Here is a 57,236-nt window from a genome sequence, read left to right on the forward strand (position 1 = left end):
AGCGATTTTGAATAGCGCCTGCGCTAGCCCTGAAAGGGTGAGCCCCAGGGATGGGGCGAATAATGCCGCGAAGCGGCGATTTTCCTTGCCGGGAGCCCGGGTCGCCAGGGTGGTGGCGGTGAACCACCCTGGCACGTTCACGGGTTCTGTCGCTACAGACATGCAAGGAACATAAGGTGAACGGAATGACCACAAGAGCCGCATGTTCCCCTCACCCTGGCCCTCTCCCCAAAGGGGCGAGGGGACTTTCCGTGCTCGTATTATTTTGTGGGGATCTCTCAGCCCTGAGGGAGAGGGAAACAGTGCCTGTCAGGACTATTTAAACCCGACCACCGGATGCTGCTTATACGGGGTTTCCATCTCGGCAATCTGTTCTGGTTTCAGCGTCAAATCGACTGCCTGCAGTAACTCCTCAAGCTGTTCTTCGCGCGACGCACCAATGATGGGGGCGGCGACACCCGGCTTGCTTAACAGCCATGCCAGCGCGACCTGAGCGCGTGTCGCGCCGGTTTCATCAGCAATGGACTCCAGACGTTCGGCGATTTGCGCGTCGTTTTCATCGTGTTCGTTATAGAGATTTCTGCCGACTTCGTCCGAGACAAGACGGGCGGTGGTTTCACCCCACGGGCGGGTCAGGCGGCCTCGCGCCAGCGGGCTCCACGGGATAACGGCAATGCCTTCCTGATAACAGAGCGGCAGCATGTCCCGCTCTTCTTCACGATAAATCAAATTGTAATGATTCTGCATGGTGACAAACTGCGCCCAGCCGTGCTGTTTCTGCAACTCCAGCGCCTGAGCAAACTGGCTGGCATGCATTGAGGATGCGCCGATATAACGTGCTTTCCCGGATTTAACCACCTCATTGAGCGCGTCCAGCGTCTCTTCAATCGGCGTATTGTAGTCCCAGCGGTGGATTTGCAGTAAATCAACGTAATCCATACCCAGACGGGTGAGGCTGTCGTCAATGGAGCGCAGGATCTGGGCGCGGGAAAGCCCCTCGGTCAGGGTACCGGACGGGTAATAGACTTTAGTGGCGACGACCACCTCATCCCGGCGGGCGAAATCACGCAATGCGCGGCCGACAATCTCTTCACTGCTGCCGTCGGAGTAGCTGTTCGCCGTATCAAAAAAGTTGATGCCGCCGTTTAAAGCATGCTGAATAAGCAGACGGCTGCTCTCTTCCGGTAGCGTCCAGGCGTGATTTCCCCGGTCAGGCTCGCCAAATGTCATGCAGCCAAGGCAAAGGCGGGAAACGTTAAGGTCGGTTTTTCCTAATGTGTTGTATTGCATGCTTCCACTCCTGCATATACTCGTCCTGTTTCACGTTGCAGGGACAGGGTCTGGGCCAGCTCTCCCGGTCACATCGCACTCCATGCTCCCCGGAAATAACTGGCCTGCCGCCTTTCTGTAACGCTAACTATTTAGAGTAGGATTATAAAGTTACCCTTAAGCATAGCAGGAGCGGTAAAGGAGGCTATGCGAGCCAGCGTCGGATGTGAGATTCAATGCCTGCGGCATCCAGTCCAATCTCAGCGCGGGCTTCATCCTGGGTTCCCTGGGGGATGAAGAAATCTGGAAGACCCAGATTCAGCACTGGCACCGGTTTACGATGGGACATCAGCACCTCGTTAACGCCGCTGCCTGCGCCGCCGATAATGGCGTTCTCCTCAAGCGTTACCAGGCATTCATGGCGTGCGGCCATTTGCAAAATCAGCGTGGTATCCAGCGGTTTTACGAAACGCATGTCGACCAGCGTGGCGTTCAGCGCTTCAGCCGCTTTCCTGGCTTCAGGCAGCAATGTACCGAAGTTAAGGATGGCAATTTTTTCGCCTTCACGTTTCACCACCCCTTTGCCCAGCGGCAGTTTCTGCAACGGGTCGAGAGTCACACCGACCGCGTTACCGCGCGGGTAACGCACGGCGCTCGGGCCATCATTGTAGTGATAGCCGGTAAACAGCATCTGGCGGCATTCGTTCTCATCGCTCGGCGTCATGATGACCATCTCCGGTATGCAGCGCAGGAAGGAGATATCAAATGCCCCCTGGTGGGTCTGCCCGTCAGCACCGACAATGCCCGCACGGTCAATAGCAAAGAGCACCGGCTGTTTCTGGATGGCGACGTCGTGAATCACCTGATCATAAGCGCGCTGCAGGAAGGTGGAGTAAATTGCCACAATCGGTTTGTAGCCGCCAATCGCCAGCCCGGCGGCAAAGGTGACGGCGTGCTGTTCAGCGATGGCCACATCAAAGTATTGATCCGGAAATTTGCGTGAGAACTCCACCATGCCGGACCCTTCACGCATGGCTGGCGTGATCGCCATTAGTTTGCTGTCTTTGGCCGCCATTTCGCACAGCCAGTCGCCAAAGATTTTGGAGTAGCTCGGCATGCCGCCGCTGCTTTTCGGCAGCGTTCCGCTGGTAGGATCGAACTTCGGCACCGCATGGAAGGTGATGGGATCTTTTTCCGCCGGCTCGTAGCCACGGCCTTTTTTGGTCATTATGTGCAGGAATTGCGGGCCTTTCAGACCGCGCATGTTTTTCAGGGTATGCACCAGCCCCAGCACATCATGACCATCAACCGGACCAATGTAATTAAACCCAAGCTCCTCAAACAGCGTCCCCGGCACGACCATGCCCTTAATGTGCTCTTCGGTACGTTTGATTAGCTCTTTGATGGGAGGAACACCGGACAGCACTTTTTTGCCACCTTCACGCAGGGTGGAGTAGAGCTTGCCGGAGAGCAGCTGCGCCAGATGGTTGTTCAGTGCGCCAACGTTCTCGGAAATCGACATTTCATTGTCATTAAGGACGACCAGCATATCGGGGCGGATGTCCCCCGCATGGTTCATCGCTTCAAACGCCATTCCGGCCGTGATGGCGCCGTCGCCAATGACACACACCGTGCGGCGCTGTAAGTTTTCTTTCGCGGCGGCAACGGCAATCCCGATACCGGCGCTAATAGAGGTGGACGAGTGGCCAACGCTTAAAACGTCATACTCGCTTTCACCTCGCCAGGGGAATGGGTGCAGGCCATTTTTCTGCCGGATAGTATCGATACGATCGCGACGACCGGTCAGGATCTTATGCGGATAAGCCTGATGACCGACGTCCCAGATGAGTTGGTCAAAGGGGGTGTTGTAGACGTAGTGCAGTGCCACGGTTAATTCCACCGTGCCAAGCCCGGAGGCGAAGTGCCCGCTGGAGCGGCTCACGCTGTCGAGCAGGTAGCGACGCAGTTCGTCGCATAATTTCGGCAGGCTCTCTTTTGGCAGTGAACGCAGTTCCGCAGTGGAATCGACCAGCGCCAGCGTCGGGTATTTGGCTATATCAAAACTCATCAGAGACTCATTGTCATGTGGTCATTATTTATCACGCTGGATTATGTAATCAGCCAGTGCTTCCAGTGCCGTTGTATCCAGCGATTGCGCAGCCAGCAGCTCTAGCGACTGGCGAGCCTCTGCAATCAGATCGCGGGCTTTTACCCGGGCTTGCTCGAGGCCCAGTAATGCAGGGTAAGTACTTTTACCAAGTTGTTGATCGGCACCCTGGCGTTTTCCAAGGGTCGCAGTATCGCCGACAACATCCAGTATGTCATCCTGAACCTGGAACGCCAGGCCGATGCATTGCGCATAGTTATCAAGCACCGGCAGCCAGACCCGGCCCCTTGCTCCGGCGGTAAGCGCGCCCATTTTCACCGCGGCACGAATCAGAGCGCCGGTTTTATGACGGTGAATCTGTTCAAGGGCCTGTAAATCAACAGACTTGCCCTCGGCGGCTAAATCCAGCGCCTGCCCGGCACACATGCCCGCTGCGCCGCTGGCGAATGCCAGTTCACGCACCATCGCCAGACGGTCTTCAGCCATCACCTCCTGCATCGGCGCATCGCTGAGAATCGAAAACGCCAGCGTTTGCAGCGCATCGCCTGCCAGAATCGCATTCGCTTCGCCGAACCTGATGTGGCAGGTCGGCTGACCACGGCGTAAATCGTCATCATCCATGGCGGGCAGATCGTCGTGAATCAAGGAGTAGGCGTGGATGCATTCAACGGCCGCAGCCGGTGCGTCCAGGGTTTCGCGGCTGACGCCAAACATGCTTCCCGTGGCGTAAACCAGAAAAGGTCGCAGGCGCTTGCCGCCCAATAATGTGCCATACGCCATCGCATCAACCAGTGGAGAGTTCTGAAAGGGCAGGGGAGCGATGAACCGACGCAGGGCGTCATTGGCGTGCTCAACACACGTCTGTAACTGTTGGTTAAAGTCCATTTAATCGTTATCCGGAGTAAACGGCGTTAAGGGCGCTTCCTCATTCCCGGACAGCAAAATCTGTACGCGCTGTTCCGCCTGCTGAAGTTTGGCCTGCCCCTGACGGGCGAGTTGAACGCCACGTTCAAATTCATTGAGGGCATCTTCCAGCGGAAGGTCGCCACTTTCTAAACGGGTAACAATCTGTTCCAGCTCGTTTAATGCGGTTTCAAAGCTGGCGGGTGCGTCTTTTTTCTTTGGCATAATGACTGTCTGACTCTCATTGTGTTCCGACCTCATTATGTTAGCGAAGTCGTGAGGCTTAGCAAATAACGCGCAATGGTCATGCAAAATACACAGGAGCGTCGCGATGGTGGTATACTTCCGCGCCTGGATGCAGCCGCAGGTGTGGGCTGCTGTATTTTTTTCTGAGAAGCCCAACCGGGCTTGCCAATGAACCCTTGCCGCCATGAAGTTTATCATTAAATTGTTCCCGGAAATCACCATCAAAAGCCAATCTGTGCGTTTGCGCTTTATTAAGATCCTTACCGGGAATATTCGTAACGTTTTAAAGCACTACGATGAGACCCTTGCGGTCGTCCGCCATTGGGATCACATTGAAGTTCGCGCAAAAGACGAAAATCAACGTCTGGTGATCCGCGATGCACTGACCCGTATTCCGGGTATCCACCATATTCTGGAAGTGGAAGATGTGCCTTTCACCTCCCTGCACGATATCTTCGAAAAAACCCTGGAAGCCTGGCGTGAAAAGCTGGAAGGGAAAACGTTCTGCGTGCGCGCAAAACGTCGTGGTAAACACGAATTTAGCTCTATTGAAGTTGAACGCTACGTCGGCGGTGGGCTGAATCAGCATATCGAAACGGCCCGCGTGAAGCTGACTCACCCGCATATCACCGTCAATCTGGAAATCGAAGACGATCGCCTGCTGCTGGTGAAAGGCCGTTACGAAGGTATTGGCGGCTTCCCGATTGGGACCCAGGAAGATGTGCTGTCGTTGATTTCCGGTGGTTTCGACTCCGGCGTCTCCAGCTATATGTTGATGCGTCGCGGCTGCCGCGTGCATTACTGCTTCTTCAACCTTGGCGGTGCCGCCCATGAAATTGGTGTGCGCCAGGTTGCGCATTATCTGTGGAATCGCTTTGGTAGCTCACACCGCGTGCGTTTCGTCGCCATTAACTTTGAGCCAGTGGTGGGCGAAATTCTTGAGAAAGTCGATGACGGCCAGATGGGCGTGGTTCTCAAGCGTATGATGGTGCGTGCCGCTTCTCAGGTGGCAGAGCGCTATGGCGTACAGGCACTGGTTACCGGCGAAGCGCTGGGTCAGGTCTCCAGCCAGACGCTGACCAACCTGCGTCTGATTGATAATGTTTCTGACACGCTGATCCTGCGCCCGCTTATCTCTTACGATAAAGAGCATATTATCGATCTGGCCCGTGAAATCGGCACCGAAGATTTCGCCCGTACCATGCCGGAATATTGTGGCGTCATTTCTAAAAGCCCGACCGTGAAAGCGGTTAAGGCTAAAATCGAAGCTGAAGAAGCCCACTTTGATTTCTCTATCCTCGATAAGGTCGTTGCTGAGGCCACTAACATTGATATTCGTGTTATTGCCGAGCAGACCAGTGAAGAGGTCGTTGAAGTCGAGACGGTGAGCGGTTTCGGTGCGAATGACATGCTGTTAGATATCCGCTCGATAGATGAACAGGATGCCAAACCGTTGGAAGTCGAGGGCATTGAGGTGGTTTCACTGCCGTTCTACAAACTCAGCACCAAATTTGGCGATCTTGATCAGAGTAAAAACTGGCTGTTATGGTGTGAGCGCGGTGTGATGAGCCGTCTGCAGGCGCTTTACCTGCTGGAGCAGGGCTTTAAAAATGTGAAGGTTTATCGCCCGTAGTGATAGGGCCGGATGGCATGACACCGCCATCCGGCACAGTAAGTCTCACTCTTCGAAGTAGTAGTTATAAATCCCCGCCGGTATCACCAGCTGTTTTGCCACTTCATGCGCTTTCTCGTGCCCGACCAGTACATCAATAATCTTCAGCGCAAAATCGATTGCGGTTCCCGGTCCCTGACTGGTGATGAGCTTCACGCGTGGGTCCCAGACAACGCGCTTATCCTGCCACTGGCCTTCAGGGATCTTCTCTTTTAGCGCAGGAAACCCGGTCATATTGCCTATGGGAAACAGGTCATGGGGCACCAGCACCGTGGCGGCGGCCGCGCAAATGGTGGCCACGACGCGACCGGAGAGATGAAACTGCCTGACGGTTTCGACCAGCAGCGGGTTGTCGCGAAAATTTTCCGCGCCTTTGATACCGCCGGGTAACACAATCACGTCAAAATCCCCGTCCGCGACGGCGACCAGCGGGGCATCAGCAAGCAGTTTCACGCCGCGCGAGCAGGTAATGGTGAGGTCACCATCGCTGGCAACGCTTGCCGTGGTGACGGTAATTCCTCCACGAACTAACAGATCAATGGTAGTGACCGCTTCGGTCTCTTCGCTACCAGGGGCGAGACATACCAGAGCTGACGCGCTCATACTCACTCTCCTTGCGTTTTATTAAATCATAGAGGCGGGCATTTTCCGGCACTGCAATGCCATGTGCCCTGGCGCGCCGAAGCAGATAACCGGTAATGTAATCGCATTCGGTGTGCCGCATTGCCCGAATATCCTGCAACATCGAGGAGACATTCTCCGACGTGCTCTCAATAATCTGATAAACATAGTCCAGCAGTTCGTCGGCGGAAATATGATGGCCTTCCCGCTCAATGACGGCTGCCACTTCATGGGTCACTTTTCGTATTTCGTCCGGAAAATCCCGCAGTTCGCCATTTTTGCACTCCTGCAGCGCAGTGATGGGGTTAATGACGCAGTTGACCGCCAGCTTGCGCCACAATGCCGGGCGAATGTTGTTATGCCAGGCAACATCCGGAAGCACCTCCTGCAGAATCTCCGCCAGGTAGCTGAAATCACCATCCTGCTGGCGGCCAGGGCCGATATGTGTCGTGCCGCTGGCAACGTGCACTATAACGTTGCCATCCCGGCGGGCCGCGTGAGTGGTGGTGCCAATCAGCAGGGGCTGTTCGAGATTTTTGAGTTCATCGACAGTCCCCATTCCGTTATGAATGAGCAAAATGGGTGCGGTTTTGGGTAAGATACTGGCCGCACTTTTAACGGCATTAGAGACTTGCCAGGCTTTGAGCGTGACCAGTAACAGATCGCTGTGTGCCAGAAACTCCGGATCGTTTGCCGTCAGAGACTCGTTAAAAATGGTGCCTTCTTCATCGACCACGTTCACACTGCAAAAGGGCTGAGGAACACGTAACCAGCCCTGAACCTCATGCCCATGCTTGTGCAGCGCAGTCAGCCATAACTGGCCTAACGCACCGCAGCCAAGTACGGTAATTTTCATTTTTCCTCCTCACCTGCAACTGCGCCAGGTGCTACTGCTTTCAGTATAGCGCCGTCGTGGAAGCTTCCGGCCATTACAAGTTGAGTTATGCTTAGTTGCGGGTATTATGCATCGCAATAAACACTGAGGGAGAAGAAAAGATGCCATCTTTCGATATTGTTTCTGAGGTAGAACTTCAGGAAGTCCGCAACGCGATCGAGAATGCGACTCGCGAACTTGAGACTCGTTTCGATTTTCGCAACGTTGAAGCCTCTATTGAGCTGAACGAAAAGAATAAGACCATCAAAGTGCTCAGTGAGTCTGATTTTCAGGTGAATCAGCTGCTGGATATTTTGCGCGCTAAGCTGCTAAAACGCGGCATTGAAGGTACTTCGCTGGAGGTGCCGGAAGAGTTTGTGCACAGTGGCAAAACCTGGTTTGTGGAAGCCAAACTCAAACAGGGCATTGAGAGCGATGTGGCGAAGAAAATCGTTAAGCTTATCAAAGAGAGCAAACTGAAAGTGCAGACCCAGATTCAGGGTGAAGAGCTGCGCGTAACCGGTAAAGCCCGCGATGACCTGCAAGCCGCAATGGCGCTGGTACGCGGTGGCAATCTCGGCCAGCCGTTCCAGTTTAAAAACTTCCGCGACTGACCGAAGATAAATAAAAAGCGGGCCAGCCCGCTTTTTTTATACCCCTTTGATAGCCTGCTCGACCTCAAAGCGGTTAGTGACTTTACTGTCGATTTTTACATAGGCGCTGCGCTCTTGTGCGACCACCAGCACATCATTGATGCCAGCCGCTGCGCGTAAGCGCTGTTCCAGTGCCGCATCAAGCACCACATCGTCAGGAATTTCGATGCGCAGGCTGCTGACATACGGGGGCTCCTGCATCGTGCTGGCCACCAGCAGCCAGACCATCGCCAGCAGCGCGCCGGCCAGAAATACGGTTTGTGAATCGAACCAGCCGTCCACCCAGCCGCCCAGTGCGCCACCAATGGCTACGCCAATAAACTGGCTGGTGGAGTAAATGCCCATCGCAGTACCTTTGTAGCCTGCCGGCGCTTCTTTGCTGATAAGGGAAGGCAGGAGCGCTTCCATCAGGTTGAAGGCGACAAAGAAAATCTGTACTCCCAGCACCTGTTCCCAGAAGTGCGGTCCCGCTCCCCAGAGCACGATCTCCGCAATCAGCAGCAGCGCTACACAAAACAAGAACACGCGCTTCATGCGCCGCTTAACTTCAGCATAAATGATGAAAGGCACGACCGACACAAAGGACACCAGCATGGTGAACAGATAAATTTTCCAGTGATTGGCTGCGGCGAAACCGGCGGCCTCAAGCTGACCGGGCAGGGCAACAAAGGTCGACATCAACAGGATGTGCAGACACATAATGCCAAAATTCAGTTTGAGCAGCCGGGGGCTTGCAATGACCTGGCTAAAGCAGCCTTTGACCATTCCAGAATCCCGGTTCAGTACGTGGTGCTCGCTGTTGGGGACGACCCATAGCGTTAACAGAATGCCCGCACTTGCCAGGGCTGCAATCATCCAGAACAGGGCGTGCAGACCGAGCTGGTGGGTAATGATTGGCCCCAGTACCATTGCGATAGCGAAGGTGACGCCGAAGCTGACGCCAATAAACGCCATTGCCTTGGTACGGTTTTGCTCACGGGTTAAATCAGAAAGGAGTGCCATCACGGCGGCCGCAATGGCCCCCGAACCCTGCAAGGCCCGCCCCAGAATAATTCCCCAGATGGAGTCAGAAAGCGCCGCAATCACGCTGCCCAGGACAAAAATCGCCAGCCCTCCAATAATCAGCGGTTTACGACCAATACGGTCAGAGAGCAAACCGAAAGGAATCTGGAATACCGCCTGCGCCAGGCCATAGATGCCAATGGCAAGGCCTATTAAGGCTTCACTGGCACCCTGTAAGGCCATGCCGTACGTGGTCAGAACGGGCAGGACCATAAACATGCCAAGCATGCGCAACGAGAAAACAGTCCCTAAACCCCAGGTTGCGCGCAACTCGCCTGGTGTCATTTTATTATCGTTCATTACCACCTCATTTCGAATGCAGGCCATAGTGTAGGCGGGGTGGTGTACACGGTAAACAGATGTTTGTTTAATAGTTATTACAAGGCTGTAACGGCGCAGTGAGACCAGTGGCCTTCCTGGTGGGGATTACTGGCGAGTGCGTGTTATCAGGCGCATATTGACCCGGATGGTCTCTTTCACCGGGTTGCCTTCAATGGCAGATTGCATCACCTGGAAAGCATTCTCAGCCCAGGTGTCTTCGTCCTGCTGCATCGACCAGACGTTGTTGGCGAGAAAACCTAACATCGGGTGTTCGTCAAAGGTACCTATGTTGATGTCGACAGGAATGATCCCCAGTTTGGCGCGAATAGCGTGAATCGCCCCTTCAAGCACCGGCAGTGACGAGGCAATAAACGCCTGCGGCACGCCGTGCTTTTCGATGAGTTGCATCATCAGGTGATGCCCTTCTTCAGGGGAATTCTCCGGTCCTTCGCAAACCCACTGCTGGTGGTCGATACGGCTCTCTTTGAGCGCCGTCAGGTAGCCCTGTAAGCGGTCGTTAATACTGGGCAGGGCGGTATCGCCTACCAAAAACCACACCGGCGTTTTACCTGTTGCCAGCAGGCTGCGGGTCAGGGTTTCACCGCCATCGGTGTTATTACTTTCCACCAGAGCGTTATCCGTAAAGCGAAAATCCCGGTCCAGCAGCACCAGTGGTTTTTTTACCTGCTGCAGGTGATGCTGCTGGTTTTCCAGTGTTGAAGGCACAACGAAAAGACCGTCGACATTCCTTGCCATCATGGCGTGAACGAGCTGATTTTCATAATCCACATCGTCGTACGAGCAGCTGATCGCCAGTTGATAACCTGAGCGGCGACAGCGTAACTCGAGCTTCTCTGCCAGGGTGGCAAAGAAGACATTCGAGATGTTAGGAACAATCAGCCCGAGTGTCTCCGTTTTGTTGAGCTTGAGGCTGCGTGCCGAATGGTTCAACGTATAGCCATAACGCTCGACGTGTTCATTGATGCGTGTCTGCGTTTTCTCACTGATACGATACTGCTCTGCCTTACCTCCCAGCACCAGACGTACCGTGGTGATGGACAAGTTCAGATCGTTGGCTATCTGTTCAACGGTTTTTGCCATCTCCCGGCACCTCATTCCCATCCAAAAAAGAAAAACATGTCGACTGTAATTCTGCTCTATCGACTCAGCCTGAAGGTGTAAGCGTACTCCAGGCCAAGATCGAACCGCCAGGGCAGCGGGTGCAAAATGAGAGTGCCCTCGGCAATATCGAACGGTACGTCAATTTCCTCGCCCCGGCAGAGCAGGGTACAAGTGCGCGGTGCCTCCCCATCAGTGAGCTGAAGGCGCAGCGCGTCCGTTGGCCACTCGGTTGTTATCAGGTAGTCACTGTCGCCTTTGCAGGTGAACGCACAATGGGGATTGTTACTTTTCAGGCGCGTGCAGATATCACTGCCATAAATCGCGTCACCGTTGACCTCCATCCAGCGGCCAATATCCCGTAAGCGTTCCTGTTGCAGCGTTGGAATACGTCCGTCCGCTGTCGGCCCCACATTTAACAGGAAGTTACCGCCTTTGGAGACGATGCCGATCAACTGATTAATCAACGCCTGCGAAGTGCAATAATCCTCCAGTTGCTCCGCGCGGTTAAAGCCGTATGACTTGCCGATACCCCGGCTCTCTTCCCACGGATGATGGACGCCAAAGCCCTCTTTATCGTTGTACTCGGTGCTGTAGTAGTCGCCGTGTTCACCAGGCATGCCTTTAAAGAAGCGGTCATTCACCACCACTTCATCTTTATTAGGTGCTTCGTTGTAGAGCCAGGAGAGGAAGGGTTTGGTCTGGCTGTATTCTTCGCTGAGATCCCACTCGCCGCCGTCAGAGAAAATCAGGCACGGGGCGTAGTTTTGCACCAGCTCTTTCAGTTGCGGAATCAGAATTTCATCCGGGTATTTTTCCTCAGGGATACCGAACTTTTCGCGGTCACGCTGCGGCACAAAATAGCCGCCTTCCGGGCGGTGGCTCCAGTTGGTTTCCCAGTCGATGATGGAGTAATAGATGCCCATCTTCAGACCGCTGTCGCGTACCGCATGGGTGATGTCGCCGAGCAGGTCGCGTTTTGGCCCAATATCCCCGCTGTTCCAGTTCGCTTTATGCGGATTTTTTGTCGGCCACAAACAGAAACCGTCGTGATGCTTGGTGGTCAGCACTACATACTTAGCGCCAGAGGCTTTAAACAATTCCGCCCAGGCGTCAGGCTGGAAAAGTTCGGCTTTGAACTGCGGAGCAAAATCGCGGTACAGGAAATCTTTCCCGTAATGCTTTTGGTGAAAGTCATCATCATTATTGCGGTAATTGCCGTAAACGCTGGCGTAATACCACTCGGCGTAAGAGCCAAACAGGGAGTTATCAATTTTACGCCACGCCGGAACCGAGAAGACGCCCCAGTGGATGAAAATGCCGAATTTTGCGTCGTTATACCATTCCGGCATCTCGCGGCTGTCGAGGCTCGCCCAGTCTGGCGTGTAGGTCTTATTACTCATGAATCACATCCCCTTCGTGTTGATGTACGTCCGTTTTCGCGATGCACAAACCCGTAACCGCGTAGAAACCTGCAATAATCAGCCCCGCATAACATTGCACGGCCCATAGCGCATAGTCGAGAGTCGGCACGCCGAGGGTGGCAGCCATAAATACCCCGGCGGCCGTCCATGGGATCAGCGGCTCGATAACGGTGGCGGAGTCTTCGACGGTGCGGGAGATATTTTTACGGTGCAGCCCATTGTTTTCAAAAGCTTTGCGGAACAATTCTGACGGCAGAAGGCAGGCGATATTGTTATTACCTGTTGCGGCAATCAGCGCCACACAAGCGGCAATGGTTGAGAAGATAAGACCGGCGGCGCTTTTCACAATGCGGGTAAAGTAATTGATGATGGTGTCCAGTGCCTGGGTCAGCGAGAGTGGACCGGCAAAGGAGAAGGCGCAAAGGATAACTAGGATAAGCGGCATCATGGAGGCCACACCACCGCGTTCAAGCAGGCTGCGAATGGTCTCTGGCACCGCTTGTGGCTGCCCTGGCAGCACACTGACGCTAAATCCAGACACCCACACGTTCAGGTTTTCGATAATCCCGATCCCTTGGGTAAAGTACGAAATGGCAATCGAAATGGCAGTGGCAAACAGCAGTACGGGGATCACCGGTTTTTTCATCAGGGCGCCCGCCAGCACGATAAAGATCGGCACGGCGAGGATCCAGTGAGTGTGGTACAGCGCGTGAATCTGATCCACCGTTTGCTGAGCAGAATCGACATTGCCCACTGTCGCGTTGTTGTTCAAGCCAATGACAAAATAGACCACCGCCGAAATGAGATACGCTGGAATCGTGGTTTTTGACAGGTGCTTGATGTGCTCGTAGAGATCGAGATTATTAACGATCGCCGCAAAGTTAGATGATCCGCTTAACGGTGAGATCTTGTCGCCAAAATAGGCACCGCCAACGATTGCGCCCGCTACCGCAGCCAGATTGGCATCGAGACCGTGGGCAACGCCCATCAGCGCAACGCCAATGGTTCCGGCGGAGCCCCAGGAGGTGCCGGTGCAGGTGGCAACAATGCTGGTGACAATAAAGGCGATGAATACAATGTACTGTGGGTTAATGATTTTCAGACCGATGGTAATCAGATAGGGAATGGTGCCGGAACTCATCCAGACACCAATGACCCCACCGACGCACATCACAATCATTAAAGAGGGGAGGGCCTGAGCAAATTTTTGCACGATTTCATCGATGATTTCCTGGAACGTATGCCCGAGCCAGAGTGCAACAAACGAGATAGCCACCGCAGTAATGCACAGCAGCGCCTCCAGTTTTATCTCCAGTAGCGTGTAGCCCAGGATAATAAAGAGTAATGATGCGCCGAGTAGCAGAAAAGAGGCCGGGAGGCCCAACTGCTTCATAACAGGTTTCTGTATAGGTTCTGATGTTACAGACATGACTATCCTCGCTGAATGCCTGGCCGTCTTAAGGTGTTGTTGTGTTTTGCCGCACGCTGAGCGTACTGGCTGATTGTTTTTATTAAGATTTCCCTTTCTTCGACAAGCTGCCTGCCTTAGCCCGGCAGGTTGGCTCATCGCGTGTGAAATACATTTCCGGTGTGCAAAACTAAGGTAACCATTTTTTCATAATGATTGCTAACTCGAATTAGCAAGCATAGTTAAAAGCTATTTTAGCGGACGGCATTCACCAACGGCTTTTCGCTCAAACTGTGATGGGCCGCAAGCGTTGCACCGATATAAAGCAAATATGTGATAAGAGAAAGTGATGACGAGAAGGGAAGGAGCGAACAGTAGGGCTGAATTGCAGGCATAAAAAAACCGGGTTAAAACCCGGTTTTTACAACATGAGACTTACCAGACGTAGGTCAGCAGGCTATGCGAGTCAGGAACCATAAAATCCACTGACATCATCACGCTCAGGGCGGTAATGGCGATGATGGAGAAGCCGAACAGTTTACGTGCCCAGACTTTATCATCTTCAACTTTGTAACCGCGCAGCGCCATACCCAGCCACCAGACGCTCACCGCTGCCGCGACGATCAGATACTTGTACCCGGCATAACCACCCAGAGAAAGCATCAAGGTCGCCACCGCGAAGGCGATGATATAAAGCGTGATGTGGTTTTTAGCCACCGAGATACCTTTCACCACCGGCAGAACCGGGATGTTGGCCGCCTGATAATCTTTGAAGCGGAAAATGGCAATCGCGTAAGAGTGCGGCATCTGCCAGAGGCTAAAAATAGCCAGCAGAATGGCAGCGCCACTGTCGAAGTTACCGGTGACGGCGCAGTAGCCAATCACTGGCGGCGCAGCGCCAGAGAGTGAACCGATCAGCGTGCCGTAGACCGAGTGGCGTTTCATGTACAGGCTATAGATGCCCACATAAACCACAAAGCCCATCACCCCCAGCCAGCAGGCCAGGGGATTTGCACCAAACCACAGCAGCATAAAGCCAGCAATACCCAACAAGGCAGCGTACGCCAGCGAGACTTTTGGCGAAATCAGACCCCGAACCAGTACGCGGTTTTTCGTCCGTTCCATCTTTTTATCAATGTCACGGTCAATGTAGTTGTTAAATACACAACCCGAGGCGACAACCAGTGACACACCCAACAGGGTGCAGGCGAAGAGGGGATAGTCAATATGGCCTTTTGAGGCCAACAGGAACCCCCCGATCACCGAGATCAGGTTGCCAAAAATGATGCCAGGCTTCGTTACTTGCAGGTATTGCTTAAACATACTCGCCGCTCTTAGTGAACCATCATGTTGTAGTTCAGGTTCCACATAATCCAGATGGAGCCGACTACCAGGATAGCGATGATAATCACGGTAAAGACAAAGGCCGTCATATTCCAGCCTTCGTCAGACTTGGTGTTCATGTGCAGGAAGCAAGACAGATGCACCAGAATCTGAATCACCGCAGTCACCAGGATCGTACCCAGAATAACACCGTGAGATGCCGATCCGTTCATCACCATCCAGAACGGAATGACCGTCAGGATGATCGACAGGATGAAACCTGTCATGTAGGTTTTTACGCTGCCATGGGAAGCGCCATGATCGTTAGAATGACTCATTACATCGCCCCCATCAGATAGACAACAGAGAACACGCAGATCCACACTACGTCCAGGAAGTGCCAGAACAGGCTCAGGCACATGATACGGGTGCGGTTAGTGCTGGTCAGGCCGCGACGGGATACCTGGAACATCAGTACCGCCATCCAGATGAGACCAGAGGTCACGTGCAGACCGTGGGTGCCGACCAGCGCGAAGAACGCGGAGAGGAAGCCACTACGATCCGGACCAAAACCTTCCATAATCAGATGATGGAATTCATAGATTTCCATCCCGATAAAGCCCGCACCAAACAACCAGGTCAACGCCAGCCAGGAGACAACCTGGCTTTTGTTGTTTTTGTACATGGCGATAGCCGCCATGCCGTAGGTGATGGAGCTGAACAACAGCAGTGCGGTTTCTACCAACACGAACGGCAGTTCAAAAATGTCCTTGCCGGTCGGGCCGCCTGCAGTGCCGTTCACCAGAACGGCATAGGTTGCGAATAAGCAACAGAACAGAATGCAGTCGCTCATCAGGTAGATCCAGAAACCGAAGACTTTCATCGGCCCTGTATCATGGTGCCCATGCTCGTGCGCGTGGGCAGTGTCATGCGTCAGAGTATCAGTTGCCATTTTTCAGCCCTGCTTTAGTGATTTCATCGAAATGCTGTTTTTCCAGTGTTTCGACGTCGCGAACCGGTACGTAATAATCCACGTCCTCGTCAAAGCTTTTCACAATCCAGCTGATGACGATGCCCGCGAAGCTTGCGATGGCAAGCCACCAGATATGCCAGATCATGGCGAAACCAAACACCGTTGCGAAGGCGGCAATCACGATACCGGCAGCGCTGTTTTTCGGCATATGGATTTCTTCGTAGTGCGCAGGCTGTTTGTACGCTTCGCCTTTTTCTTTCATTTCCCAGAATGCATCACGCGCATTGATCTGCGGCACAATGGCAAAGTTATAGAAAGGAGGCGGAGAAGAGGTTGCCCACTCCAGCGTACGGCCACCCCACGGGTCACCGGTCAGGTCACGGTTCTGCTCGCGGTCGCGAATAGAGACGTAGAACTGAATCAGCTGAGATGCGATACCACAGGCGATCAGCGCGGCACCGACGGCGGCAACAACCAGCATCGGGTGGAACTGCGGATCAATCTGTTGGCTCAGACGACGGGTCATCCCCATAAAGCCCAGCACGTACAGCGGCATAAATGCCACGAAGAAGCCGATAATCCAGAACCAGAAGGCGCGTTTGCCCCACTTCTCATTCAGCGTGAAGCCAAAGGCTTTAGGCCACCAGTAGGTCACACCTGCGAAGCATCCGAAGACCACGCCGCCGATGATAACGTTATGGAAGTGCGCAATCAGGAACAGACTGTTGTGCAGAACGAAGTCCGCACCCGGTACCGCCAGCAGTACGCCGGTCATGCCGCCGACTGAGAAGGTCACGATAAAGCCGATGGTCCACAGCATTGCTGAGTGGAACACGATACGGCCCTGATACATGGTGAACAGCCAGTTGAAAATCTTAACCCCGGTTGGGATCGCGATAATCATGGTCGTAATACCGAAGAAGGCATTCACGTTTGCACCGGCACCCATGGTGAAGAAGTGGTGCAGCCAAACGATAAACGACAGAACGGTAATACAGACGGTTGCCCACACCAGTGAGGTGTAACCAAACAGACGTTTACGCGAGAAGGTAGCAGCGATTTCGGAGAAGACACCGAAGACCGGCAGCACCAGGATATACACTTCCGGGTGGCCCCACGCCCAAATCAGGTTGATGTACATCATCATGTTGCCACCCAAATCATTCGTGAAGAAATGGGTACCGAGATAGCGATCCAGGGTCAGCAACGCGACGGTGACGGTCAGAATAGGGAACGAGGCAATAATCAGGATGTTGGCGCACAGAGATGCCCAGGTAAATACCGGCATCTTGAACATGGTCATGCCAGGGGCACGCATCTTGAGAATGGTCACAAAGAAGTTAATACCGGTCAGGGTGGTACCGACACCGGAGAGCTGAATCGCCCAGATCCAGTAATCGACCCCTACGCCGGGACTGTATTCAATTCCCGAAAGCGGCGGGTAAGCCAGCCAGCCGGTCTGCGCGAATTCGCCCACACCCAGTGACAGGTTAACCAGAATGACGCCGACAACCGTGAACCAGAAGCTCAGGTTGTTCAGGAACGGGAAGGCCACGTCGCGAGCACCGATTTGCAGCGGAACCACAACGTTCATCAGGCCGATAACCAGCGGCATCGCCACGAAGAAGATCATGATAACGCCGTGAGCGGTAAAGATCTGATCGTAGTGATGTGGCGGCAGGAAGCCAGCTTCACCCGCCGAAGCAAGCGCCTGCTGACTGCGCATCATGATAGCATCGGCAAAGCCACGAATTAACATGACGATACCAACGACGCAGTACATGATACCGAGTTTTTTGTGGTCAACCGAAGTCAGCCATTCATTCCACAGATAGCTCCACTTACCGAAGTAAGTGATAAGGCCCAGTAAGGCCGCGCCACCAATGATAATTGCAGCTAGCGTCACCACGATAATAGGTTCGTGGTACGGCACCGCATCCAGTGTCAATTTTCCGAACATTTTCTTCCTCGGCCCCTTAGTGAGAGGTTTCCGCGTGATTCATGTCCATGCCTTCCATCCCTTCATGTGAAGTATGTTCACCTTCAGGTTGGGTCACGTTCATGCTCTTGCCGTGGTCCATAAATTTGTTGGTCACATCTTTGAACAAATCAGGTTTCACGTCAGAGAAGTACTCCACCTTGTTATATTCGCTAGGTGTTGCCACTTTTTCGAAGGCAGCCATGTCTGACATGGTGTTCGTTGACTGCTTCGCTTTAGCAACCCACTGGTCGAAAGCGGCGCGGTCAGGTGTGGCAATGGCTTTGAACTTCATACCTGAGAAGCCCGGCCCACTGTAGCTGGCGGAGATACCATCATAGGTGCCTGGTTCGTTTGCGATCAGGTGCAGGTTAGTCTGCATACCGGCCATCGCATAGATCTGGCTACCCAGACGCGGGATAAAGAAGGAGTTCATCACGGAGTTCGAGGTCACTTTGAACTGCACCGGCGTATTCGCCGGGAAGGCGATTTCGTTTACGGTAGCAATGCCCTGTTCCGGATAGATGAAGAACCATTTCCAGTCCATTGAGATGACTTCGATCGTAATCGGTTTCTCATCGTGAACCAGCGGTTTACTTGGCTCAAGCGCGTGAGTCGTTTTCCAGGTCAGAACGGCAAGGAACAGGATGATAAGGATAGGCACTGTCCAGACTACAGCTTCAACTTTGTTGGAGTGTGACCAGTTAGGGCTGTACTTCGCATCTTTATTGCTCGCACGGTATTTCCAGGCGAAACCGACTGCCATCAAGATGGCGGGAATCACGACAATCAACATCAGGCCAAATGCCGTCAGTATCAACGAACGTTGCTCCAGTCCAATCTGTCCTTTTGGGTCGAGGAGCGCAGAATCACAACCACTGAGTAAAACAGTACCTGCGATTAATGACATCCATCCCAAACTTTTATTGTATTTCCTGAGTCTCATTTAACGACCTCAATTCCACGGGGGTCTGGTGGCGTTTAAAGTGTGCGGGCATTTTACGGGAAGGTTACATTACTGTAAACATGAATGGCATAGTGTCAGTAAGGTGTTACTGAGTTCTGCCGAGTGTGTCACGCGGAATGCAACAACCTGTAAAATTGCGCCTTCGCACAACCTCTCATCAAGGTTATAACGAAAACACTGCCTTACAATAGTGGGTGTGGGTAAATTGGTATAACCAATCAAATTAATACACATTTGCTTAACAATAATTCAGCATTTATTGAACATTACTGGAAAGTAAATATTAATAACGCTGCTGAATCGTTAAAGAGTAGCCCTTAATTTATATCGCACAAATTAATTAAAGAAAAAATATTACGACATATCTTAATAATCGCGAAACGTGTTTTTAAAATGCGATTAAATATTGAACAATGTGATAACTATTAGTAATTATTTAGTAAGGTTTATTTCTAAGCGACTGATTTCATGAAATGATTCAGTCGAAGGGCGTGCTCAGTTGATCCTGACCTCTTTTCCCGACTCCAGCCTTACTGACTCCGCCAGCCTGAACGCTGTCAGGCTGGCGGGGTTCTGCGAAGCGCGAGAAGGTCGAGGAAGCCACCGAAAAGAATGCCGCTGATGGCGAAAAGGGCACCGATTTCCAGTACCGTATCGAGGAAACTTATTGTCGTAAGCCCGCTGGCGTTAAGAAGTAAGCACAACAGCCAGACCGCGAGCAGCAGGCAGCCTGCGCATAGGATGCGTAGTGCCATACGATAGCCGGTTACAAAGGCTGTTCTTCGCATAAACGTTTGAGACGATTGGGTATATTCCAGCGTTTTCTTACACAGAAGCAGCAAAAGCAGGCCGGGTATGGCTGCAACAATGGAGAATAAATAGAAAGACGACCAGCCGTGCTGTTCAACAAACCAGCCCGCAAGGGGGCCTACATAGACTCGTCCAACCGCCGATAGCGCAGAGAGCAGCGCAAATTGGGTGGCGGAAAAGGATTTGTTGCAGAGCGTCATAAGTAAGGCCACAAAGGCCGAGGTTCCCATTCCGCCGCAAAGATTCTCAAAAAACACCGCCGAGGCCATGCTGAGGATGTTTTTATCGGTTACCGCCAGCAGCCAGTATCCTGCATTTGACGCGCCTTGCAACATGCCGAAAATCAGTAAGGCGCGAAACAGAGAGAGGCGCTGCATAAGTACGCCACCCCATAACGCACCGATGATGGTGGCAAGAAGGCCCAGCGATTTGTTGACCACGCCCACTTCACCTGCATCAAAACCGACGCCACGAATCAAAAAGGTGGTGGTCAGCGTCATGGCAAAAGCATCGCCCAGCTTGTAAAGCACAATCAGCAGCAGAATAAGCCAGGCGTTATTGCGTCCGAAAAAATCCCGCAGTGGTTCAGCAATGGCCTGCTCAAGACTGCGCGGCGCGGGAATAGCATCGTCGGGTTCAGGTGCAATATAAGTGGCAATAATGCAGGGAATTAAAAATGCGGCCATCAGCCAGTACATGCCCTGCCAGCCAAGCCAGCGGTCTGCAAGCCATAATGCCAGCCCGCCTGAAACCAGCATGCCGAGACGGTAACCCAGTACGCTGATTGCTGCACCAGCGCCACGCTCTTCGGCGGTCAGTACATCGGTTTTCCAGGCATCAAAGACAATGTCCTGTGACGCTGAACAGAACGCGATGATGACAGCGAGCGCCGCCATCCAGCGAAGCTGACTCAGCGGCTCAAGAAACCCCATCGCCGCAATCGCAATAAGCAGTCCCAGTTGCGTGACAAGCAGCCAGCCTCTGCGACGCCCCAGAAACGAGGGGGTATAGCGATCCATGACCGGAGACCACAGGAACTTGAAAACATAAGCCTGGCCGACCAGCGAGAAGAAACCGATGGTTTTCAGGTCAACATTGGCGACCGTCATCCACGCCTGAAGCGTCCCTGATGTCAGGGCAAGCGGCAGTCCGGAAGCGAAGCCCAGCACCAGGAGTATGGCTGATTTAGGCTGCTGAAAGATGCGCAAATAGTGATTTGACATGGTTTGAAACTGGCCCGGAGAACCGGGCCAGAGAACGGGGCTTAGCGCGCGTTCTGCTTGATGAACTGATGAATAACGGTGTCCTGAGACATATCGGCGATAGTATCGGTCAGCACGTTGTTAACCGCATTGGCGATTTTGTCATTTGAGGCCTGAAGGGCACCCTCAACGTTATAGCTGGCGCGGTAATTTTTCGTCATTTTGTTGCCATTCGCTGCGGTTGCGATGATGGCGATATCCGCTTTGGTCGAAATTTTGTAACGCAGGTTGCCTTCAGAAACGTCAGCAAAAAGCTGGTTAACAATAATCTGCAGGTTAGCCGCGCCGTTAGGCCCGATCATATAGCCGCGCGCAGTCATTTGTTTCTCAAGCACTTCCTGCAGGAGGAAGCGTAAGTCGCGAGAAGCGGTAAGGGTTACCAGTTGGTTATCGCGGTTTACTTTCGCCAGCGCCTGGTCCTGACGCTGGTCGGCGCCGTTAATGCTGACGGTGACGCCCATCAGGCTCGGATCCTGCTGTGGCAGCGTGATTTTAGGCGCAACATCAATGGTTGTTGGCGGTGTTGCACAACCGGCCAGCATGAACATAGCGACCAGGGGAAGAAGAAGTTTTTTTAACATGTTCAGACTCTCTGCAGACGGTATACGTAAAGGGGAAAAATTTGCGTCATCATAACATCGCCATCCGCAAGGGGAAGGGCTCAACGCATGTAAATTCATCGCCTTGTGCGTAAATCGTACTGTGAGACAGTTTTCTGGGCGCATCAGGGTGTCAACGGGGAGCTTTTAATCAGAGTTCATACCTTTGGCTGAGAATTCACGACGAAGGCTAAATTTTTGTTGTTTTCTTGTTATGGGCAGGATAAAAGCGGCTAACATTTAAAGGGATGGGTAGCATCTCAGCGTTGCGGAGGAGTCATTTCATGATGATACGTGAACAGATAGAAGAAAAGTTAAGGGCAGCGTTTGAACCCGTGTTCCTCGAAGTTGTTGATGAAAGCTATCGTCACAATGTACCGGCCGGTTCTGAAAGTCATTTTAAAGTGGTGTTGGTCAGTGACCGATTCACCGGTGAGCGTTTTCTGAATCGACACCGCATGATATACGGAACCCTGTCGGCGGAGCTGTCTTCCACCGTCCATGCGCTGGCGCTGCATACCTACACCATTAAGGAGTGGGCGGGTCTGCAGGATACCATTTTTGCCTCGCCGCCTTGCCGTGGGGCAGGCACCATCGCATAAAACGCATTTGCAACTGCGTGAACTTTTCCAGTATGTTGCGTACAGATTATGTGAAAACGGCCTGCGGGCCGTTTTGTTTTGTCTGAGATTTGAGCGAGAAGGGCAATTTTTAGGTCAAAATTACCTCGGAATTGTGAAAAATGGCGCAACAATGCGGCGTTCCCGTTCTCGACTCACTAAAGTGATGCCGCTATAATGCCGCGTCTTTATATATGAACGTCTTCGGGATGATTCTGGCGACAGGGAATGTTTATCAAATTTGAGAAAGCATCCCGGTTAAGTGAAGCCAATGACAGCTTCCAGTGAAGAGTTGACCGAGCACCGTGATTTTTTGAGGTAACAAGATGCAAGTTTCAGTTGAAACCACTCAGGGCCTTGGGCGCCGTGTAACGATTACTATCGCTGCTGACAGCATCGAGACCGCTGTTAAGAGCGAACTGGTCAACGTAGCGAAAAAAGTACGTATCGACGGGTTCCGTAAGGGCAAAGTACCGATGACCGTTGTTGCTCAGCGTTATGGCGCTTCCGTTCGCCAGGACGTACTGGGCGAACTGATGAGCCGCAACTTTATTGATGCAATCATCCAGGAAAAAATCAACCCGGCTGGCGCACCGAACTATGTTCCGGGCGAATACAAACTGGGCGAAGACTTTACCTATTCCGTTGAATTCGAAGTGTATCCGGACGTTGAGCTGAAAGGCCTGGAAACCATCGAAGTTGAAAAACCTGTTGTTGAAGTCAACGATGAAGACGTCGACACCATGCTGGATACCCTGCGTAAACAGCAGGCAACCTGGAAAGACAAAGACGGCGCAGTTGACGCTGAAGATCGTGTTACCGTTGATTTCTCCGGCTCTGTAGATGGCGAAGAGTTCGAAGGCGGTAAAGCGACTGATTTCGTACTGGCTATGGGTCAGGGTCGTATGATCCCGGGCTTTGAAGACGGTATCAAAGGTCACAAAGCGGGCGAAGAGTTCACCATCGACGTCACCTTCCCGGAAGATTACCACGCTGAAAACCTGAAAGGTAAAGCGGCTCAGTTCGTTATCAACCTGAAAAAAGTTGAAGAGCGTGAACTGCCGGAATTCACTGAAGAGTTCATCAAACGTTTCGGCGTTGAAGATGGATCTCTGGCTGGTCTGCGTAGCGAAGTGCGTAAAAACATGGAGCGCGAACTGAAAGGTGCCGTACGTAACCGCATCAAAACTCAGGCTATCGACGGTCTGGTGAAAGCGAACGATATCGACATCCCGGCTGCACTGATTGACAGCGAAATCGACGTTCTGCGTCGTCAGGCTGCTCAGCGCTTCGGTGGTAACGAGAAGCAAGCACTGGAACTGCCGCGTGAGCTGTTCGAAGAACAAGCTAAACGCCGTGTCGTTGTTGGCCTGCTGCTGGGCGAAGTCATTCGTACCAACGAGCTGAAAGCTGATGAAGAGCGCGTTAAGGGTCTGATCGAAGAGATGGCGTCTGCCTACGAAGATCCGAAAGAAGTTATCGAGTTCTACAGCAAAAACAAAGAGCTGACCGACAACATGCGCAATGTTGCTCTGGAAGAACAAGCGGTAGAAGCTGTTCTGGCAAAAGCAAAAGTGACTGAAAAAGCGACCAGCTTCCAGGAACTGATGAACCAGCAGGCTTAATTTACTCCCGTACATAGAGTAAACAATGAGCCCGTCACCGTCAGGTGGCGGGCTTTTTTTATCGCATTGACGCTATCAGAAGTGTGCTAAAAGGATGTTTCAGTGTTAGCGTAACAGCAAAAGATTGTTATGCTTGAATTAAGGTGTGGTCATCCCCATACAGGGAAGATGAATGTAAACACTCTGGCTGATACTCCGTCCGTGTGCCGATCGTAGTCAGACCTGGCTCACTCAAGTACAATCAGTACAGCAGGTTATTTATTTTTATATCCAGGAGACGGAAATGTCATACAGCGGCGAACGAGATTCCTTTGCACCCCATATGGCCCTGGTGCCTATGGTTATTGAGCAGACCTCACGCGGTGAGCGCTCCTTCGATATCTACTCCCGTCTTCTTAAGGAACGTGTCATTTTTATGACGGGTCAGGTCGAAGATCATATGGCTAACCTGATTGTCGCGCAGATGCTGTTTCTGGAAGCTGAGAACCCGGAAAAAGATATCTACCTGTACATTAACTCTCCTGGCGGGGTAATTACTGCCGGGATGTCGATTTACGACACCATGCAATTTATTAAGCCTGATGTCAGCACCATTTGCATGGGTCAGGCCGCGTCGATGGGCGCATTCCTGCTCACTGCGGGGGCCAAGGGCAAGCGTTTCTGCTTGCCAAACTCACGTGTAATGATTCACCAGCCGCTGGGCGGCTATCAGGGTCAGGCAACGGACATTGAGATCCACGCGCGTGAAATTTTGAAAGTAAAAGGGCGCATGAATGAACTCATGGCCCATCATACGGGTCAACCATTAGAGCAAATTGAACGTGACACCGAGCGTGACCGCTTCCTGAATGCACACGAAGCCGTCGAATACGGACTGGTCGATTCAATTCTGACCCATCGTAATTAATGCCCAGGCTGCAGGTGTACCGCTATACTCAATGAAAGCGGCATTACGTTTTGTAGCGTTTTGCGCCTGGAATGGCATCTGCGTCGTCATGTGCGGCACAAGAACAGAAAAGAGGTTTTGACTCATGACAGATAAACGCAAAGACGGTTCAGGCAAACTGTTGTACTGCTCTTTCTGCGGCAAAAGCCAGCATGAAGTGCGCAAACTGATTGCCGGGCCGTCCGTGTATATCTGCGACGAATGTGTTGATCTGTGTAACGACATCATTCGCGAAGAGATTAAAGAAGTTGCGCCCCATCGCGAGCGGAGCGCACTGCCGACCCCGCATGAAATTCGCCACCATCTTGATGACTATGTTATCGGGCAGGAGCAGGCGAAAAAAGTGCTGGCGGTTGCGGTATACAACCACTACAAACGTCTACGCAACGGCGATACCAGTAATGGCGTTGAGTTGGGTAAAAGTAACATTCTGCTTATCGGGCCGACCGGCTCCGGTAAAACGCTGCTCGCTGAAACGCTGGCGCGTTTGCTGGATGTTCCCTTCACCATGGCAGATGCCACAACCCTGACCGAAGCAGGTTATGTGGGTGAAGACGTCGAAAACATCATTCAGAAGCTGCTGCAAAAGTGCGACTACGACGTACAAAAAGCGCAGCGTGGCATCGTCTACATCGATGAAATCGATAAGATTTCTCGTAAATCTGACAACCCCTCCATTACGCGTGATGTCTCTGGCGAGGGCGTGCAGCAGGCGCTGTTGAAACTGATTGAAGGGACTGTCGCTGCTGTTCCACCGCAAGGGGGGCGTAAGCATCCTCAGCAGGAATTCTTGCAGGTCGATACCTCTAAAATCCTGTTTATCTGTGGCGGTGCATTTGCCGGCCTGGATAAAGTCATTTCACACCGCGTTGAGACCGGTTCTGGCATCGGCTTTGGCGCGACCGTGAAATCTACGGCTGAGAAACCTAATGAAGGACAACTGCTGGCGCAGGTTGAGCCTGAAGATCTGATCAAGTTCGGTTTAATCCCCGAATTCATCGGTCGTCTTCCGGTTGTAGCAACGCTGAATGAGCTGAGCGAAGAAGCGCTGATTCAGATCCTGAAAGAGCCTAAAAACGCGCTGACTAAACAGTATCAGGCGCTGTTCAACCTCGAAGGTGTTGATCTGGAGTTCCGTGACGAAGCGCTGACGGCTATCGCCAAAAAAGCGATGGTACGTAAAACAGGTGCACGTGGGTTGCGTTCCATCGTCGAAGCGGCGCTGCTGGATACCATGTATGACCTGCCATCAATGGATGAAGTCGAAAAAGTGGTTATCGATGAATCTGTTATCGGCGGGCAGAGTAAGCCATTGCTGATCTATGGCAAGCCAGAAGCACAGCAGGCATCTGGCGAATAATTCGCCAATCCTTACAATCAGTTAATAAAAAAGGGGGGATTTCATCTCCCCTTTTATTTTTCCTTATTCCCGCCGTTGAATGTGTGGGAAACATCCCCATATACTGGTTTACATGTTAACGGTGCGTGTTGCACAGTCACGTCACCGACTTACCTGGCGGACATTAAACTAAGAGAGAGCTCTATGAATCCTGAGCGTTCTGAACGCATTGAAATCCCCGTATTGCCGCTGCGCGATGTGGTGGTTTATCCGCACATGGTCATACCCTTATTTGTAGGGCGGGAAAAATCTATCCGTTGCCTTGAAGCCGCCATGGATCATGATAAAAAAATCATGCTGGTTGCGCAGAAAGAAGCCTCAACGGATGAGCCGGGTGTAAACGATCTTTTCACCGTCGGGACCGTGGCCTCAATTCTGCAGATGCTGAAATTACCGGACGGTACCGTAAAAGTGCTGGTCGAAGGCTTGCAGCGCGCGCGTATTACCGCTTTATCTGACAATGGCGAACATTTCTCAGCGAAGGCGGAATACCTTGATTCGCCGGCCATTGACGAGCGTGAGCAGGAGGTGCTGGTTCGCACCGCGATAAGCCAGTTCGAAGGCTACATCAAGCTCAACAAAAAAATCCCACCGGAAGTGCTGACGTCGCTGAACAGCATTGACGACCCTGCGCGTCTGGCAGACACCATTGCTGCGCATATGCCGCTGAAACTGGCTGACAAACAGTCCGTACTTGAGATGGCTGACGTCAATGAGCGTCTTGAGTATCTGATGGCGATGATGGAATCCGAAATCGACCTGCTTCAGGTTGAAAAACGTATCCGTAATCGTGTTAAAAAACAGATGGAAAAATCTCAGCGCGAGTACTATCTGAATGAGCAGATGAAAGCCATCCAGAAAGAACTGGGTGAGATGGATGACGCGCCGGATGAAAACGAAGCACTAAAACGCAAAATTGACGCGGCGAAAATGCCGAAAGAGGCGAAAGAAAAAGCCGAAGCTGAACTGCAAAAGCTCAAAATGATGTCCCCGATGTCTGCGGAAGCAACCGTCGTACGCGGTTACATCGAGTGGATGGTTCAGGTTCCGTGGAACGCCCGCAGTAAGGTGAAAAAAGATCTGCGCCAGGCGCAGGAGATTCTGGATACCGATCACTATGGCCTTGAGCGCGTTAAAGATCGCATCCTTGAATATCTCGCGGTGCAGAGTCGTGTTAATAAGCTCAAAGGGCCGATTCTGTGTCTGGTTGGGCCGCCGGGGGTGGGTAAAACATCTCTCGGGCAGTCCATCGCCAAAGCCACCGGGCGTAAATACATCCGTATGGCGCTAGGTGGCGTGCGTGACGAGGCGGAAATTCGCGGTCACCGTCGTACCTATATTGGCTCTATGCCGGGTAAACTTATCCAGAAAATGGCAAAAGTAGGGGTGAAAAACCCACTTTTCCTGCTGGATGAGATCGACAAAATGTCTTCAGACATGCGTGGCGATCCGGCTTCAGCCTTGCTGGAGGTTCTTGATCCGGAACAGAACGTGGCGTTCAGCGACCACTATCTGGAAGTGGATTACGATCTTAGCGATGTCATGTTCGTGGCGACCTCTAACTCCATGAACATCCCGGCACCGCTGCTCGATCGTATGGAAGTGATTCGTCTGTCCGGCTATACCGAAGATGAAAAACTTAACATTGCTAAACAGCACCTGTTGCCGAAACAGATTGAGCGTAACGCGCTGAAAAAAGGCGAGTTAACCGTCGAGGATAGCGCTATTATCGGCATTATCCGTTACTACACTCGTGAAGCGGGTGTACGTAGCCTTGAGCGGGAAATCTCCAAACTGTGCCGCAAAGCGGTGAAACAGCTGCTGCTGGACCCGTCTCTCAAGCATATTGAGATCAACGGTGAAAACCTGAATGACTACCTGGGCGTTCAGCGCTTTGACTATGGTCGCGCGGATGATGAAAACCGCGTAGGTCAGGTTACCGGGCTTGCCTGGACAGAAGTGGGCGGCGATCTGCTGACTATCGAAACGGCCTGCGTGCCGGGTAAAGGTAAGTTGACCTATACCGGCTCACTGGGTGAGGTGATGCAGGAGTCTATCCAGGCGGCGCTGACCGTGGTGCGTGCGCGTGCAGAAAAACTCGGTATCAACGGTGATTTCTACGAAAAACGTGATATTCACGTTCATGTGCCGGAAGGTGCCACGCCGAAAGACGGCCCAAGCGCCGGTATTGCGATGTGTACCGCGCTGGTTTCTTGCCTGACCGGCAACCCGGTTCGTGCAGATGTGGCAATGACCGGGGAAATTACCCTGCGTGGTCAGGTGCTGCCGATTGGCGGGCTGAAAGAGAAACTGCTTGCTGCCCACCGTGGTGGTATTAAAACCGTGCTGATTCCTTTTGAGAACAAACGCGATCTTGAGGAAATTCCGGAAAACGTTATCGCCGATCTGGAAATCCATCCGGTGAAACGTATCGATGAGGTTCTGACGCTTGCGCTGCAGAATGAACCCTTCGGCATGCAGGTAGTGACCGCAAAATAGTGACCCCGCGCAAAGAGCGTTGATAAAAACAAGGCTGGTAAGGCATTTCGCACTTGCCAGTCTTTTTTTGTATAGCTAATTTAGATTGCTGGTTGGTTGTGTCATCATCAACTGGTGTTGTAAGGGCATGACAGGCCTGATATAACAGCTGCGCGGTCGCACTGTGAAGGATGCAGGTGCGATATAAATTATAAAGAGAGGAAGAGAAGAGTGAATAAATCTCAACTGATAGACAAGATTGCCGCAGGGGCCGATATCTCTAAAGCGGCAGCTGGACGTGCGTTAGATGCTTTAATTGCTTCTGTTACTGAATCTCTGAAAGCTGGGGACGATGTAGCGCTGGTAGGTTTTGGTACCTTCGCTGTTAAAGAGCGTGCTGCGCGTACTGGTCGCAACCCGCAGACAGGCAAAGAAATCACAATCGCCGCGGCTAAAGTTCCTGGCTTCCGCGCAGGCAAGGCGCTGAAAGACGCGGTAAATTGATCGCTTTCCCTTACGGAAGGTGAAAAAGAACAAGGGCGCATCGTGAGATGTGCCTTTTTTTATTTGTTCAGCCATCTTTATCCGAGTTTCTACGTGTTCTGGGCTGACAATTGACCCCTTTTCTTGTCAAAATACATCTTTGTACGCAGCGTCGGGAAACTGAGTGACTGCGCGAGGTCTACAGTCACCTACAGCGGAGTGTTGTTACACCATGATGGACAATTTACGCACGGCAGCAAACAGCATCGTGCTCAAAATCATCTTCGGCATCATTATCGTGTCGTTCATTTTGACCGGCGTCAGTAGCTATCTCATTGGCGGTAATGATACTTACGCCGCGAAGGTTAACGATCAGGAGATTGGTCGCGGTCAATTTGAAAATGCCGTTGCCAGTGAACGTAACCGCATGCAGCAGCAGCTGGGCGAGCAGTTCTCTGAACTGGCAGCCAATGAAAACTACATCAAATCTATGCGTCAGCAGGTGCTCAATCGTCTTATCGATGAAGCGCTACTCAATCAATACGCGAAACAGTTGCATCTTGGCATTAGTGACGAGCAAATAAAGAAATCGATTTTTGCGACCCAGGCCTTTCAGACCAACGGCAAATTCGATAATGCGCGCTTTAACAGCATCGTCAATCAGATGGGCATGAGCGCCGATCAATACGCACAGGCGCTGCGTAATCAGCTTATCTCCCAGCAGTTGATCAACGCTGTTGCGGGCACCGATTTTATGCTCAAAGGCGAAACGGATGAACTGGCTGAACTGGTCGCCCAGCAGCGCGTAGTTCGTGAAGCGGTCATCGATGTAAACAAACTGGCCGCTACCCAGTCCGTTAGCGATGCGGAAATTTCCAGCTTCTACGAACAAAACAAAAGTCGCTTTATGACACCGGAACAGTTCCGTGTGAGTTACATCAAGCTGGATGCTGCCAGCATGCAGACTTCCGTCAGCGATGCAGATATTCAGACTTACTACGATCAGCATATGGATCAGTTCACTCAGCCACAGCGTAACCGCTACAGCGTGATTCAAACCAAAACCGAAGATGAAGCAAAAGCGGTGCTGGATGAACTCAAGAAAGGCGGTGATTTTGCGGCACTGGCGAAAGCTAAATCAGCGGACATTATCTCTGCCCGTAACGGCGGTGACATGGGCTGGCTGGAAGCTTCTACCACGCCGGATGAACTGCAAAACGCCGGTCTTAAAGAGAAAGGGCAACTTTCTGGTGTGATCAAGTCTTCAGTGGGCTTCCTTGTGGCTCGTCTTGACGATATCCAGCCTGCAAAAGCGAAACCGTTAAGTGAAGCGCGTGACGACATCGCGGCGAAAGTGAAACAGGAAAAAGCGCTGGATGCCTGGTATGCGCTGCAACAGAAGGTCAGTGAAGCGGCCAGCAACGATAATGAAACCCTGACGGGTGCCGAGCAGGTTGCGGGTGTGAAAGCGGTAGAAACGGGCTGGTTCAGCCGTGAGAGTTTACCGCAAGAGCTGAACTTTAAACCCGTCGCTGATGCCATCTTTGAAGGTGGTCTGGTTGGGCCAAACGGCGCACCGGGTAGCAACTCCGATATCATCACCGTAGATGGCGACCGTGCCTTTGTGTTACGTATCAGCGAGCATAAACCTGAAGCGATTAAACCGCTTGATGAGGTGAAGGCGCAGGTAAGTGATATTGTAAAACATAACAAAGCACAGCAGCAGGCGAAGCTGGATGCAGACAAGCTGATCGCGGCCCTGAAAGAAGGCAAAGGTGACGACGCGATGAAAGCGGCTGGCCTGAGTTTCGGTGAAAGTAAAACGCTGGCTCGTACCGGTCAGGATCCGGTTAGTCAGGCGGCATTCTCATTAACGCTGCCTGCGAAAGATAAACCGAGCTACGGCGTTGCTAACGATATGCAGGGTAATGTCGTGGTGCTGGCGCTCGATGAAGTCAAAGCAGGCACCATGCCGGACGCGCAGAAAAAAGCGATGGTGCAGGGTATTACCCAGAACAATGCCCAGATTGCTTTCGAAGCGCTGATGAGCAATCTGCGTAAAGAGGCCAAAATCAAAATCGGTAGCCAGCTCGATCAGCAACAATAACGAGACGTCTTCCACAATTTTTGCAATTTAATGCAAACTCAAAGGCCGCTTTCGCGGCCTTTTCCATTTCTGCATGTTGCCGTTTGTTCGGCGGTGTTCCGCTGTTTATGGTGTGCTTACTGTAAACAAACAAGGAGAAACAGTATGAAACGTGGAATCAAAGCCCTTTTAATTTCCCTCACTTTTGCCTGTGCAGGCATGGCGCAGAGCGCACTTGCCGCACCTGCCGAGGCAGGCGCAAAAGTGCCGGTTGCTCAGTCCAAAGCAGACAGCTCTTCCCAGGCGCCAGGCAAAAAACTGGAAAGCGCAAAAAGCAGCGATGATGAAGGCGGCACGCAGGTCAGTATCAATACCGGGAGTGCGGAAGACCTTGCACGGGTGATGAATGGCGTCGGCATGAAAAAGGCGCAGGCCATCGTCAGCTATCGTGAAGAGTACGGCCCGTTCAAATCGCTGGAAGACCTCAAACAAGTGCCCGGCATGGGGCATTCGCTGGTTGAACGCAATCTCAGCCATCTCACTCTTTGAATTTAGCGCTTGCGCGGTAGCCATTTTTTGCCATGCTAAAGAGGTCATACCAGTTATGGCCTCTGTTCCTATAACAAAAGTGAAGGCTAACGCGCTATGCAGACTCAGATTAAAGTCCGTGGTTTCCATCTTGATGTCTATCAACACGTCAACAACGCCCGCTATCTCGAATTTCTTGAAGAGGCGAGGTGGGACGGGCTGGAGAATAACGAAAACTTTCAGTGGATGACAGCAAACAACATCGCGTTTGTGGTCGTCAATATCAATATTAATTACCGCCGTCCGGCCGTGCTTGGCGATCGGCTGACGGTGACCAGTCACGTTAAACAGATCAACGGCAGAAGCGGTGTCTTAAGTCAGGTAGTGACGCTGGACCCGGATGCTGAGGTGGTAGCAGATGCGCTGGTGACGTTCGTCTGCATCGATCTCAAAACGCAGAAGGCACTGTCGCTTGATGGCGAGTTGCGCACAAAACTGCAGGAGATGATCCAGGAGGAGATGTAACGCACGTCGGCAGGTTTTAAAATGCATGCCCCGGCAGACAACAGGCTATCGGGGCATTCACCTTACCTGAGGCCGGTTTTCTTTTTCATTGCTGACATCACGCCCGGCTTGTCTGCAAGATAGTGATGCAGACCGTTAGCGCGAAGATTACAGGCAGCGCAATGAACACAGCCGTCGCCCTTGATGCCGTTGTAGCAGGTCAGGGTTTCGGTACGTACCAGCTCAAGTTTGCCCCAGTAATCAGCGAGAGCCCAGGTTTCCGCTTTGTCCAGCCACATGAGGGGCGTTTCAAAGCGAATGTCTTTTGCCATACCAAGGCTGACTGCATGATTCAGCGCTTTTACAAATTCGTCGCGGCAGTCAGGATAGCCCGAAAAATCCGTTTCGCAGACCCCCGTGATGACGGCTTCCGCTTGTACCTGATACGCATAAATTGCCGTCAGCGTTAAGAACAGAATATTGCGGCCAGGAACAAAGGTATTGGGTATACCACTGGCATCAGGTTCGTAATCGGGAACGGGGATGCTGTCGCGCGTCAGGCTGCTCACTGCCAGTTCGTTTAACAGAGTAACATCAAGCACTTTGTGCGCCCGGGCACCCAACGCCAGCGCCAGTTCGCGCGCAACGTCTATTTCAGCGCGATGACGCTGACCATAATCGAAGGTGACGCAATGCACTTCATCGTATTGTTGTAACGCCTGTATCAGACAGGTCGTGGAATCTTGCCCGCCACTAAACACGACAACGGCACGTTTCATAATTCTTCCCGGCTTCAGTCATAAACCCGTATGGTAACGCGAGCCGCAGATGCCGACCAGCTTCTTCACTGCATCGGCGGCGGCAGCCAGGCCCTGGTAAAATCGAACCAGCCGCGGGTATTTAACTGAATGCCTTCCACGCCTGGCGGTGCGCTGATGCGATACTGATAATTAAACAGCGGCGTCAGAATGGCCTCATCCATCAGACGATTCAACACCGCCTGGAGGGCGGCGATCCTCGCCTGTTCATTTGGCACGCTTTGTACGGCATCCAATGTGGCCTGCAAATGGGAGAATTGCGAAACGCTCAACACGTTCGGCCACAGAGGATCGCAGCGAAGCCACTGCTCAAGAGTGTATTCCGGCGCCTCGCCAATCAGCCTGTCTCCCATCATTAAATCCGCACTCACCAGCGCGTCACACCCCTCCCAGGTTTTTGCATCGTGAAAAATGACCGTCAAATCACAGCCCAGGGTGGCCAGGTAGCGCTGCAACTGGCGGGCCATCGTGTGTAATTCCACCGGCAGGTGGTAAACCAGCGTCAGGGCAGGCGGCAGCGGAACCGTCTCCTGATGTGACCAGTGGGGCATGTCCCAGCCCGGGATGAGCGCTTTACTGGGGGTTATAAGATCTTCATCAAGCGGTAGCGTCTGTAACAGTGTTGTCTGGTGAATAATCTGTACCAGACGGCGGGACTGCGCGGGGCTGAGTGTCGAGCCGGCACGCTGCGCGAGGTAACAAAAGCCGAGGCTGGTACTGTTACTTACTGTTTTCAGATTGAGCAGGTCGTCGGCTTCCCCGATGGCGATTTGCACCGGGTGGCGGCAACTCGTCCCCAGATCCTGCTCAAATAACAGCGGCGTTATCCAGTACTCCACCGCTTTTATACATGGATGCGTTAAATGATACCAGGCATGGCTTTCGAGGCGAACCAGCGCCTCGCTGAATGTGACTAACTGAAACGGCCCGGTTCCCGACATCGGCAACTCTGGGTGTGCCAGCAGACAGGCGTAACTGGCAAGCCGGTGTGCAAGCCAGAAGTCAGGGCGATGCAGCCAGAAAGTCAGGCAGTATGAATGGGTCGCCTCTACTGTCCTGACGCTGGAAAACAGCGTGCGCAGCGCAGGTTGCGCCAGTAGCATTTTAAATCGCTGTTCTAACTGGAAAGTCTCCACCACATCACCGTTGTGCCAGCGCAGCGTGGGTCGAATATGAAAACGCCAGCAAAGCGTGTCATCACTGATTTCCCAGTGATGCGCTAAATCGCCCTGGGGCACCGCGCTGTCGCTCACGAAGCGCGTAAGGCCGGAGAAAATCTGCCCTGCCAGATGTTGCTCCGCCCGTCCGGGAAGAAAGCCAGGGTGCAGAGGGTCGAGTGGGCGATAGTAGGGAATACGTAACGTGGGGGTATCGTTTTGCCATGAACCGCCAAGAAAAGGATTAAGCAGGGTACGCAACGCGTCAGGAGCAAGCTGCGCCAGGGCAAGGGCACTATGTTGCTGCCCGGTACGCAGTGCGTTTTCCATCATCTCCTGGCGCAGTGACTCAGGGGTACGTAAAAACGTCAGCGTCCCGCGTTTTCCTCGCCCGGATTGCGACTGCCAGTGCAGCCAACCGGAAGCCTGCATCTGACCAAGCAATGTGCGCATATGCCGCCCACTACAAAAACAGCTATCAGCGAGTCGGGCAACGCTGACCTGCTGATCTTCACCTGATGAGGTCTGCCACAGGCGCTGGTATTGATTGAGTCGGTTAAGTTGTCGCATAAACCCGGAACAATTATCCCCATCTGCTCACTATTACTTCCGTATATATCAGGCAATACTTTTGCGCAATACGAGGCGTTGAAATCTGGAGAAAATATGGCCCGGCTGGCAGCTTTTGATATGGATGGCACATTGCTCATGCCCGATCACCGTTTAGGCGATCTGACGCTGGCGACATTGCGTCGTCTGCGTGAGCGCGATATCACCCTGGCCTTTGCCACGGGCCGCCACGCGCTGGAGATGAAAAAGATCGTCAAATCGATTTCACTGGAGGCGTTTTTGATAACCGGTAATGGCACTCGCATCCATTCGATGGAGGGCGATCTTCTGCACTGCCAGGATCTTGACCCTGATATCGCCGAGCTTGTGCTGCACAGCAGATGGGATACGCAGGCTACCCTTCACGCCTTTAATGATTCTGGCTGGTTGACGGACAAACCTATTCCGCCTGAGCTGAATGCGCATTTCTACAGTGGTTTTACTTACCAGCTTGTGGACCTCAAACGCCTGCCTGCTCATGACGTCACGAAAATCTGTTTTGTCGGGGAGCATGAGGATTTGTGTCGGTTGCGTGTACAGCTTAATGAGGTCATTGATGGACGGGCGGCGCTCTGCTTCTCGGCGTTCGAATGCCTCGAAATATTACCGCTCGGCTGCAATAAAGGTGCTGCGCTCACTAAGCTGAGTGGCCTGTTGAATGTGCAGATGCAGGATTGTATGGCGTTTGGCGACGCCATGAATGACGCCGAAATGCTGGCAGGCGTCGGGCGGGGACTCATTATGGGCAATGCGATGCCGCAACTGCGGGCCGCACTGCCCGATTTACCGGTGATTGGACACTGCCGTAATCAGGCTGTTTCACACTATTTAACACATTGGCTGGACACACCACATCTTCCTTATTCCCCCGAATGACGAGATTTTTCCAGCAAGCCAGACCCCGGTCTGGCTTTTTTTATTTTACCAACCGGGTAATTTCCGTCTGCCAGGGACGGATATCGCCGATATTGCTGGCAACCCATTGCGGGTCGTAATAGGTCTCGAGGTAACGGTCACCGCTGTCACATAACAGGGTCACAATTGAGCCGGTCTGGCCCGCGTCACGCAGGCGAGCGGCCATGTTCAGAGCGCCCCACATATTGGTGCCGGTAGAGGCACCAACTTTGCGACCCAGTTGGGTTTCCAGCCATAACGCGGTGGCGACACTGGCGGCATCCGGTACGCGCAACATCTCATCGACGACATCCGGAATAAAAGAGGGCTCGACGCGAGGGCGTCCGATGCCTTCAATTTTGCTACCAACGGTTGAACGTCGCGTCGCGTCACGGGTTTGCCAGTAATCCATAAAGACGGAGTTTTCCGGATCGACCACCATAAGCTTAGTGTCGTAACCCTGACAGCGAATATAGCGGCCAATGGTAGCGGATGTGCCGCCCGTCCCTGCGCTCATCACGATGCAGGCGGGCACCGGATGCGGTTCATTTTTCATCTGCCGGAAAATACTGTCGGCAATGTTATTGTTGCCGCGCCAGTCAGTTGCGCGTTCGGCAAAAGTGAACTGATCCATATAGTGGCCGTTTAATTCACGGGCCAGCATCTCTGATGCGGCATAAATCTCGCAGGCGCTCTCCACGAAATGGCAGCGGCCACCATAGAATTCAATCTGCTCAATTTTTCGTTTTGCGGTGCAGCGTGGCATGACCGCGATAAATGAGAGCCCCAGCAGCCGGGCGAAGTACGCCTCCGATACGGCGGTAGAACCCGATGAGGCCTCAATAATGGTGGTGCCTTCCTTAATCCAGCCATTGCACAAGCCGTAGAGAAACAGCGAACGCGCCAGTCGGTGTTTCAGGCTGCCGGTGGGGTGGGTACTTTCATCTTTCAGATAAAGTTGGATCCCTGCAAAGGCGGGCAGGGTAAGACGAATCAGGTGTGTGTCCGCCGAGCGCTGGTAATCGGCATTAATTTCGCTGATCGCGTGTTTAACCCAGGCACTGTTCATTCATTTATCCCATTTGTCATTTTGTGCCCAGAATAGAGCAAAGCACAGAAAAAATTGTTGCCATTACGCCTTTAAATTAGAATCTTGGTAGAAAAGTTTTCTCTGTAAGGCCCTTATGATAGATAAAATTGACCGTAAGTTACTGGCGTTACTGCAACAGGACTGTTCGCTCTCTTTGCAGGCGCTTGCGGATGCCGTTAATCTGACCACCACGCCCTGCTGGAAACGGTTAAAAAGGCTGGAAGATGAGGGGATTTTGCTGGCTCGCGTGGCGATGCTGGATGCAGAAAAGCTCGGTCTCGGCCTGACCGCATTTGTGCTGATTAAGACCCAGCATCACAGCAGCGACTGGTATTCCCGCTTCACTGCCGTGGTGAAGGATATGCCAGAAGTGCTCGGATTCTGGCGCATGGCGGGCGAATATGATTACCTGTTACGCGTGCAGGTGGCGGATATGAAACGTTACGATGATTTCTACAAGAAATTGGTCAACAGTGTGCCAGGCTTGTCAGATGTCACCTCAAGCTTCGCCATGGAGCAGATTAAATACACCACGGCTTTGCCCATAGAATAACCCTCCCGGCGTTGGCCGGAAAATCACGTTCAGGATGTAAACGCGTGCGATTATTTGCTCAGTTAAGCTGGTATTTTCGCCGGGAATGGCGACGCTATCTCGGTGCCGTTGGCTTACTTATCATTATTGCCATACTGCAACTCGTGCCGCCCAAAGTGGTGGGCATTGTGGTCGATGGCGTTACCCGCCAGCACTACAGCGTCTCGCAAATCATGATGTGGGTCGGTACGCTGGTGCTGATTGCGGTGGTGACTTACCTGCTGCGCTACGTCTGGCGCGTCTGGCTTTTTGGCGCCTCGTACCAGCTGGCTGTTGAACTACGCGAAGATTTCTACCGCCAGCTCAGCCGTCAGCACCCTGAATTTTACCTACGGCACCGGACCGGGGATCTCATGGCCCGTGCGACGAACGACGTTGACCGCGTCGTCTTTGCGGCTGGCGAAGGGGTCCTGACGCTGGTGGATTCACTGGTGATGGGCTGCGTCGTACTCATTGTGATGTCCACGCAGATAAGCTGGCAGCTGACCTTACTTTCTCTGTTGCCAATGCCAGTTATGGCGCTGGTGATCAAGCGCTACGGTGATCAACTGCATCAGCGCTTCAAGCTCGCCCAGGCGGCGTTCTCTGCCCTTAACGATCGCACCCAGGAAAGCATGACCAGTATTCGGATGATAAAAGCATTCGGTATGGAAGACCGGCAGTCGGCGCTGTTTGCCGGCGAAGCCGCGGATACCGGTCAGAAAAATATGCGCGTGGCGCGCGTCGATGCCCGTTTCGATCCGACAATCTATATCGCCATCGGTATGGCGAACCTGCTGGCGATAGGCGGCGGAAGCTGGATGGTGGTGCAGGGGACGCTGACGCTGGGGCAACTTACCAGCTTTATGATGTATCTGGGGCTGATGATTTGGCCAATGCTTGCGCTCGCCTGGATGTTTAATATCGTTGAACGCGGCAGTGCGGCCTATACCCGTATCCGTGACATGCTGGCTGAAGCGCCGGTGGTAAGCGACGGCACTGAAACCGTGCCAGACGGACGCGGAACGCTGGAGATAGCGATTCGTGAATTTACCTATCCACAGACAACACAACCCGTGCTTAATGACGTCCGCGTCACGCTGAAGCCGGGGCAAATGTTGGGTATTTGTGGGCCGACGGGCGCCGGGAAAAGTACATTACTCTCGCTAATCCAGCGCCATTTTGACGTGCAACATGGCGATATTCGTTTCCACTCCCTGCCGCTGACCACGCTCAAACTGGATGCCTGGCGCAGTCGCCTGGCAGTGGTAAACCAAACACCGTTTCTCTTTTCTGATACCGTTGCCAGCAACATTGCGTTAGGAAAACCCGGCGCGGCCCGTGAGGAAATTGAACAGGTTGCCAGACTTGCCAGCGTTCATGACGATATTTTACGTCTGCCGCAGGGTTATGAGACGGAAGTGGGGGAGCGCGGAGTCATGCTTTCCGGAGGGCAAAAACAGCGCCTGTCCATTGCCCGAGCGTTATTACTGGATGCGGAAATTCTGCTTCTGGATGACGCGTTGTCGGCCGTTGACGGACGAACCGAACACCAGATTTTGCATAACCTGCGTCAGTGGGGTGAAGGACGGACGGTTATCATCAGCGCACATCGCTTGTCGGCACTGACCGAGGCCAGTGAGATTCTGGTCATGCAGCACGGGCATGTGGCTCAACGTGGTCAGCACGAACAGCTGGCGAGCCAGCCCGGGTGGTATCGCGACATGTACCGTTATCAGCAGCTGGAAGCGGCGCTGGATGATGTGCCAGAGGAGGCCAGCCATGCGTAATTTTGGACAGTTATGGCCGACCCTGAAGCGCCTGCTGGTTTATGGTAAACCCTGGCGTAAGCCCTTGAGCAAAGCGGTGCTGATGCTCTGGATTGCGGCGGCGGCTGAGGTCTCTGGCCCGGCGCTCATTAGCTATTTCATCGACAATATGGTGGCCAAAAGTTACCTCCCGCTGGGGCTGGTGGCAGGCCTGGTGGTGGCTTATGTCGGTCTCCAGGTGCTCGCCGCAGGGCTGCACTATGCCCAGTCGCTGCTGTTTAATCAGGCGGCCGTAGGCGTGGTGCAAAAATTGCGTACCGACGTAATGGATGCAGCGCTACGTCAGCCGCTCAGCGCTTTCGATACGCAACCGGTAGGGCAGATCATCTCCCGCGTGACCAATGACACCGAGGTTATCCGTGATCTCTATGTCACCGTGGTAGCGACGGTACTGCGCAGTGCGGCACTGATTGGCGCCATGCTGGTCGCCATGTTCAGCCTCGACTGGCGTATGGCGATGGTGGCGATTGCGATATTCCCTGCGGTGCTTATTGTGATGCTGATTTATCAACGTTATAGCACGCCCATCGTCCGGCGCATGCGGGCCTACCTTGCCGACATTAATGATGGTTTTAATGAAGTGATAAACGGTATGGGCGTTATCCAGCAGTTCCGTCAGCAGGGGCGATTTGGCGAGAAAATGGGCGAGGCAAGTCGCTCTCACTATCTCGCGCGGATGCAGACGTTGCGCCTGGATGGTTTCCTGCTCCGGCCTTTACTGAGCTTATTTACCACGCTTATCCTCTGCGGCCTGCTGATGCTCTTTGGTTTCAGTGCGACCGGAACGGTTGAAGTCGGTGTGCTGTATGCCTTTATTAGCTACCTTGGTCGGCTCAATGAACCGTTAATTGAACTCACCACCCAGCAGTCAATGCTACAACAGGCGGTAGTGGCCGGGGAGCGCGTCTTTGAACTCATGGACTGCCCGCGCCAGACCTACGGGTACGACGACGCGCCGCTGAAAAGCGGTGCTATTGATATTGATAACGTGTCATTTGCCTACCGGGAGAACCAGTTTGTACTCCAGGACATTAATCTGAGCGTGCCCGCGCGCAGCTTTGTGGCACTGGTCGGGCATACCGGCAGCGGGAAGAGCACGCTCGCCAACCTGCTCATGGGCTATTACCCGCTCACGAAAGGTGAAATTCGTCTCGATGGCCGCCCGCTTTCTGCATTGAGCCACGCCTCCTTGCGCAAAGGTGTGGCGATGGTACAACAGGACCCCGTAGTGATGGCCGACAGCTTCTTTACCAACGTGACGCTGGGACGCGACATTTCTGAACAACAGGTCTGGCAGGCGCTGGAAACCGTGCAACTGGCGGATCTGGCGCGGGGGATGAGTGAAGGCATTTATACCCGTCTTGGAGAGCAGGGGAATAACCTCTCCGTCGGGCAGAAGCAGCTTCTCGCCCTTGCGCGTGTACTGGTAGAGACGCCGCAGATTCTTATCCTTGATGAAGCAACCGCCAATATCGATTCGGGTACGGAACAGGCTATTCAACATGCGCTCAAAGCGGTACGGGAGCAGACAACCCTGGTGGTGATTGCCCACCGCCTGTCGACCATTGTTGAAGCGGAAACCATCCTGGTTCTCCACCGGGGACAGGCTGTTGAGAGAGGGACACATCAGCAACTCCTTGAAGCAAAAGGACGTTACTGGCAGATGTACCAGCTGCAGCTGGCAGGAGAAGAGCTTGCAGCCAGCGCACGAGAAGATTCTCTTATCGCCTGATGCACCATAATCAGGCAGGCTACTGGCCGCTATCCCTGTTGGTGCAAAAATCTAACGCATCACGCACCGTCGTGGTGCGTTTTTTCTTTCCAGGAACAATCCGAACCCGTCCCGCTTTTCCCTGCCTGCCTCACAATCCCGCTGGCAGCGGATAAGCGTCTGAAACCCTCACTATTTTCATTTCTGGCACAGGCCTTGCAATAACGTTGACGTATTAGCTGCGGACATTTCGATTTTCGACTGGAGGGGGATCTATGAAGCTGGTTACCGTGGTCATTAAGCCATTCAAGCTGGAAGACGTTCGTGAGGCGCTGTCTTCAATTGGTATTCAGGGGTTGACCGTAACCGAAGTGAAAGGTTTCGGACGTCAGAAAGGGCATGCAGAGCTGTACCGCGGTGCTGAATATAGCGTCAACTTCCTGCCAAAAGTGAAGATTGATGTCGCTATTGCTGACGATCAGCTTGATGAAGTCATTGATGTTATTAGTAAAGCAGCCTACACCGGAAAAATTGGCGACGGCAAAATTTTCGTTGCTGAGTTGCAACGTGTCATTCGTATTCGTACCGGCGAAGCCGACGAAGCGGCACTGTAATACCTGCACACAGTGAAAGAATGGGGAATAAAATGATGAAAACAACATTGAAAGCAGGACTTGCCTCACTGGCCTTACTGCCCGGGCTGGCGATGGCGGCTCCCGCCGTTGCAGACAAAGCTGACAACGCCTTTATGATGATCTGCACCGCGCTGGTGCTGTTTATGACAATTCCGGGTATTGCGCTGTTTTACGGTGGCTTAATCCGCGGCAAAAACGTGCTTTCTATGCTGACGCAAGTGGCCGTAACCTTTGCGCTGGTCTGTGTCTTGTGGGTGGTGTATGGCTACTCCCTGGCCTTCAGCGAAGGCAACAATTTCTTCGGTAGCTTTAACTGGGCGATGCTGAAAAACATTGAGCTGACCGCCGTCATGGGCAGCTTCTATCAGTACATCCACGTAGCGTTCCAGGGATCATTCGCCTGCATTACCGTCGGACTTATCGTCGGGGCGCTGGCTGAACGCATTCGCTTCTCTGCTGTTCTTATCTTTGTCGTCGTCTGGTTGACGCTCTCTTACGTGCCGATTGCACACATGGTCTGGGGCGGTGGTCTGCTGGCATCGCATGGTGCTATGGACTTCGCGGGCGGTACCGTTGTACATATCAACGCCGCCGTAGCGGGGCTGGTCGGCGCTTATCTGATTGGTAAACGCGTTGGCTTTGGGAAAGAAGCCTTTAAACCGCATAACCTGCCAATGGTCTTCATCGGTACGGCCATCCTTTACTTCGGCTGGTTTGGTTTCAACGCTGGATCTGCCAGCGCCGCCAACGAGATAGCGGCCCTGGCATTTGTAAACACGGTTGTCGCAACAGCGGGCGCTATCCTCTCCTGGGTATTTGGTGAATGGGCCGTGCGAGGGAAGCCGTCTCTGCTGGGTGCCTGTTCCGGTGCGATTGCAGGTCTGGTCGGTATTACCCCGGCATGTGGCTACGTCGGCGTAGGTGGCGCGCTGATCATCGGGCTCGTGGCCGGTCTTGCGGGACTCTGGGGCGTAACCTCTCTGAAACGTTTCCTGCGTGTGGATGATCCCTGCGATGTGTTCGGTGTCCACGGTGTGTGCGGTATCGTCGGCTGCATCATGACCGGTATCTTCGCGGCCACTTCACTGGGCGGCGTAGGCTATGCCGAAGGCGTGACGATGGGACATCAGGTACTGGTGCAGCTTGAAAGTATTGCTATCACCATCGTCTGGTCTGGTGTGGTCGCCTTCATCGCCTACAAACTGGCTGATATGACCGTGGGCCTGCGCGTACCTGAAGAGCAGGAGCGCGAAGGGCTGGACGTCAACAGCCACGGCGAAAACGCCTACAACGCCTGACGGTAATGCGTTATCTCCCAAGCAAAAAAAGCCTTCCTCAGGGAAGGCTTTTTTATGTGCCGCAGGGGCATCAGGCTCCGCGGTTACGCATCACGCCTTCCTGCACGGTGGAGGCCACCAGCACACCGTCACGATTATAAAACTCACCACGCACAAAGCCGCGTGCGCTGGAAGCAGAGGTACTTTCCACGCTATAAAGCAGCCAGTCATTCAGATCAAACGGGCGGTGGAACCACATGGAATGGTCAATGGTCGCCACCTGCATCCCTTTCTCAAGGAAGCCCACGCCGTGTGGCTGGAGTGCGACCAGAAGGAAATGGAAGTCTGAGGCGTAACCGAGCAAATACTGTTGAACGCGTAAGTCATGCGGCAGGCTGCCATTGGCGCGCATCCATACCTGACGAGTGGGGGCAGCCTTGTGGCCCTTTAACGGGTTATGGAACTCAACGGGACGGATTTCGATAGGCTTATCGCCAAGAAACTTCTCTTTGACAAGCGGCGGTAAAAAGCCGGACAGCTCGCGGGCAATCTCAGTTTCTGATTTCAGTGATTCCGGGTCGGGTGCCTCCGGCATGGCTTTCTGATGCTCATAACCGGGCTCAGGGGCCTGGAACGAGGCCGTCATGTAGAAAATGGGTTTGCCATTCTGAATGGCGGCAACGCGGCGGGCGCTAAAGCTGTTGCCGTCTCGCAATACTTCGACATCATAAATAATCGGCTTCTGGCTGTCGCCAGGGCGAAGAAAATAGCTGTGAAAGGAGTGCACGAAACGGTCCGTCGGTACGGTCTCTTTGGCGGCATACAACGCCTGCCCGACCACCTGTCCGCCGAAGACCTGGCGAAGCCCTAAATCTTCACTCTGCCCACGAAAAAGACCCTCTTCAATTTTTTCCAGATTCAGTAATGACAGCAGATTGTTAAGCGCCTGACTCATAGGTGTCCTCAATGATATATACCCCGCCGAAGCGGACGTTTTGAATAGTATAACCTGGAAACTAAAGTGGTCCGATGGGTGCAATAATCTGAATAGAGGGGTGTTTGCAGGAAGAAATCAGTGATGTGTGCCACACTTACAGACGTTAAGAGGATTTGACCACACAATCTGGCAGGACGGCGTCCTGCTGGTGCATTGAAGATAAGGAGAACTCATGAAACTCGTGCACATGTTAAGTGGTTTGGCCGTGGCGGTAGCGCTGGCTGGATGCGCCAAAAAAGGCGCGGATATTCCAACCCCAACACCGAATCCTAACGCCCCGTCAGCGGTCAATCAGGCGGCCATTACGCAGCCTAACGTTTCGGGTACGGTATGGATCCGCCAGAAAGTGGCATTACCACCTGATGCGGTGTTAACCGTGACGGTGTCGGATGCTTCTATGGCCGATGCACCATCGAAAATTATTGCCCAGAAAGCGGTTCGTACTGATGGCAAACAGTCCCCGTTCAGCTTCGTGCTGCCGTTTAACCCGGCAGACGTACAGCCTAACGCGCGTATCTTGTTAAGCGCGGCGATTACCATCAAAGATAAAGTGGTGTTTATCACGGATGCCGTGAAACCCATTATTAACCAGGGTGGTACTAAAGCTGAGCTGACGCTGGTGCCTGTACAGCAAACGGCAGTACCGCTGCAGGAAAGTGGTGGCGCGACCTCCACGGTGCCTTCAACGTCACCGACGCAGGTTAGCCCGTCCACGGCAACACCTGCCCCTACCCAAATGTAATTTTGCTCGCTCTCCTCTCCCTCGCGGGGGAGGAGATGTCAGTAAATCCATCGATAGTGCGATAAATCAATCTGCCCGCTCCCGGACACCACTACCCCATCCTGCAGTAATGCCTGCCGCTGTCGCTGCAGATCCGGCCCCGTAAGCGAAATACAGCCGTGACGATTGACCACCCGGTGCCAGGGCAAGGTGCTGCCTTCCGGCAGTCGTTTAAGCACGCCGCCTACCTGTCTTGCCGCGCGCGGTGATCCTGCAAGCCTTGCGACGTCTCCGTAAGTGGTTACATAGCCTTGCGGAATTGAAGCCACAATTTGCCAGACCCGTTGGGGGAAAGAATCGTGTTTATCCATATACCCTTCCTGATGCGTGAGCTTTCAGAATATCAGGGAGTTAGCTAAGACGCAGTGGGAATCGTGCAAGAAACCAGCATCCGGTTGCAGGTTGCTTGCAATTGGGGGGAGGGACAGGGATAATGCGCCAGCGCGTTGGGTAACAACGCCCTCAATGGAGGCCCTGTTGGTTCTCCCGCAATGCTACTTTGTTTACCAGGTCAGGTCCGGAAGGAAGCAGCCAAGGCAAAGAACGCGTGTGCCGGGATGTAGCTGGCAGGGCCTCCACCCATTTAGCCTCCCATTTTTCTCTTCGTTATCCCTGATCCTTTTTGTTGGCAAAAAGACGGCGTTCTGCACGCCAGAGAGAAAGGGGTCACAAACACCCTGAATAATATAATTATTACTCTTGACGCAGATTGTCATTACTTTGAAATATTACCTTCATATAAATGTCATAATTAAGCGGCAAGATAATGTTGGGAAATTTTCAAACTGTCATATCAGTTAAATATATTTCTGGATCAAGGTATTAACTTCGTGTATTAATATTTCATCGTATTCACACGAGAAGGGATAATCATGGTCACTGCGGTTTTAAACGTTAAAATCGATGAAGCGCTGAAAGAGAAACTTCGTCATTATGCAGAAGTGAATAATGAAAACCTGAGCACCGCCACTGAGAAGCTGCTACTTCTGGCTCTCGACGCCGATGAAGCCGGTGGCGTTTCTGAAGAAGACATCGATAATCAGCATGTAGAAGAAGACAATGCTGCTCCGTTAAGTTCAAAAGAAATCAAAGCGTTACGCAAACTCCTGAAGAAGAAAAAATGAACCAACAACTGCTATCTATAGCCAGTAACTACGGCGAAGCGTGCGAGCTGTTACGCTCGGGATTTGTTAAGCAGGTGCGCCTGAACTGGAATATTGGAACGGATGAGTTCTTTCGCATCGCGAGTGACTGGTGTGATGCTGGTGCAAAAATTAAAAAAGAAGGGAATAGCTTTATCATCTCTCTGAAAGGGTTCCCTATTCCTCGCCAGCTGTAAAACTTTTGCCATGAAATTGTCATTTTAATTGCATAAAGATTTGTGATGATACGCGCAAAATATAATATGTAACCATCTCAAAACGTCACGGATGATCTTTCCGACGAGCCGGTCCTGGCTCGTCGCTATTTATTTTTTCTCACCGCCGATCGCCATTGCTCGTGCTCCATGACCAGCAAACGGCATCTGTCACACTCCTCGCCGGATAGGTTACACTCTGCCAACCCTGTTGCCACGATGAACACCATGAAACCAATTACGCTTTATGACGTTGCCCGTCATGCTGGTGTCTCTTACCAGACCGTCTCCCGCGTTATCAACCAGGGGGCGCATGTTTCGCCGCGCACCCGGGAAAAAGTCATGGCGGCAATGGCGGACCTGCATTACATCCCTAACCGGGGTGCACAACAGCTGGCTGGCAAAAAGACGCCCACGCTGGGGCTGTTGACCACCGACCTGGCGCTTCATGCGCCGTCGCAAATTGCTGCCGCGGTGAAGTCGAGAGCCGGGCAGGCGGGCGTGAGCGTGATCATTTCCATGCTGGAGCAACATGATAACGCCGCCTGCAGGGTGGCGTTGCAGGAGTTATTGTCCCAGCGCGTTGAAGGGCTGCTCATTAACGTGCCGCTTGAAGATGAGGAGGCCAGGATGCTTGCCGAACTGGCCTCGCCTGTTCCTGTCCTTTTCCTTGACGTCAGCGACACAGCTACCGTCAGTAGCCTCATCTTTGACGCTGCCCAGGGCGCCCGGCTGGGGGTCAGCCATCTGCTTGCGCAGGGGCATCGACGTATTGCCCTGCTGGGTGGCCCGCTGACGTCGGTTTCAGCACGTGCCCGTATGGAGGGATGGTGGTCGGCACTGGAAGCCGAAGGACTCACGCCGCATCAATGTGAATATGGTGACTGGAGCGCGGCCTCCGGTTACGAGAAAGGCCACCAGTTGTTGTCGGGTAGCTTACTGCCGCAGGCCATATTAGTCGCCAACGATCAAATGGCGCTTGGCGTTATCCGTGCATGTGAAGAGAAGGGGCTGAGGGTGCCGGGGCTGGTCTCAGTGGTCGGTTATGATGATACGGCTGACAGCGCCTGGTATTCACCGCCACTGACGACCATTCGTCAGGCATTTCGCGAGGCAGGAGAACAGAGTGTGGAGTGGCTGCTGAATCAGCAGGCCGGTAAAAGGACTACCGCCACACAGACGCGATTACCGGTCACGCTGGTGGTCCGCGCGTCAACGTCTCCCGCCAGGCAGATGGACATCACCGGAGAGGCCCTCGCAAAGCAGTTGCATGAACTGGCCCACCTGGCGGCACAACTCGATCGTCACCGTTAGTTTTGTGATCCTTTTCGCTTAATTATCCGGCATGCCTTTACGAGGCGACTGAAAAAGCGCATGGTATTTTTAAATTGTGAGCGCTTCGCAAAAGAGGAAAACATGACCATTACTGCACTGAGTACACTGTTGTCTCGCCGGGACTGGGAAAACCCGGTCATTACCCATTGGCATCGTCTTGCGGCCCATGCGCCGATGCAAAGCTGGCGGGACAGCCACGCCGCGCGGGATGATTGCCCATCACCCTCGCGCCGTGTGCTCAATGGCACGTGGCAGTTCCGCTTTTTCGACGCCCCGGAGCAGGTGCCTGCCAGCTGGATTGAAAAAGACTGTGACGACGCCATGTCCATGCCGGTGCCCTCGAACTGGCAGATGCAGGGCTTTGACACGCCGATTTACACCAACGTCACCTATCCGATTCCGGTCAATCCGCCGTGTGTCCCTCAGGCTAACCCCACCGGTTGTTACTCGCTCACATTTGAAGTGGAGGAGGAGTGGCTGGCCAGCGGGCAGACGCGAATCATCTTCGATGGCGTCAATTCGGCTTTTTATCTCTGGTGTAATGGTCAATGGGTGGGATACTCCCAGGACAGTCGCCTGCCAGCCGAATTTGATCTTAGTGCGGTACTGCAGCCCGGCGTAAACCGCCTGGCGGTGATGGTACTGCGCTGGTGTGATGGCACTTATCTCGAAGATCAGGACATGTGGCGCATGAGCGGCATTTTCCGTGATGTTTCTCTGCTGCATAAACCGCAGGCGAGGATCGCGGACTTCCACTATGTCACGCACCTGAACGCCGGGTATGATCAGGCTCTGCTCAAGGTTGATGCCCAACTGGCCGGTGACTTTACCGACTGTGAGCTTGCATTCACCCTGTGGAAGGGAGAGACAAAAGTAGCCGACGCGCGTCAGAGGCCTGGCAGCGATATCATCGATGAGCGCGGAGCCTGGGCTGAGCGGTTGAGCGTGGCGATGCCTGTCGGGCAACCGCTGTTGTGGAGTGCGGAAACGCCGCATTTGTACCGCTTAACGGTGGCCCTGTATAGCAGGGACGGGGTGTTGCTTGAAGTTGAGGCGTGTGATGTGGGTTTCCGTGAGGTAGAAATCAGTCATGGTCTGCTTAAGCTCAATGGCAAACCGCTGCTGATCCGGGGCACCAACCGTCATGAGCATCACCCCGAAAACGGCCAGGTGGCAGATGAAGCCACCATGCGCCGCGACATTGAACTGATGAAGCAGCACAATTTCAATGCCGTCCGCTGCTCGCATTATCCTAACCATCCCCTGTGGTATCGCCTGTGTGACCAGTACGGGCTGTATGTGGTGGACGAAGCCAATATCGAAACCCACGGTATGGTGCCTATGAGTCGCCTCTCTGACGATCCGCAATGGCTTCCGGCCATGAGTGAACGGGTCACCCGCATGGTACAGCGCGATCGTAACCATCCGTCGATCATTATCTGGTCGCTGGGCAATGAATCGGGCCACGGAGCCAGCCACGATGCGCTTTATCGCTGGGTGAAAAGTACCGATCCCACACGCCCGGTACAGTATGAAGGCGGCGGTGCGAACACAGCGGCAACCGATATTATTTGCCCGATGTATGCCCGCGTCGACCAGGATCAGCCCTTCCCGGCGGTGCCAAAATGGTCGATCAAGAAATGGGTCAGTATGCCTGATGAAACCCGCCCGCTTATTCTGTGCGAATATGCCCACGCGATGGGCAACAGCTTTGGTGGATTCGCCAGCTACTGGCAGGCGTTTCGTGCTTATCCACGTTTGCAGGGCGGTTTCGTCTGGGACTGGGTCGATCAGGCGTTGACCAAAACCGATGAAAACGGCATCTCCTTCTGGGCGTACGGCGGCGATTTTGGCGACACGCCAAATGATCGGCAGTTCTGTATGAACGGACTGGTCTTTCCGGACAGAACGCCCCATCCCGCGCTCTATGAAGCCCAGCGTGCGCAGCAATTTTTCCAGTTTGCGCTGATCAGCACCTCGCCACTGGTGATTGAGGTCACCAGCGAGTTTCTGTTCCGCGATACCGATAACGAAACGCTGCGCTGGTCTGTCGTGTGTGATGGCGACATCCTTGCACAGGGGGAGGTGGTGCTCAGGGTTCCGGCACAGGGCACCCGGCGTATTGAACTCCCGGCCCCGGTGCTTACTGCAGCCCCTGGCGAGGTCTGGCTGAATGTGGATGTTTTCCAGCGTGAGGCGACAGCCTGGTCACCGCAGCAGCATCGCTGCGCATGGGATCAGTGGCCTCTGCCCGCACCGCTGTTCGTTGCGCCTGAGACGGTGGCTACCGCACGCCCGGCGCTGATCGTGGACGATACCACCTTTTATGTTGAACAGGCGAACCAGCGCTGGGCCTTCTCGCGCCAGAGCGGGCATCTGACGCAGTGGTGGCGCGACGGGCAGCCAACGCTGCTGTCGCCGGTTATCGATAACTTCACCAGGGCTCCTCTGGATAACGACATTGGCGTAAGTGAAGCGACCCGTATCGATCCTAATGCCTGGGTAGAGCGCTGGAAAGCGGCAGGAATGTATCAACTGACGCCACAGCTTTTGCAGTGCGAAGCGCAGGAGAACGTCAGTGATGTCACCGTTATGACCCGCCACGGCTGGCAGCATGAAGGCAGGACGCTCTTTATCAGCCAGAAGTGGTGGCGCATTACCGGTGAGGGGACGCTGCAAGGGGAGGTGGATGTGCAGATTGCAGAGGACGTGCCACCGCCGGCCCGTATTGGCCTGCACTGCCAGCTTGCAGACCTGCCTTCAGAGGTGAGCTGGCTGGGGCTGGGGCCGCATGAAAACTACCCTGACCGTAAACTGGCGGCCCGTCAGGGGCAGTGGACGCAGACGCTGGCGCAGATGCACACCCCCTATATTTTCCCCAGCGAGAACGGGCTTCGTTGTGACACGCGTGCCCTGCGTTATGGTGCGCATCAGCTGAATGGTCGATTCCACTTCTCCTTAAGTCGCTACAGTCAGCAGCAGCTTAACGAGACAACTCATCATCACCTACTATGTGAAGAAGACGGATGCTGGCTGCAGCTCGACGCGTTCCATATGGGAGTGGGCGGTGATGATTCCTGGAGTCCCAGCGTAGCGCCGGAATTTATACTCAGCGAAAAGACGGTGCGTTATACCTTCCTCTGGTCTCAGAGCTAAACTTTACCTGTCAGGCGCGGCGGGAGTTCCTTCGCCGCGTCACTCACTTCGGAGACGCTTTCATGAAGTACATTGATGGGTTTGTAGTGGCAGTGCCGGCAGATCAGAAAGAGGTGTACCGGCAACTGGCGGCCAAAGCGGTGCCGCTGTTCAAAGAGTTTGGTGCCACGCGGGTGGTGGAGTGTTGGGCTGATGACGTGCCCGCAGGCAACATCACCGATTTTCGCATGGCGGTGAATGCCGAAGATCATGAAGAGGTGGTGTTCAGCTGGATTGAATACCCCTCCAGAGCAGTGCGGGATGCCGCTAACCAAAAGATGATGTCTGATCCCAGAATGCGTGAGCTGGGTGATGCGATGCCCTTTGATAGTAAACGCATTATCTACGGAGGCTTTGCCCCGATCCTGGATGAGTAGCCGCCCGTCACCCGGTGGATGGGCGCGCCACCTGCGATCTCTGTTACCTCCCGCGAGTTTGCTGGTATATCGGGTAACACTCAGAGGGGCGCGAGGTGCTTCTCCGCCCAGGCAATGAAGTCCTCTCTGGGCAGCGCTTTGCTGTAAAGCCAGCCTTGCCCGTACTGCACGCCATGCTGATAAAGCCAGTCCCGCTGATTTTCAGTTTCAATCCCTTCCGCCACCATCGCCAGTTTCAGCGCCTTAGCCATCTCGACAATATGCGTCGTCATATTTTTGTACTCCAGCGCGTCCACAAAGGATTTGTCAATTTTAATGATGTCGACGTCCAGATTTTGCAGATAGCTGAGGCTGGAGTAGCCGGTGCCAAAATCATCGATGTAGATGGCATGCCCGGCGGAACGCAGGGCTGAAAGCGTCGGCCTGGTAGCAGTGGGATCGGCAAATCCCCGTTCGGTCACTTCCAGCGCTATCTGCGAGGCCGATAGCTGCCAGTGCATCAGTAGCTGCTTGATCTGGTCAGGCACCGCCGGGGTCAGCAAATCACCAGGTTCAAGATTAATGGAAACATGCTGGGTGGGATGGGCTTTCAGCCAGCAGCCCATGTCTTCAAACACCTTTTCAATGATCAGTGTGGTCAGCTGTGGCATCAGGCCGGTTTGCTCTGCAAGCGGGATAAAGGTATCCGGCGAGAGAAAACTGCCATTGCCCTGCCGCCAGCGCACCAGCGCCTCGGCACCGACAATGTTGCCATTATCCAGGGAGACAATCGGCTGATAAAACATCTCAATTTCGCGGGCCCGGATGGCATCCAACAGGCGGGCGCCCGGCGACTGCAGGCGGCGCAGAATTCGGATCAAAAAGTACGCCAGGGCCAGGCTCAGCAGCAATCCTACCGGAAGCCAGAAAACCAGCAACCGCAGCCAGCTTGTTTCAAGCGGGGCCAGCGAGGCCCAGGTGATAATGGCTATCCCCATCTGCGGAACCGGCGTGATGTTCCACGCGGCGTTATGCGCCTTAAGTTGTACCGGATGCAGGGCATTGAGCTCACGTAATATTTCCGCTCCAGGAGCTGTACTGCTGCTGGCTATCACTCGCCTGGTGTTAATGCCAATAAGTGCAATATTAATCGGCCACGAACCTGAGGGGATGACATCAATAAACGACTGGGGATCGGTCATGATGATATGGCGTTGAGTCCCTACAGCGACCATATACTGGTTTAAACCCAGGTCATTATGGCTGGTCAGCCAGGCGCGATAGCCGTCGTCAGTGATCCTTTCCGGTGGGGGAAAAGCGGTGGCTTCGCTGCCACTTTCCAGCGATGAGCACTGAGACATACTCTGGTTGAGGTAAATCACTTCCTGCACATAGCGAAAGCTATAGGAGACCCGGCGCATCATCAACAGGTGTTCCGGGCTGCAGGGAACGCCGTGAAAACTGTCGAGATGACGGAGCGCCTCTTTTCCCTGATTAGCCACTTTTTCAGCGCGCATTTTCACCAGTCGGGAAAAGGTATCCAGCTCGTTCATAAACGCCTCTTCCGCCTGGCGATGTGACAGCCAAATGCTCAGCGCCACGGGCACGAGAACGGCGAAAAGTAGCACACCTGTAATCAGGCTCACCAATCGTCGGTTTGTCATGACCAAAAATCCCTGTTTGATACTGAGAAACATGCGTATTTGAAAACCACAAATGTTATAACACGCGACAATGATTGATTTCTTTCAGGAATGACGGGATGAAGAAAAAAGAATTCGTAACCCAGGATCTCCTTAGCAAAATTTATCAATTCAGCGATGCAGGTCCACGAAAACTCCCGCCGGAAAGACAGCTTGCTGAGGAGTATGGTGTGTCGCGCTTTACCGTACGCCAGGCTATCGAAAAACTGGCCAGCATCGGCGTGGTGCGGATCATACAGGGGTCCGGGGCGTGGATTAACGAGCAGGCGCGCAGCAACCCGCTGGTCTATAACTCGATCACCGAAAAACGCTTCGATCAAATCCGCTTTCGGATGATCAGTCTGCATAAAAAACGGCCCGACCGGGATGAACAGCAGATCTTTGGCCTGCGTGACGAAAGCTTCATCTGGCAGTTTTGTCGGCTTCGTTATGTCGATGAAGAAGCCGTACAGATTGAAGTGTCCCGCATGCCGGTGGGGGGGTTCAGCGATCTTAATCAGCAGGTTATTGAAAGTTCGCTGCAACAGTATGTGCTGGGAAAGGGCTATCATATCTCACATATGCTGACGACCTACCGGGCGGTCGCCGTCAGCCGTGAACAAGCGACGCTGCTGGGCTGCAAAAAGGGCAGCCCGGCTATGCATATCAGCAATCGCGGTATTCTGGAAGGGGGACAGGTCTATGAAATCAGCGACATTATCGACATCAATTACACCTGTACCTATGTCATCCCCCATAATCGGCAGAATCTCGCTTTTCGCAAAGGCGAGCAGTAAGTTAAGGCGTGTGCATCGTCCCGTCCGGTAAGCGGCTTTGTGTCCACTCATGCGGGCGGTAGAGCACCGGATAGCGTGATCCTTCCTGTTCATTGAACGTGACGCCAATGCCAGGCGCTTGCGTTGGATAGACAAAACCCTCTTTGACAACGGGCGCGCCGGGGAAAACCGCATCGGTCGCGGCGGAGCGCGGTATGTACTCCTGAATCGCTGCATTGTGCAGGTGAATGTTCAGGTGCGTATTCACTGCAACGCCAATCGGGGTCATGTCACCAGGGCCATGCCAGGCGAGGCGTACACCAAAGGCCTGGCACAGCACCGCCAGTTTGAGCGCCGGGGTGATGCCGCCAATTTGTGAAATATGGCAGCGTATAAAATCAATACGGCGATGCACTATCAGCTCATGCCACTCCGCCGGATTATTAAAGAGTTCCCCCATCGCCAGGGGAATGCAACTCTGCTGACGAACCTGTTCAAACCAGCCGCTCTGCTGCGGAGAAAGAATATCTTCGATAAAGTAGGGCTGATAGGGTTCAAGCCGCTTCGCCAGTTGCACCGCCTGTTGCGGGAAGAGTCGCTCATGCACATCGTGCAAAATTTCTAACCCAAACCCGTACTTTTCCCGCAGCGCTTTAAACATTGCCACGGTGTTATTCATATAGGTTTGCTGATCAAAATAGGCCCCCGGCGTCGGATTTTGCGGGGTGTGTAACGCGTCCGGCGTGCCGCCGTAAAAGCCCAACTGACAGCGAATGTGACGGTAGCCCTGTTCGCGCAAATGGTCGACGCTTGCAAATAATTCCTCCAGCGTTTCACCGCTGGCATGGCTGTAAGCGGCAATGGCGCTGCGCGATTGTCCGCCGAGTAATTGATAAAGCGGCATACCTGCCAGCTGGCCTTTGATATCCCAGAGCGCCATATCCACCCCGGAAATAGCATTGTTCATTACCGGCCCATTACGCCAGTAGGCGTTAACGTTCATCATCTGCCAGAGGTCTTCAATGTGGTTGGCATCGCGTCCGATAAGCAGTGGCCTGAGATACTCATCCACCATCGTTTTGACCGCCAGCGGACGCTGCTGAAAAGTGGCGCAACCGTGACCGGTGATGCCTTTATCCGTGGTCACGCGCACGGTCACCAGATTGTGCCTGTCCGGGCGAGTAATAAAACATTCGATATTTTGAATCAACGATGGCGTCACAGGGAGACTCCTTTACAACGAGGTGATAAGCCAGAATGGCTATTATCTTCCCCCTAAATTTTGTGCAAGGTAAACCCTTTTTTAAGATAAATATTTTGGTCAGTTATTTTGATTTAATTTAATTAAAAACCGTACCAATTTGAGGTTGAGTTATCTATTGTCTGCCTTACGGTAGCGAATTGTGACGTGACTCATGTTTTATTGGTTTGTTTTGTCATTTCTCTTTCTTTACTCTTTAAGGCAAGAAGTAAAACGACAATATTCCTGCAGGAGCTTTTATGGGAACGCAAGAGGCCATCAATAATATTATCCGCCTGGTGGGTGGGAAGGATAATATCAATAATGTCTGGCATTGCATGACGCGCTTACGCTTTGATCTTATTGATGATAACAAAGTGGATCAGGGGGCAATAAAAGCGCTACCGGGTGTGATGGGGGCGCAGTTACAGAGCGATCAATTCCAGATTGTTATTGGCCCGAAGGTCAACAGCTGGTATGAGCAAATGCTGGCAGCGCTCGGCAGCAAGCCGGAAACAACAACCAGTCCGGTGAAAGGGCATAAGAGCCTGGTATCAATGTTTATGGATACCGTTTCCGGGGTGTTTGGTCCTATCGTCCCCGCAATCGCTGGCGCCGGTATGATCAAAGGCCTGCTGGCCGGGCTGATTGCCCTGAAGCTGGTCTCTGCAAAAAGTGATACCGTGGTGATTATTGATTTGATCGCCAGCGGCGTTTTTTATTTTCTGCCCTTTTTCCTTGCCGTATCGGCGGCAAAAATCTTTAAAACTAATGAATATCTGGCAGCGGCGGTCGCCGCCTGTCTGATGTACCCCTCGTTAATTGATGCGGCGAAAGCGCTGGCGACCCATCAGGAAGGGGCCGTGAGTGCCCTGTGGCTGCTGAATGCCATCCCGGTCTCGGTGTTCAACTATGCCTCCAGCGTCATTCCGGTCATTTTCTCCATTCTGGCGCTGAGCTATATCCACCGCTGGGTCGACAGATTCATGCCTGATGTACTGAAAACCGTCTTTACCCCGACGCTGACGCTCTTTCTGGGGGCGCTGGCGGCGCTGGTGATCATCGGTCCGATCGGTATTTATCTTGGCAAGGCGCTGGCATGGTTTATCGAGGGGTTATTTGGCGTGTCAGCCAGCTTTGCCGGGCTGGTGGTGGGGGCAATTCGTCCGGTGGCAATCCTCACCGGGATGCACCACGCCATGACGCCGATTGCGCTGCAAAACTTCAGCGATCGCGGCTACGACATGCTCATGCCAATGATGTTTATGGCGAACATGGCGATTGCCGGATCCACCTTTGCCATCTGGCGACTGAGCAAAAACCGTCAGGACAAGACGGTGACGCTGTCCGCAGCAATTTCCGCGCTGTTGGGCATAACCGAACCGGCGCTGTTTGGTGTGCTCACGCGCTATAAAAAGGCCTTTATTGCCGCAACGGTGGCAAGCTCCCTGGCCTCAGCGTTCATTGCTTTCTTTGGTGTCCGACTTTATGGCTACATATTGTCGAGCATCTTCAGCCTGCCTGCCTATATTGGCCCCTACTTTGTCTATGCCCTTTCCGGGGTGGGAATGGCGCTGGTGCTCTCCTTTGTGCTGACGACCATGCTGGTCGGAAAAGAGGCCACCGAATAAGTTACCGTCGGTGCGCCAGTCGGCGCACCAGATGGTCTCCGGCCATTTGTACCCCTTGTACCATGACCAATAAAATCACCACGGTAGCGAGCATCACCTGGTCATTAAACCGTTGATAGCCATAACGAATCGCCAGATCGCCAAGACCGCCGCCGCCAATAACCCCTGCCATCGATGAAAAACCAATCAGCATCACCACGGTAAGGGTTATCCCTGCAAGCAGTGTCGGGAGGGCTTCCGGCAACAGCGCTTTGGTAATCACATGCCAGGGGCTGCCGCCCATCGACAATATGGCTTCAATGCGGCCGTAATCCACCTCGTCCAGCGCACTTTCCGTTAGCCGGGCGAAGAAGGGAAATGCGCCGATGGTAATAGGCACGATGGCCGCGGTGCTGCCAAGCGTCGTGCCAATCAGCAGCCTGGTAAAGGGAATCAGGGCGATCAGTAATACGATAAAGGGCAGCGAACGGCCAAAGTTAATCACCGTAGCCAGCAGGGTATTAAGCCGTGGCATCGGCACAAGGCCGTTTTTGCGTGAAATAAACAGTAAGACGCCCAGCGGAAGGCCAAGCAGCACGGTAAAGAGCGAGGCCAGCGCCACCATATAAAGGGTATCGAGCGTCCCGTCGACCAGCAACGGCCACAAATCTTCCAGGCTCATGCGACCACGCATAATGGCCTCCCGTTAAAGCCGTGGCGAGCCAGGAAATTCCGCTCGGCCTGCGGGTCATGAAGTAACGTCTGGCGCAGTTTTGACCTGGTGGCCACCAGCAGGTCGGCGATTTTGCCACTCTCAATGATTTCGCCGTTTTCCAGCAGTGCGGCATGGCAGCAGAGCGTTTTCACCACTTCCAGCTCATGGGTAATCAGCACAATGGTTAGCTTCAGTTTTTGGTTGATGTCGGCCAACAGTGACAGCACCGATGCGGTGGTTTCCGGGTCGAGCGCACTGGTCGCCTCATCGCACAGCAGCACATCCGGACGGGCCGCCAGTGCTCGTGCGATGCCGACGCGCTGCTTTTGCCCGCCGGAAAG

The 57,236-nt window shown here is 53.3% G+C and carries 51 protein-coding genes and 1 other RNA gene (1 of these 52 running past the window's edge); 26 read left to right on the forward strand and 26 right to left on the reverse strand.

Going from position 1 to position 57,236, the window contains the following annotated elements:
• Window positions 1-315: 315 nt before the first annotated feature.
• The 4 genes from KXR87_RS11920 to xseB form a co-directional block, all read right to left on the reverse strand.
• Complete coding sequence (locus tag KXR87_RS11920) at window positions 316-1,290, reverse strand: aldo/keto reductase (protein ID WP_437432458.1); 975 nt, start codon at window positions 1,288-1,290, stop codon at window positions 316-318.
• Window positions 1,291-1,474: 184 nt separating this feature from the next.
• Entirely contained in the window at window positions 1,475-3,337 is a 1,863-nt protein-coding gene (gene dxs, locus KXR87_RS11925) for a 1-deoxy-D-xylulose-5-phosphate synthase (protein WP_437432459.1), read from the reverse strand.
• 24 nt (window positions 3,338-3,361) lie between these two features.
• A complete protein-coding gene (ispA, locus tag KXR87_RS11930) occupies window positions 3,362-4,261 on the reverse strand; it encodes a (2E,6E)-farnesyl diphosphate synthase (RefSeq protein WP_437432460.1) in 900 nt (299 codons plus the stop codon).
• Window positions 4,262-4,504 (reverse strand): exodeoxyribonuclease VII small subunit, encoded by a 243-nt coding sequence (gene xseB, locus KXR87_RS11935; RefSeq protein ID WP_437432461.1) that lies wholly within the window; start codon window positions 4,502-4,504, stop codon window positions 4,262-4,264.
• 205 nt (window positions 4,505-4,709) lie between these two features.
• On the opposite strand from xseB, the gene thiI reads away from it, so the two are divergent.
• On the forward strand, window positions 4,710-6,158 hold the full coding sequence (thiI, locus tag KXR87_RS11940) for a tRNA uracil 4-sulfurtransferase ThiI (protein WP_437432462.1): 1,449 nt from the start codon (window positions 4,710-4,712) through the stop codon (window positions 6,156-6,158).
• A 45-nt stretch (window positions 6,159-6,203) separates the two neighbouring features.
• Here the strand turns inward: thiI and yajL are convergent, their stop codons facing one another.
• Complete coding sequence (yajL, locus tag KXR87_RS11945) at window positions 6,204-6,800, reverse strand: protein deglycase YajL (RefSeq protein ID WP_437432463.1); 597 nt, start codon at window positions 6,798-6,800, stop codon at window positions 6,204-6,206.
• On the reverse strand, window positions 6,763-7,674 hold the full coding sequence (gene panE, locus KXR87_RS11950) for a 2-dehydropantoate 2-reductase (protein WP_437432464.1): 912 nt from the start codon (window positions 7,672-7,674) through the stop codon (window positions 6,763-6,765). Before panE ends, yajL begins: the two co-directional genes overlap by 38 nt.
• A 140-nt stretch (window positions 7,675-7,814) precedes the next feature.
• Here panE and KXR87_RS11955 point away from each other — a divergent pair, with 140 nt between their 5' ends.
• Window positions 7,815-8,306, forward strand: coding sequence for a YajQ family cyclic di-GMP-binding protein (locus tag KXR87_RS11955; protein ID WP_437432465.1), 492 nt, complete (start codon window positions 7,815-7,817; stop codon window positions 8,304-8,306).
• Between the two features lie 36 nt (window positions 8,307-8,342).
• Here KXR87_RS11955 and KXR87_RS11960 read toward each other — a convergent pair whose 3' ends face one another.
• The 11 genes from KXR87_RS11960 to KXR87_RS12010 all read right to left on the reverse strand — a co-directional run bounded on the left by KXR87_RS11960 (window position 8,343) and on the right by KXR87_RS12010 (window position 21,573).
• A complete protein-coding gene (locus KXR87_RS11960; protein WP_437432466.1) occupies window positions 8,343-9,707 on the reverse strand; it encodes an MFS transporter in 1,365 nt (454 codons plus the stop codon).
• Between the two features lie 126 nt (window positions 9,708-9,833).
• Complete coding sequence (locus tag KXR87_RS11965) at window positions 9,834-10,829, reverse strand: LacI family DNA-binding transcriptional regulator (RefSeq protein ID WP_437432467.1); 996 nt, start codon at window positions 10,827-10,829, stop codon at window positions 9,834-9,836.
• A gap of 56 nt (window positions 10,830-10,885) precedes the next feature.
• A complete protein-coding gene (locus KXR87_RS11970) occupies window positions 10,886-12,250 on the reverse strand; it encodes an alpha-L-fucosidase (RefSeq protein ID WP_437432468.1) in 1,365 nt (454 codons plus the stop codon).
• Window positions 12,243-13,838, reverse strand: coding sequence for a Na+/H+ antiporter NhaC (gene nhaC, locus KXR87_RS11975; protein ID WP_437432469.1), 1,596 nt, complete (start codon window positions 13,836-13,838; stop codon window positions 12,243-12,245). The genes KXR87_RS11970 and nhaC overlap by 8 nt, the downstream gene beginning before the upstream one ends.
• A 276-nt stretch (window positions 13,839-14,114) precedes the next feature.
• A complete protein-coding gene (gene cyoE / locus KXR87_RS11980) occupies window positions 14,115-15,002 on the reverse strand; it encodes a heme o synthase (RefSeq protein ID WP_437432470.1) in 888 nt (295 codons plus the stop codon).
• Between the two features lie 11 nt (window positions 15,003-15,013).
• Window positions 15,014-15,340, reverse strand: coding sequence for a cytochrome o ubiquinol oxidase subunit IV (locus tag KXR87_RS11985; RefSeq protein WP_437432471.1), 327 nt, complete (start codon window positions 15,338-15,340; stop codon window positions 15,014-15,016).
• The gene (locus KXR87_RS11990) at window positions 15,340-15,954 is read right to left on the reverse strand and encodes a cytochrome o ubiquinol oxidase subunit III (RefSeq protein ID WP_437432472.1); all 615 of its coding nucleotides are present in this window, start codon (window positions 15,952-15,954) and stop codon (window positions 15,340-15,342) included. The genes KXR87_RS11985 and KXR87_RS11990 overlap by 1 nt, the downstream gene beginning before the upstream one ends.
• Window positions 15,944-17,935 carry a cytochrome o ubiquinol oxidase subunit I gene (cyoB, locus tag KXR87_RS11995; RefSeq protein ID WP_437432473.1) on the reverse strand — a complete coding sequence of 664 codons (1,992 nt, stop codon included), beginning with the start codon at window positions 17,933-17,935 and terminating at the stop codon, window positions 15,944-15,946. The genes KXR87_RS11990 and cyoB overlap by 11 nt, the downstream gene beginning before the upstream one ends.
• A gap of 16 nt (window positions 17,936-17,951) precedes the next feature.
• Window positions 17,952-18,899: a cytochrome o ubiquinol oxidase subunit II gene (cyoA, locus tag KXR87_RS12000; protein ID WP_437432474.1), complete on the reverse strand. Its 948-nt coding sequence runs from the start codon at window positions 18,897-18,899 to the stop codon at window positions 17,952-17,954.
• Between the two features lie 578 nt (window positions 18,900-19,477).
• The gene (gene ampG, locus KXR87_RS12005) at window positions 19,478-20,953 is read right to left on the reverse strand and encodes a muropeptide MFS transporter AmpG (RefSeq protein WP_437432475.1); all 1,476 of its coding nucleotides are present in this window, start codon (window positions 20,951-20,953) and stop codon (window positions 19,478-19,480) included.
• A gap of 41 nt (window positions 20,954-20,994) precedes the next feature.
• A complete protein-coding gene (locus KXR87_RS12010; RefSeq protein WP_437432476.1) occupies window positions 20,995-21,573 on the reverse strand; it encodes a lipoprotein in 579 nt (192 codons plus the stop codon).
• Between the two features lie 302 nt (window positions 21,574-21,875).
• Here KXR87_RS12010 and bolA point away from each other — a divergent pair, with 302 nt between their 5' ends.
• The 9 genes from bolA to KXR87_RS12055 all read left to right on the forward strand — a co-directional run bounded on the left by bolA (window position 21,876) and on the right by KXR87_RS12055 (window position 32,281).
• The gene (bolA, locus tag KXR87_RS12015) at window positions 21,876-22,193 is read left to right on the forward strand and encodes a transcriptional regulator BolA (protein WP_437432477.1); all 318 of its coding nucleotides are present in this window, start codon (window positions 21,876-21,878) and stop codon (window positions 22,191-22,193) included.
• 344 nt (window positions 22,194-22,537) lie between these two features.
• A complete protein-coding gene (gene tig / locus KXR87_RS12020) occupies window positions 22,538-23,836 on the forward strand; it encodes a trigger factor (RefSeq protein WP_437432478.1) in 1,299 nt (432 codons plus the stop codon).
• Window positions 23,837-24,119: 283 nt separating this feature from the next.
• Window positions 24,120-24,743: an ATP-dependent Clp endopeptidase proteolytic subunit ClpP gene (gene clpP / locus KXR87_RS12025; protein ID WP_437432479.1), complete on the forward strand. Its 624-nt coding sequence runs from the start codon at window positions 24,120-24,122 to the stop codon at window positions 24,741-24,743.
• Between the two features lie 124 nt (window positions 24,744-24,867).
• On the forward strand, window positions 24,868-26,142 hold the full coding sequence (clpX, locus tag KXR87_RS12030) for an ATP-dependent protease ATP-binding subunit ClpX (RefSeq protein WP_437432480.1): 1,275 nt from the start codon (window positions 24,868-24,870) through the stop codon (window positions 26,140-26,142).
• 183 nt (window positions 26,143-26,325) lie between these two features.
• A complete protein-coding gene (lon, locus tag KXR87_RS12035; protein ID WP_437432481.1) occupies window positions 26,326-28,680 on the forward strand; it encodes an endopeptidase La in 2,355 nt (784 codons plus the stop codon).
• Window positions 28,681-28,890: 210 nt separating this feature from the next.
• Window positions 28,891-29,163: a nucleoid-associated protein HU-beta gene (gene hupB, locus KXR87_RS12040; RefSeq protein ID WP_437432482.1), complete on the forward strand. Its 273-nt coding sequence runs from the start codon at window positions 28,891-28,893 to the stop codon at window positions 29,161-29,163.
• Window positions 29,164-29,374: 211 nt separating this feature from the next.
• Window positions 29,375-31,249 carry a peptidylprolyl isomerase gene (gene ppiD / locus KXR87_RS12045; protein WP_437432483.1) on the forward strand — a complete coding sequence of 625 codons (1,875 nt, stop codon included), beginning with the start codon at window positions 29,375-29,377 and terminating at the stop codon, window positions 31,247-31,249.
• Window positions 31,250-31,393: 144 nt separating this feature from the next.
• Window positions 31,394-31,777 (forward strand): helix-hairpin-helix domain-containing protein, encoded by a 384-nt coding sequence (locus KXR87_RS12050; RefSeq protein ID WP_437432484.1) that lies wholly within the window; start codon window positions 31,394-31,396, stop codon window positions 31,775-31,777.
• Window positions 31,778-31,873: 96 nt separating this feature from the next.
• On the forward strand, window positions 31,874-32,281 hold the full coding sequence (locus KXR87_RS12055; protein ID WP_437432485.1) for a YbgC/FadM family acyl-CoA thioesterase: 408 nt from the start codon (window positions 31,874-31,876) through the stop codon (window positions 32,279-32,281).
• Between the two features lie 62 nt (window positions 32,282-32,343).
• Here KXR87_RS12055 and queC read toward each other — a convergent pair whose 3' ends face one another.
• The gene (gene queC, locus KXR87_RS12060; protein ID WP_437432486.1) at window positions 32,344-33,039 is read right to left on the reverse strand and encodes a 7-cyano-7-deazaguanine synthase QueC; all 696 of its coding nucleotides are present in this window, start codon (window positions 33,037-33,039) and stop codon (window positions 32,344-32,346) included.
• Between the two features lie 65 nt (window positions 33,040-33,104).
• The gene (locus tag KXR87_RS12065; protein WP_437432487.1) at window positions 33,105-34,805 is read right to left on the reverse strand and encodes an SgrR family transcriptional regulator; all 1,701 of its coding nucleotides are present in this window, start codon (window positions 34,803-34,805) and stop codon (window positions 33,105-33,107) included.
• 96 nt (window positions 34,806-34,901) lie between these two features.
• Here KXR87_RS12065 and cof point away from each other — a divergent pair, with 96 nt between their 5' ends.
• Window positions 34,902-35,720 carry an HMP-PP phosphatase gene (gene cof, locus KXR87_RS12070; protein ID WP_437432488.1) on the forward strand — a complete coding sequence of 273 codons (819 nt, stop codon included), beginning with the start codon at window positions 34,902-34,904 and terminating at the stop codon, window positions 35,718-35,720.
• A gap of 40 nt (window positions 35,721-35,760) precedes the next feature.
• Here cof and KXR87_RS12075 read toward each other — a convergent pair whose 3' ends face one another.
• Window positions 35,761-36,807 carry a PLP-dependent cysteine synthase family protein gene (locus tag KXR87_RS12075; RefSeq protein WP_437432489.1) on the reverse strand — a complete coding sequence of 349 codons (1,047 nt, stop codon included), beginning with the start codon at window positions 36,805-36,807 and terminating at the stop codon, window positions 35,761-35,763.
• A 115-nt stretch (window positions 36,808-36,922) separates the two neighbouring features.
• Between KXR87_RS12075 and KXR87_RS12080 the strand changes: the two genes are divergently transcribed.
• The 5 genes from KXR87_RS12080 (at window position 36,923) to amtB (ending at window position 42,872) form a co-directional block, all read left to right on the forward strand.
• Complete coding sequence (locus KXR87_RS12080) at window positions 36,923-37,381, forward strand: Lrp/AsnC family transcriptional regulator (RefSeq protein WP_437432490.1); 459 nt, start codon at window positions 36,923-36,925, stop codon at window positions 37,379-37,381.
• A 44-nt stretch (window positions 37,382-37,425) separates the two neighbouring features.
• The gene (locus KXR87_RS12085) at window positions 37,426-39,189 is read left to right on the forward strand and encodes a SmdA family multidrug ABC transporter permease/ATP-binding protein (protein WP_437432491.1); all 1,764 of its coding nucleotides are present in this window, start codon (window positions 37,426-37,428) and stop codon (window positions 39,187-39,189) included.
• Window positions 39,182-40,960, forward strand: a complete 1,779-nt coding sequence (locus tag KXR87_RS12090; protein ID WP_437432492.1) for a SmdB family multidrug efflux ABC transporter permease/ATP-binding protein — start codon at window positions 39,182-39,184, stop codon at window positions 40,958-40,960. Before KXR87_RS12085 ends, KXR87_RS12090 begins: the two co-directional genes overlap by 8 nt.
• A gap of 254 nt (window positions 40,961-41,214) precedes the next feature.
• Window positions 41,215-41,553 carry a P-II family nitrogen regulator gene (gene glnK, locus KXR87_RS12095; protein ID WP_002891893.1) on the forward strand — a complete coding sequence of 113 codons (339 nt, stop codon included), beginning with the start codon at window positions 41,215-41,217 and terminating at the stop codon, window positions 41,551-41,553.
• A 32-nt stretch (window positions 41,554-41,585) separates the two neighbouring features.
• Window positions 41,586-42,872, forward strand: a complete 1,287-nt coding sequence (gene amtB, locus KXR87_RS12100) for an ammonium transporter AmtB (RefSeq protein WP_437432493.1) — start codon at window positions 41,586-41,588, stop codon at window positions 42,870-42,872.
• A 70-nt stretch (window positions 42,873-42,942) separates the two neighbouring features.
• Here the strand turns inward: amtB and tesB are convergent, their stop codons facing one another.
• Entirely contained in the window at window positions 42,943-43,806 is an 864-nt protein-coding gene (tesB, locus tag KXR87_RS12105) for an acyl-CoA thioesterase II (RefSeq protein WP_437432494.1), read from the reverse strand.
• A 214-nt stretch (window positions 43,807-44,020) separates the two neighbouring features.
• Between tesB and KXR87_RS12110 the strand changes: the two genes are divergently transcribed.
• Window positions 44,021-44,590: a YbaY family lipoprotein gene (locus KXR87_RS12110; RefSeq protein WP_437432495.1), complete on the forward strand. Its 570-nt coding sequence runs from the start codon at window positions 44,021-44,023 to the stop codon at window positions 44,588-44,590.
• 38 nt (window positions 44,591-44,628) lie between these two features.
• Here KXR87_RS12110 and KXR87_RS12115 read toward each other — a convergent pair whose 3' ends face one another.
• The gene (locus KXR87_RS12115; protein WP_437432496.1) at window positions 44,629-44,940 is read right to left on the reverse strand and encodes an MGMT family protein; all 312 of its coding nucleotides are present in this window, start codon (window positions 44,938-44,940) and stop codon (window positions 44,629-44,631) included.
• A 164-nt stretch (window positions 44,941-45,104) separates the two neighbouring features.
• On the opposite strand from KXR87_RS12115, the gene ffs reads away from it, so the two are divergent.
• The 6 genes from ffs to KXR87_RS12145 all read left to right on the forward strand — a co-directional run bounded on the left by ffs (window position 45,105) and on the right by KXR87_RS12145 (window position 50,893).
• An RNA gene (gene ffs / locus KXR87_RS12120) (signal recognition particle sRNA small type) lies at window positions 45,105-45,201 on the forward strand.
• 300 nt (window positions 45,202-45,501) lie between these two features.
• Entirely contained in the window at window positions 45,502-45,753 is a 252-nt protein-coding gene (locus tag KXR87_RS12125; RefSeq protein WP_437432497.1) for a hypothetical protein, read from the forward strand.
• Window positions 45,750-45,968 (forward strand): hypothetical protein, encoded by a 219-nt coding sequence (locus tag KXR87_RS12130; protein ID WP_437432498.1) that lies wholly within the window; start codon window positions 45,750-45,752, stop codon window positions 45,966-45,968. The genes KXR87_RS12125 and KXR87_RS12130 overlap by 4 nt, the downstream gene beginning before the upstream one ends.
• A gap of 246 nt (window positions 45,969-46,214) precedes the next feature.
• Window positions 46,215-47,300: a LacI family DNA-binding transcriptional regulator gene (locus KXR87_RS12135; protein WP_437432499.1), complete on the forward strand. Its 1,086-nt coding sequence runs from the start codon at window positions 46,215-46,217 to the stop codon at window positions 47,298-47,300.
• A gap of 102 nt (window positions 47,301-47,402) precedes the next feature.
• Window positions 47,403-50,477, forward strand: a complete 3,075-nt coding sequence (locus KXR87_RS12140; protein ID WP_437432500.1) for a beta-galactosidase — start codon at window positions 47,403-47,405, stop codon at window positions 50,475-50,477.
• 62 nt (window positions 50,478-50,539) lie between these two features.
• The gene (locus KXR87_RS12145; RefSeq protein ID WP_437432501.1) at window positions 50,540-50,893 is read left to right on the forward strand and encodes a DUF1428 domain-containing protein; all 354 of its coding nucleotides are present in this window, start codon (window positions 50,540-50,542) and stop codon (window positions 50,891-50,893) included.
• A gap of 80 nt (window positions 50,894-50,973) precedes the next feature.
• Here KXR87_RS12145 and KXR87_RS12150 read toward each other — a convergent pair whose 3' ends face one another.
• Window positions 50,974-52,536 (reverse strand): EAL domain-containing protein, encoded by a 1,563-nt coding sequence (locus KXR87_RS12150; RefSeq protein ID WP_437432502.1) that lies wholly within the window; start codon window positions 52,534-52,536, stop codon window positions 50,974-50,976.
• Between the two features lie 98 nt (window positions 52,537-52,634).
• Here KXR87_RS12150 and KXR87_RS12155 point away from each other — a divergent pair, with 98 nt between their 5' ends.
• On the forward strand, window positions 52,635-53,351 hold the full coding sequence (locus KXR87_RS12155; protein ID WP_437432503.1) for a GntR family transcriptional regulator: 717 nt from the start codon (window positions 52,635-52,637) through the stop codon (window positions 53,349-53,351).
• 1 nt (window position 53,352) lies between these two features.
• Here KXR87_RS12155 and KXR87_RS12160 read toward each other — a convergent pair whose 3' ends face one another.
• Entirely contained in the window at window positions 53,353-54,552 is a 1,200-nt protein-coding gene (locus KXR87_RS12160; protein ID WP_437432504.1) for an enolase C-terminal domain-like protein, read from the reverse strand.
• Window positions 54,553-54,830: 278 nt separating this feature from the next.
• Between KXR87_RS12160 and KXR87_RS12165 the strand changes: the two genes are divergently transcribed.
• Window positions 54,831-56,201: a PTS transporter subunit EIIC gene (locus tag KXR87_RS12165; protein WP_437432505.1), complete on the forward strand. Its 1,371-nt coding sequence runs from the start codon at window positions 54,831-54,833 to the stop codon at window positions 56,199-56,201.
• Window position 56,202: 1 nt separating this feature from the next.
• On the opposite strand, the gene KXR87_RS12170 is transcribed toward KXR87_RS12165, so the two are convergent.
• Complete coding sequence (locus KXR87_RS12170) at window positions 56,203-56,862, reverse strand: methionine ABC transporter permease (RefSeq protein WP_437432557.1); 660 nt, start codon at window positions 56,860-56,862, stop codon at window positions 56,203-56,205.
• Window positions 56,859-57,236, reverse strand: partial view of a methionine ABC transporter ATP-binding protein gene (locus KXR87_RS12175; RefSeq protein ID WP_437432506.1) — the end only. 414 nt of this gene lie beyond the right edge of the window; only the last 378 of its 792 coding nucleotides appear in the window; its start codon lies off the right edge, out of view — the gene reads right to left on this strand; its stop codon occupies window positions 56,859-56,861. Before KXR87_RS12175 ends, KXR87_RS12170 begins: the two co-directional genes overlap by 4 nt.

The sequence above is a fragment of the Yokenella regensburgei genome, assembly GCF_051486985.1.
Taxonomy (GTDB): Bacteria; Pseudomonadota; Gammaproteobacteria; order Enterobacterales; family Enterobacteriaceae; genus CBFFRJ01.

What these genes read in the sequence shown, in the direction of transcription:
- KXR87_RS12150 (WP_437432502.1), bottom strand. Translation starts at nt 52,536, where the DNA reads ATGACAAACCGACGATTGGTGAGCCTGATTACAGGTGTGCTACTTTTC.
- lon (WP_437432481.1), top strand. Translation starts at nt 26,326, where the DNA reads ATGAATCCTGAGCGTTCTGAACGCATTGAAATCCCCGTATTGCCGCTG.
- KXR87_RS12125 (WP_437432497.1), top strand. Translation starts at nt 45,502, where the DNA reads ATGGTCACTGCGGTTTTAAACGTTAAAATCGATGAAGCGCTGAAAGAG.
- thiI (WP_437432462.1), top strand. Translation starts at nt 4,710, where the DNA reads ATGAAGTTTATCATTAAATTGTTCCCGGAAATCACCATCAAAAGCCAA.
- KXR87_RS12135 (WP_437432499.1), top strand. Translation starts at nt 46,215, where the DNA reads ATGAAACCAATTACGCTTTATGACGTTGCCCGTCATGCTGGTGTCTCT.
- KXR87_RS12075 (WP_437432489.1), bottom strand. Translation starts at nt 36,807, where the DNA reads ATGAACAGTGCCTGGGTTAAACACGCGATCAGCGAAATTAATGCCGAT.
- cyoE (WP_437432470.1), bottom strand. Translation starts at nt 15,002, where the DNA reads ATGTTTAAGCAATACCTGCAAGTAACGAAGCCTGGCATCATTTTTGGC.
- nhaC (WP_437432469.1), bottom strand. Translation starts at nt 13,838, where the DNA reads ATGAGCCAACCTGCCGGGCTAAGGCAGGCAGCTTGTCGAAGAAAGGGA.
- KXR87_RS11960 (WP_437432466.1), bottom strand. Translation starts at nt 9,707, where the DNA reads ATGAACGATAATAAAATGACACCAGGCGAGTTGCGCGCAACCTGGGGT.
- queC (WP_437432486.1), bottom strand. Translation starts at nt 33,039, where the DNA reads ATGAAACGTGCCGTTGTCGTGTTTAGTGGCGGGCAAGATTCCACGACC.
- cof (WP_437432488.1), top strand. Translation starts at nt 34,902, where the DNA reads ATGGCCCGGCTGGCAGCTTTTGATATGGATGGCACATTGCTCATGCCC.
- KXR87_RS11970 (WP_437432468.1), bottom strand. Translation starts at nt 12,250, where the DNA reads ATGAGTAATAAGACCTACACGCCAGACTGGGCGAGCCTCGACAGCCGC.
- KXR87_RS11990 (WP_437432472.1), bottom strand. Translation starts at nt 15,954, where the DNA reads ATGGCAACTGATACTCTGACGCATGACACTGCCCACGCGCACGAGCAT.
- ppiD (WP_437432483.1), top strand. Translation starts at nt 29,375, where the DNA reads ATGATGGACAATTTACGCACGGCAGCAAACAGCATCGTGCTCAAAATC.
- ispA (WP_437432460.1), bottom strand. Translation starts at nt 4,261, where the DNA reads ATGGACTTTAACCAACAGTTACAGACGTGTGTTGAGCACGCCAATGAC.
- KXR87_RS12165 (WP_437432505.1), top strand. Translation starts at nt 54,831, where the DNA reads ATGGGAACGCAAGAGGCCATCAATAATATTATCCGCCTGGTGGGTGGG.
- panE (WP_437432464.1), bottom strand. Translation starts at nt 7,674, where the DNA reads ATGAAAATTACCGTACTTGGCTGCGGTGCGTTAGGCCAGTTATGGCTG.
- dxs (WP_437432459.1), bottom strand. Translation starts at nt 3,337, where the DNA reads ATGAGTTTTGATATAGCCAAATACCCGACGCTGGCGCTGGTCGATTCC.
- KXR87_RS12145 (WP_437432501.1), top strand. Translation starts at nt 50,540, where the DNA reads ATGAAGTACATTGATGGGTTTGTAGTGGCAGTGCCGGCAGATCAGAAA.
- KXR87_RS12140 (WP_437432500.1), top strand. Translation starts at nt 47,403, where the DNA reads ATGACCATTACTGCACTGAGTACACTGTTGTCTCGCCGGGACTGGGAA.
- glnK (WP_002891893.1), top strand. Translation starts at nt 41,215, where the DNA reads ATGAAGCTGGTTACCGTGGTCATTAAGCCATTCAAGCTGGAAGACGTT.
- tig (WP_437432478.1), top strand. Translation starts at nt 22,538, where the DNA reads ATGCAAGTTTCAGTTGAAACCACTCAGGGCCTTGGGCGCCGTGTAACG.
- xseB (WP_437432461.1), bottom strand. Translation starts at nt 4,504, where the DNA reads ATGCCAAAGAAAAAAGACGCACCCGCCAGCTTTGAAACCGCATTAAAC.
- KXR87_RS12170 (WP_437432557.1), bottom strand. Translation starts at nt 56,862, where the DNA reads ATGAGCCTGGAAGATTTGTGGCCGTTGCTGGTCGACGGGACGCTCGAT.
- KXR87_RS12130 (WP_437432498.1), top strand. Translation starts at nt 45,750, where the DNA reads ATGAACCAACAACTGCTATCTATAGCCAGTAACTACGGCGAAGCGTGC.
- KXR87_RS12155 (WP_437432503.1), top strand. Translation starts at nt 52,635, where the DNA reads ATGAAGAAAAAAGAATTCGTAACCCAGGATCTCCTTAGCAAAATTTAT.
- KXR87_RS11920 (WP_437432458.1), bottom strand. Translation starts at nt 1,290, where the DNA reads ATGCAATACAACACATTAGGAAAAACCGACCTTAACGTTTCCCGCCTT.
- KXR87_RS12110 (WP_437432495.1), top strand. Translation starts at nt 44,021, where the DNA reads ATGAAACTCGTGCACATGTTAAGTGGTTTGGCCGTGGCGGTAGCGCTG.
- bolA (WP_437432477.1), top strand. Translation starts at nt 21,876, where the DNA reads ATGATGATACGTGAACAGATAGAAGAAAAGTTAAGGGCAGCGTTTGAA.
- KXR87_RS12065 (WP_437432487.1), bottom strand. Translation starts at nt 34,805, where the DNA reads ATGCGACAACTTAACCGACTCAATCAATACCAGCGCCTGTGGCAGACC.
- clpX (WP_437432480.1), top strand. Translation starts at nt 24,868, where the DNA reads ATGACAGATAAACGCAAAGACGGTTCAGGCAAACTGTTGTACTGCTCT.
- clpP (WP_437432479.1), top strand. Translation starts at nt 24,120, where the DNA reads ATGTCATACAGCGGCGAACGAGATTCCTTTGCACCCCATATGGCCCTG.
- ampG (WP_437432475.1), bottom strand. Translation starts at nt 20,953, where the DNA reads ATGTCAAATCACTATTTGCGCATCTTTCAGCAGCCTAAATCAGCCATA.
- cyoB (WP_437432473.1), bottom strand. Translation starts at nt 17,935, where the DNA reads ATGTTCGGAAAATTGACACTGGATGCGGTGCCGTACCACGAACCTATT.
- KXR87_RS11965 (WP_437432467.1), bottom strand. Translation starts at nt 10,829, where the DNA reads ATGGCAAAAACCGTTGAACAGATAGCCAACGATCTGAACTTGTCCATC.
- yajL (WP_437432463.1), bottom strand. Translation starts at nt 6,800, where the DNA reads ATGAGCGCGTCAGCTCTGGTATGTCTCGCCCCTGGTAGCGAAGAGACC.
- KXR87_RS11955 (WP_437432465.1), top strand. Translation starts at nt 7,815, where the DNA reads ATGCCATCTTTCGATATTGTTTCTGAGGTAGAACTTCAGGAAGTCCGC.
- KXR87_RS11985 (WP_437432471.1), bottom strand. Translation starts at nt 15,340, where the DNA reads ATGAGTCATTCTAACGATCATGGCGCTTCCCATGGCAGCGTAAAAACC.
- KXR87_RS12080 (WP_437432490.1), top strand. Translation starts at nt 36,923, where the DNA reads ATGATAGATAAAATTGACCGTAAGTTACTGGCGTTACTGCAACAGGAC.
- KXR87_RS12050 (WP_437432484.1), top strand. Translation starts at nt 31,394, where the DNA reads ATGAAACGTGGAATCAAAGCCCTTTTAATTTCCCTCACTTTTGCCTGT.
- KXR87_RS12010 (WP_437432476.1), bottom strand. Translation starts at nt 21,573, where the DNA reads ATGTTAAAAAAACTTCTTCTTCCCCTGGTCGCTATGTTCATGCTGGCC.
- amtB (WP_437432493.1), top strand. Translation starts at nt 41,586, where the DNA reads ATGATGAAAACAACATTGAAAGCAGGACTTGCCTCACTGGCCTTACTG.
- cyoA (WP_437432474.1), bottom strand. Translation starts at nt 18,899, where the DNA reads ATGAGACTCAGGAAATACAATAAAAGTTTGGGATGGATGTCATTAATC.
- tesB (WP_437432494.1), bottom strand. Translation starts at nt 43,806, where the DNA reads ATGAGTCAGGCGCTTAACAATCTGCTGTCATTACTGAATCTGGAAAAA.
- KXR87_RS12090 (WP_437432492.1), top strand. Translation starts at nt 39,182, where the DNA reads ATGCGTAATTTTGGACAGTTATGGCCGACCCTGAAGCGCCTGCTGGTT.
- KXR87_RS12115 (WP_437432496.1), bottom strand. Translation starts at nt 44,940, where the DNA reads ATGGATAAACACGATTCTTTCCCCCAACGGGTCTGGCAAATTGTGGCT.
- KXR87_RS12055 (WP_437432485.1), top strand. Translation starts at nt 31,874, where the DNA reads ATGCAGACTCAGATTAAAGTCCGTGGTTTCCATCTTGATGTCTATCAA.